This window comes from Photobacterium sp. WH24, assembly GCF_019204055.1.
Taxonomy (GTDB): domain Bacteria; phylum Pseudomonadota; class Gammaproteobacteria; order Enterobacterales; family Vibrionaceae; genus Photobacterium; species Photobacterium arenosum.
This window is the reverse complement of record NZ_JAGSOZ010000005.1, coordinates 57,672-113,405: the sequence shown is the minus strand read 5'-3', so window position 1 is coordinate 113,405 and position 55,734 is coordinate 57,672. Positions and strand designations below refer to the sequence as shown.

At 51.5% G+C, this 55,734-nt stretch carries 57 protein-coding genes, 7 tRNA genes and 1 other RNA gene (2 of these 65 running past the window's edge); 29 read left to right on the top strand and 36 right to left on the bottom strand.

What is annotated here, in order from left to right; genetic code table 11:
* The 12 genes from KCG43_RS08095 to mutY form a co-directional block, all read right to left on the bottom strand.
* Window positions 1-1,447: the 5' portion of a methyl-accepting chemotaxis protein gene (locus KCG43_RS08095; protein WP_218384287.1), read on the bottom strand. 179 nt of this gene lie to the left of the window's left edge; only the first 1,447 of its 1,626 coding nucleotides appear in the window; it begins with the start codon at window positions 1,445-1,447; its stop codon lies beyond the left edge, outside the window.
* Between the two features lie 275 nt (window positions 1,448-1,722).
* Window positions 1,723-2,889, bottom strand: coding sequence for a lytic polysaccharide monooxygenase (locus tag KCG43_RS08090; protein WP_218384284.1), 1,167 nt, complete (start codon window positions 2,887-2,889; stop codon window positions 1,723-1,725).
* A gap of 557 nt (window positions 2,890-3,446) precedes the next feature.
* Window positions 3,447-3,522 (bottom strand) — tRNA-Asn (locus KCG43_RS08085).
* Window positions 3,523-3,629: 107 nt separating this feature from the next.
* Window positions 3,630-3,705 (bottom strand) — tRNA-Phe (locus KCG43_RS08080).
* Between the two features lie 33 nt (window positions 3,706-3,738).
* Window positions 3,739-3,814 (bottom strand) — tRNA-Asn (locus KCG43_RS08075).
* Window positions 3,815-3,963: 149 nt separating this feature from the next.
* Window positions 3,964-4,039 (bottom strand) — tRNA-Phe (locus KCG43_RS08070).
* Between the two features lie 33 nt (window positions 4,040-4,072).
* Window positions 4,073-4,148, bottom strand: a tRNA-Thr gene (locus KCG43_RS08065).
* Between the two features lie 116 nt (window positions 4,149-4,264).
* A tRNA-Asn gene (locus KCG43_RS08060) sits at window positions 4,265-4,340 on the bottom strand.
* 149 nt (window positions 4,341-4,489) lie between these two features.
* Window positions 4,490-4,565, bottom strand: a tRNA-Phe gene (locus tag KCG43_RS08055).
* Between the two features lie 151 nt (window positions 4,566-4,716).
* Window positions 4,717-5,853 carry a membrane-bound lytic murein transglycosylase MltC gene (gene mltC, locus KCG43_RS08050; RefSeq protein WP_255557896.1) on the bottom strand — a complete coding sequence of 379 codons (1,137 nt, stop codon included), beginning with the start codon at window positions 5,851-5,853 and terminating at the stop codon, window positions 4,717-4,719.
* Window positions 5,854-5,983: 130 nt separating this feature from the next.
* Window positions 5,984-6,256: an oxidative damage protection protein gene (locus KCG43_RS08045; protein WP_027253620.1), complete on the bottom strand. Its 273-nt coding sequence runs from the start codon at window positions 6,254-6,256 to the stop codon at window positions 5,984-5,986.
* 77 nt (window positions 6,257-6,333) lie between these two features.
* A complete protein-coding gene (gene mutY / locus KCG43_RS08040) occupies window positions 6,334-7,395 on the bottom strand; it encodes an A/G-specific adenine glycosylase (RefSeq protein WP_192015770.1) in 1,062 nt (353 codons plus the stop codon).
* Window positions 7,396-7,569: 174 nt separating this feature from the next.
* Here mutY and trmB point away from each other — a divergent pair, with 174 nt between their 5' ends.
* Both trmB and glsB read left to right on the top strand, forming a co-directional pair.
* Complete coding sequence (gene trmB / locus KCG43_RS08035) at window positions 7,570-8,307, top strand: tRNA (guanosine(46)-N7)-methyltransferase TrmB (protein ID WP_192015769.1); 738 nt, start codon at window positions 7,570-7,572, stop codon at window positions 8,305-8,307.
* Between the two features lie 116 nt (window positions 8,308-8,423).
* Window positions 8,424-9,344: a glutaminase B gene (gene glsB / locus KCG43_RS08030; RefSeq protein ID WP_192015768.1), complete on the top strand. Its 921-nt coding sequence runs from the start codon at window positions 8,424-8,426 to the stop codon at window positions 9,342-9,344.
* Window positions 9,345-9,413: 69 nt separating this feature from the next.
* On the opposite strand, the gene hemW is transcribed toward glsB, so the two are convergent.
* From hemW to KCG43_RS07995, 7 genes are all read right to left on the bottom strand, one after another.
* Window positions 9,414-10,574, bottom strand: a complete 1,161-nt coding sequence (hemW, locus tag KCG43_RS08025) for a radical SAM family heme chaperone HemW (RefSeq protein ID WP_218384280.1) — start codon at window positions 10,572-10,574, stop codon at window positions 9,414-9,416.
* Window positions 10,574-11,167, bottom strand: coding sequence for an XTP/dITP diphosphatase (locus KCG43_RS08020; RefSeq protein ID WP_192015766.1), 594 nt, complete (start codon window positions 11,165-11,167; stop codon window positions 10,574-10,576). Before KCG43_RS08020 ends, hemW begins: the two co-directional genes overlap by 1 nt.
* Before the next feature lie 104 nt (window positions 11,168-11,271).
* The gene (locus tag KCG43_RS08015) at window positions 11,272-11,700 is read right to left on the bottom strand and encodes a DUF4426 domain-containing protein (protein WP_192015765.1); all 429 of its coding nucleotides are present in this window, start codon (window positions 11,698-11,700) and stop codon (window positions 11,272-11,274) included.
* Window positions 11,701-11,824: 124 nt separating this feature from the next.
* Window positions 11,825-12,079, bottom strand: a complete 255-nt coding sequence (gene yggU / locus KCG43_RS08010; protein WP_218384392.1) for a DUF167 family protein YggU — start codon at window positions 12,077-12,079, stop codon at window positions 11,825-11,827.
* 35 nt (window positions 12,080-12,114) lie between these two features.
* Window positions 12,115-12,672, bottom strand: coding sequence for a YggT family protein (locus tag KCG43_RS08005; protein WP_192015764.1), 558 nt, complete (start codon window positions 12,670-12,672; stop codon window positions 12,115-12,117).
* Window positions 12,673-12,681: 9 nt separating this feature from the next.
* Window positions 12,682-13,500: a pyrroline-5-carboxylate reductase gene (gene proC, locus KCG43_RS08000; protein ID WP_192015763.1), complete on the bottom strand. Its 819-nt coding sequence runs from the start codon at window positions 13,498-13,500 to the stop codon at window positions 12,682-12,684.
* 46 nt (window positions 13,501-13,546) lie between these two features.
* On the bottom strand, window positions 13,547-14,248 hold the full coding sequence (locus tag KCG43_RS07995; protein ID WP_218384278.1) for a YggS family pyridoxal phosphate-dependent enzyme: 702 nt from the start codon (window positions 14,246-14,248) through the stop codon (window positions 13,547-13,549).
* A 23-nt stretch (window positions 14,249-14,271) separates the two neighbouring features.
* Here KCG43_RS07995 and KCG43_RS07990 point away from each other — a divergent pair, with 23 nt between their 5' ends.
* The 3 genes from KCG43_RS07990 to KCG43_RS07980 all read left to right on the top strand — a co-directional run bounded on the left by KCG43_RS07990 (window position 14,272) and on the right by KCG43_RS07980 (window position 17,937).
* Window positions 14,272-15,306 carry a type IV pilus twitching motility protein PilT gene (locus tag KCG43_RS07990; protein WP_192015761.1) on the top strand — a complete coding sequence of 345 codons (1,035 nt, stop codon included), beginning with the start codon at window positions 14,272-14,274 and terminating at the stop codon, window positions 15,304-15,306.
* Between the two features lie 16 nt (window positions 15,307-15,322).
* Window positions 15,323-16,429, top strand: a complete 1,107-nt coding sequence (locus KCG43_RS07985) for a PilT/PilU family type 4a pilus ATPase (protein WP_218384275.1) — start codon at window positions 15,323-15,325, stop codon at window positions 16,427-16,429.
* Between the two features lie 191 nt (window positions 16,430-16,620).
* The gene (locus KCG43_RS07980) at window positions 16,621-17,937 is read left to right on the top strand and encodes a YjiH family protein (RefSeq protein WP_218384273.1); all 1,317 of its coding nucleotides are present in this window, start codon (window positions 16,621-16,623) and stop codon (window positions 17,935-17,937) included.
* A gap of 145 nt (window positions 17,938-18,082) precedes the next feature.
* On the opposite strand, the gene ruvX is transcribed toward KCG43_RS07980, so the two are convergent.
* The 4 genes from ruvX to rsmE all read right to left on the bottom strand — a co-directional run bounded on the left by ruvX (window position 18,083) and on the right by rsmE (window position 20,921).
* Window positions 18,083-18,511, bottom strand: a complete 429-nt coding sequence (gene ruvX / locus KCG43_RS07975; RefSeq protein ID WP_027253606.1) for a Holliday junction resolvase RuvX — start codon at window positions 18,509-18,511, stop codon at window positions 18,083-18,085.
* Complete coding sequence (locus KCG43_RS07970) at window positions 18,508-19,071, bottom strand: YqgE/AlgH family protein (protein WP_027253605.1); 564 nt, start codon at window positions 19,069-19,071, stop codon at window positions 18,508-18,510. The genes ruvX and KCG43_RS07970 overlap by 4 nt, the downstream gene beginning before the upstream one ends.
* A 152-nt stretch (window positions 19,072-19,223) precedes the next feature.
* The gene (gshB, locus tag KCG43_RS07965; protein WP_218384271.1) at window positions 19,224-20,174 is read right to left on the bottom strand and encodes a glutathione synthase; all 951 of its coding nucleotides are present in this window, start codon (window positions 20,172-20,174) and stop codon (window positions 19,224-19,226) included.
* Between the two features lie 15 nt (window positions 20,175-20,189).
* Complete coding sequence (gene rsmE, locus KCG43_RS07960) at window positions 20,190-20,921, bottom strand: 16S rRNA (uracil(1498)-N(3))-methyltransferase (RefSeq protein ID WP_218384269.1); 732 nt, start codon at window positions 20,919-20,921, stop codon at window positions 20,190-20,192.
* Between the two features lie 250 nt (window positions 20,922-21,171).
* Between rsmE and KCG43_RS07955 the strand changes: the two genes are divergently transcribed.
* Complete coding sequence (locus tag KCG43_RS07955; RefSeq protein ID WP_218384267.1) at window positions 21,172-22,485, top strand: hypothetical protein; 1,314 nt, start codon at window positions 21,172-21,174, stop codon at window positions 22,483-22,485.
* A gap of 73 nt (window positions 22,486-22,558) precedes the next feature.
* Here KCG43_RS07955 and KCG43_RS07950 read toward each other — a convergent pair whose 3' ends face one another.
* The 3 genes from KCG43_RS07950 to metK form a co-directional block, all read right to left on the bottom strand.
* Window positions 22,559-23,266: an endonuclease gene (locus KCG43_RS07950; RefSeq protein WP_370630674.1), complete on the bottom strand. Its 708-nt coding sequence runs from the start codon at window positions 23,264-23,266 to the stop codon at window positions 22,559-22,561.
* A 114-nt stretch (window positions 23,267-23,380) separates the two neighbouring features.
* Window positions 23,381-23,878, bottom strand: coding sequence for a SprT family zinc-dependent metalloprotease (locus KCG43_RS07945; protein ID WP_218384263.1), 498 nt, complete (start codon window positions 23,876-23,878; stop codon window positions 23,381-23,383).
* 385 nt (window positions 23,879-24,263) lie between these two features.
* Complete coding sequence (gene metK / locus KCG43_RS07940; protein ID WP_218384261.1) at window positions 24,264-25,418, bottom strand: methionine adenosyltransferase; 1,155 nt, start codon at window positions 25,416-25,418, stop codon at window positions 24,264-24,266.
* 642 nt (window positions 25,419-26,060) lie between these two features.
* Here metK and epd point away from each other — a divergent pair.
* The 4 genes from epd to mscS all read left to right on the top strand — a co-directional run bounded on the left by epd (window position 26,061) and on the right by mscS (window position 30,705).
* The gene (epd, locus tag KCG43_RS07935) at window positions 26,061-27,134 is read left to right on the top strand and encodes an erythrose-4-phosphate dehydrogenase (protein WP_192015901.1); all 1,074 of its coding nucleotides are present in this window, start codon (window positions 26,061-26,063) and stop codon (window positions 27,132-27,134) included.
* Window positions 27,135-27,178: 44 nt separating this feature from the next.
* Entirely contained in the window at window positions 27,179-28,342 is a 1,164-nt protein-coding gene (locus KCG43_RS07930) for a phosphoglycerate kinase (protein WP_192015753.1), read from the top strand.
* A gap of 138 nt (window positions 28,343-28,480) precedes the next feature.
* The gene (fbaA, locus tag KCG43_RS07925; protein ID WP_027253596.1) at window positions 28,481-29,557 is read left to right on the top strand and encodes a class II fructose-bisphosphate aldolase; all 1,077 of its coding nucleotides are present in this window, start codon (window positions 28,481-28,483) and stop codon (window positions 29,555-29,557) included.
* Window positions 29,558-29,820: 263 nt separating this feature from the next.
* Window positions 29,821-30,705: a small-conductance mechanosensitive channel MscS gene (mscS, locus tag KCG43_RS07920; protein WP_218384259.1), complete on the top strand. Its 885-nt coding sequence runs from the start codon at window positions 29,821-29,823 to the stop codon at window positions 30,703-30,705.
* A 72-nt stretch (window positions 30,706-30,777) separates the two neighbouring features.
* Here mscS and KCG43_RS07915 read toward each other — a convergent pair whose 3' ends face one another.
* A complete protein-coding gene (locus tag KCG43_RS07915) occupies window positions 30,778-31,410 on the bottom strand; it encodes a LysE/ArgO family amino acid transporter (RefSeq protein ID WP_192015751.1) in 633 nt (210 codons plus the stop codon).
* A gap of 129 nt (window positions 31,411-31,539) precedes the next feature.
* Between KCG43_RS07915 and KCG43_RS07910 the strand changes: the two genes are divergently transcribed.
* Both KCG43_RS07910 and KCG43_RS07905 read left to right on the top strand, forming a co-directional pair.
* A complete protein-coding gene (locus tag KCG43_RS07910) occupies window positions 31,540-32,436 on the top strand; it encodes a LysR family transcriptional regulator ArgP (protein WP_192015750.1) in 897 nt (298 codons plus the stop codon).
* Window positions 32,437-32,589: 153 nt separating this feature from the next.
* Window positions 32,590-33,285 carry an oxidative stress defense protein gene (locus KCG43_RS07905; protein ID WP_218384258.1) on the top strand — a complete coding sequence of 232 codons (696 nt, stop codon included), beginning with the start codon at window positions 32,590-32,592 and terminating at the stop codon, window positions 33,283-33,285.
* Window positions 33,286-33,352: 67 nt separating this feature from the next.
* On the opposite strand, the gene serA is transcribed toward KCG43_RS07905, so the two are convergent.
* From serA to KCG43_RS07880, 5 genes are all read right to left on the bottom strand, one after another.
* Window positions 33,353-34,582, bottom strand: a complete 1,230-nt coding sequence (gene serA / locus KCG43_RS07900; RefSeq protein ID WP_192015748.1) for a phosphoglycerate dehydrogenase — start codon at window positions 34,580-34,582, stop codon at window positions 33,353-33,355.
* 252 nt (window positions 34,583-34,834) lie between these two features.
* Window positions 34,835-35,494: a ribose-5-phosphate isomerase RpiA gene (gene rpiA, locus KCG43_RS07895; protein ID WP_192015747.1), complete on the bottom strand. Its 660-nt coding sequence runs from the start codon at window positions 35,492-35,494 to the stop codon at window positions 34,835-34,837.
* Between the two features lie 117 nt (window positions 35,495-35,611).
* A complete protein-coding gene (locus KCG43_RS07890; RefSeq protein ID WP_218384257.1) occupies window positions 35,612-36,235 on the bottom strand; it encodes a 5-formyltetrahydrofolate cyclo-ligase in 624 nt (207 codons plus the stop codon).
* Between the two features lie 69 nt (window positions 36,236-36,304).
* Window positions 36,305-36,486, bottom strand: a non-coding RNA gene (gene ssrS / locus KCG43_RS07885) — 6S RNA.
* A gap of 7 nt (window positions 36,487-36,493) precedes the next feature.
* The gene (locus KCG43_RS07880) at window positions 36,494-36,796 is read right to left on the bottom strand and encodes a cell division protein ZapA (RefSeq protein WP_192015745.1); all 303 of its coding nucleotides are present in this window, start codon (window positions 36,794-36,796) and stop codon (window positions 36,494-36,496) included.
* 291 nt (window positions 36,797-37,087) lie between these two features.
* Between KCG43_RS07880 and KCG43_RS07875 the strand changes: the two genes are divergently transcribed.
* The 5 genes from KCG43_RS07875 (at window position 37,088) to gcvH (KCG43_RS07855) (ending at window position 41,356) form a co-directional block, all read left to right on the top strand.
* Window positions 37,088-37,663, top strand: a complete 576-nt coding sequence (locus tag KCG43_RS07875; RefSeq protein ID WP_192015744.1) for a UPF0149 family protein — start codon at window positions 37,088-37,090, stop codon at window positions 37,661-37,663.
* A 26-nt stretch (window positions 37,664-37,689) separates the two neighbouring features.
* Entirely contained in the window at window positions 37,690-38,877 is a 1,188-nt protein-coding gene (gene ubiH / locus KCG43_RS07870) for a 2-octaprenyl-6-methoxyphenyl hydroxylase (protein WP_218384256.1), read from the top strand.
* Between the two features lie 2 nt (window positions 38,878-38,879).
* A complete protein-coding gene (locus KCG43_RS07865) occupies window positions 38,880-40,091 on the top strand; it encodes an FAD-dependent 2-octaprenylphenol hydroxylase (RefSeq protein ID WP_218384255.1) in 1,212 nt (403 codons plus the stop codon).
* 202 nt (window positions 40,092-40,293) lie between these two features.
* On the top strand, window positions 40,294-40,677 hold the full coding sequence (gene gcvH / locus KCG43_RS07860; RefSeq protein ID WP_370630673.1) for a glycine cleavage system protein GcvH: 384 nt from the start codon (window positions 40,294-40,296) through the stop codon (window positions 40,675-40,677).
* A gap of 292 nt (window positions 40,678-40,969) precedes the next feature.
* On the top strand, window positions 40,970-41,356 hold the full coding sequence (gene gcvH / locus KCG43_RS07855) for a glycine cleavage system protein GcvH (protein ID WP_330872759.1): 387 nt from the start codon (window positions 40,970-40,972) through the stop codon (window positions 41,354-41,356).
* Window positions 41,357-41,408: 52 nt separating this feature from the next.
* Here gcvH (KCG43_RS07855) and KCG43_RS07850 read toward each other — a convergent pair whose 3' ends face one another.
* The 3 genes from KCG43_RS07850 to ygfZ all read right to left on the bottom strand — a co-directional run bounded on the left by KCG43_RS07850 (window position 41,409) and on the right by ygfZ (window position 43,523).
* A complete protein-coding gene (locus KCG43_RS07850; RefSeq protein ID WP_027253583.1) occupies window positions 41,409-41,612 on the bottom strand; it encodes a DUF1107 domain-containing protein in 204 nt (67 codons plus the stop codon).
* A gap of 463 nt (window positions 41,613-42,075) precedes the next feature.
* Window positions 42,076-42,540, bottom strand: a complete 465-nt coding sequence (locus KCG43_RS07845; RefSeq protein WP_218384252.1) for an aminoacyl-tRNA deacylase — start codon at window positions 42,538-42,540, stop codon at window positions 42,076-42,078.
* A complete protein-coding gene (gene ygfZ, locus KCG43_RS07840) occupies window positions 42,540-43,523 on the bottom strand; it encodes a tRNA-modifying protein YgfZ (RefSeq protein WP_218384250.1) in 984 nt (327 codons plus the stop codon). Before ygfZ ends, KCG43_RS07845 begins: the two co-directional genes overlap by 1 nt.
* A 243-nt stretch (window positions 43,524-43,766) precedes the next feature.
* Here ygfZ and KCG43_RS07835 point away from each other — a divergent pair, with 243 nt between their 5' ends.
* The 3 genes from KCG43_RS07835 to KCG43_RS07825 all read left to right on the top strand — a co-directional run bounded on the left by KCG43_RS07835 (window position 43,767) and on the right by KCG43_RS07825 (window position 46,450).
* Complete coding sequence (locus tag KCG43_RS07835) at window positions 43,767-44,027, top strand: succinate dehydrogenase assembly factor 2 (RefSeq protein ID WP_120513499.1); 261 nt, start codon at window positions 43,767-43,769, stop codon at window positions 44,025-44,027.
* Window positions 43,999-44,409 (top strand): protein YgfX, encoded by a 411-nt coding sequence (locus KCG43_RS07830; protein WP_218384249.1) that lies wholly within the window; start codon window positions 43,999-44,001, stop codon window positions 44,407-44,409. The genes KCG43_RS07835 and KCG43_RS07830 overlap by 29 nt, the downstream gene beginning before the upstream one ends.
* Before the next feature lie 214 nt (window positions 44,410-44,623).
* Entirely contained in the window at window positions 44,624-46,450 is a 1,827-nt protein-coding gene (locus KCG43_RS07825) for a methyl-accepting chemotaxis protein (RefSeq protein ID WP_218384248.1), read from the top strand.
* A gap of 73 nt (window positions 46,451-46,523) precedes the next feature.
* Here the strand turns inward: KCG43_RS07825 and nadB are convergent, their stop codons facing one another.
* Window positions 46,524-48,143 (bottom strand): L-aspartate oxidase, encoded by a 1,620-nt coding sequence (gene nadB, locus KCG43_RS07820; RefSeq protein ID WP_192015735.1) that lies wholly within the window; start codon window positions 48,141-48,143, stop codon window positions 46,524-46,526.
* A 317-nt stretch (window positions 48,144-48,460) separates the two neighbouring features.
* Between nadB and rpoE the strand changes: the two genes are divergently transcribed.
* The 9 genes from rpoE to recO all read left to right on the top strand — a co-directional run.
* Window positions 48,461-49,039: an RNA polymerase sigma factor RpoE gene (gene rpoE, locus KCG43_RS07815; RefSeq protein ID WP_027253576.1), complete on the top strand. Its 579-nt coding sequence runs from the start codon at window positions 48,461-48,463 to the stop codon at window positions 49,037-49,039.
* Between the two features lie 24 nt (window positions 49,040-49,063).
* Window positions 49,064-49,702, top strand: coding sequence for a sigma-E factor negative regulatory protein (locus KCG43_RS07810; protein WP_192015734.1), 639 nt, complete (start codon window positions 49,064-49,066; stop codon window positions 49,700-49,702).
* 14 nt (window positions 49,703-49,716) lie between these two features.
* Window positions 49,717-50,688, top strand: coding sequence for a sigma-E factor regulatory protein RseB (gene rseB / locus KCG43_RS07805; protein WP_192015733.1), 972 nt, complete (start codon window positions 49,717-49,719; stop codon window positions 50,686-50,688).
* Window positions 50,685-51,197, top strand: a complete 513-nt coding sequence (locus KCG43_RS07800) for a SoxR reducing system RseC family protein (protein ID WP_218384247.1) — start codon at window positions 50,685-50,687, stop codon at window positions 51,195-51,197. Before rseB ends, KCG43_RS07800 begins: the two co-directional genes overlap by 4 nt.
* Before the next feature lie 73 nt (window positions 51,198-51,270).
* The gene (lepA, locus tag KCG43_RS07795; protein WP_192015731.1) at window positions 51,271-53,067 is read left to right on the top strand and encodes a translation elongation factor 4; all 1,797 of its coding nucleotides are present in this window, start codon (window positions 51,271-51,273) and stop codon (window positions 53,065-53,067) included.
* 99 nt (window positions 53,068-53,166) lie between these two features.
* The gene (lepB, locus tag KCG43_RS07790) at window positions 53,167-54,066 is read left to right on the top strand and encodes a signal peptidase I (RefSeq protein WP_027253571.1); all 900 of its coding nucleotides are present in this window, start codon (window positions 53,167-53,169) and stop codon (window positions 54,064-54,066) included.
* 10 nt (window positions 54,067-54,076) lie between these two features.
* Window positions 54,077-54,751, top strand: a complete 675-nt coding sequence (gene rnc / locus KCG43_RS07785) for a ribonuclease III (protein WP_027253570.1) — start codon at window positions 54,077-54,079, stop codon at window positions 54,749-54,751.
* Window positions 54,748-55,653, top strand: a complete 906-nt coding sequence (gene era / locus KCG43_RS07780) for a GTPase Era (RefSeq protein ID WP_192015730.1) — start codon at window positions 54,748-54,750, stop codon at window positions 55,651-55,653. Before rnc ends, era begins: the two co-directional genes overlap by 4 nt.
* 8 nt (window positions 55,654-55,661) lie before the next feature.
* Window positions 55,662-55,734, top strand: the 5' end (the start) of a protein-coding gene (recO, locus tag KCG43_RS07775; protein ID WP_218384246.1) for a DNA repair protein RecO. The gene runs 638 nt beyond the window's last position; the window shows 73 of its 711 coding nt (coding positions 1-73); it begins with the start codon at window positions 55,662-55,664; its stop codon lies beyond the right edge, outside the window.

The window sequence follows — 55,734 nt, the reverse complement described above, 5'->3', positions numbered from 1 at the left end:
CGGCAATCTGGTGACTCATTTCGGTAATGCTTTCCAGGGCTGCGACTATCTGGTTCAGTGCATCTGAGGCTTCCTGGGATTGCAGCACCGTGGACTGGCTGGTCTCGGCACAGGTTTCCATGGTTTGAATGGCATTGCGCGAGCCGCTTTGCAGGCGGCTGATCATTTGCTGAATTTCCTTGGTGCTGTTTTGCGTGCGACCGGCCAGATTTCGAACTTCATCGGCCACGACCGCAAAACCGCGTCCCTGCTCGCCGGCTCTGGCCGCTTCGATGGCGGCATTCAAGGCCAGCAGGTTTGTCTGCTCAGCGATATCACCGATGACCTCCAGCACTCTGGCGATACTGTTCACTTCGGTATCCAGATGAGAAACGGCCTGGCTGGCGATGCCTAATTGATCGGCCAGTCCCTGAATATTATCGACAGTAGAGAGGATCAGGTTCTGAGTGACCTGGCTTTGCTGATCGGCACGCTCGGTATTGCTGGCTGTTTCGCTGGCCGATTCGGCGACATTATTCGCTGAAGAGGCCATTTCCGTCATCGCGGTGGCTATCATGACGGTAGACTGCTGCTGGCTGTCTGTCAGGCCGGTAATAATACCGGAACGCGACGAAACCTGATCTATTTCGCTGTGCAGTGCCGACATGGATTGCTTCAGATTATTGATTAATTCCGCCAGAGACAGGCTCATGGTCTGGACGGCATAGTAGATGCTGCCCGGCTCTGCCCGGTGTGCAAAATGCGTGGTGATCTTGCCATCGGCCACGGCCTGGACTGCGGCTTGCACATCGTCGGGTTCGCCGCCCAGCAGGTTAATAATGCGTTTACTGGCAAAAATCAAGACGCTGAGAATGGTTATCGTGATGAACAGACATAAGATGAGCTTCCAGCTAGCGGCTGACCAGAAACGCTGATTGACTTCGTTGAAGCCGATGCCGGTACCTACATACCAGCCCCAGTATGGCGTCTGGCGGGCGATAGATAATTTTTCTTCAATGCTGCCGTCGGGTTGTTTCTGGGTCCAGGTATAATGAGCGAGCTTGCCCCCGCCTGTTGCCACAGCCTGCTTGAGAATGTTACCGACACTGTTACCTTTGCCGTCTTTGAAGTCATGGAAGCTGGTGCCGTGCAGCTGAGGATCCAGCGGCGCAGCAATAAACATCAGCTTGCTGTCAGCCACGTAGACATATTCATTGTCTTTATAGATATTTTTTTGCAACAGGCGGGTCGCCAGTGCTTTGGCCTGAGGCTCATCGAGAATGCCTTCCTTAGACATCTTCTCAATTTCAGTCAGGATATTGTAAGTGCTGTTAAATAACTGCGTGACTCTGGATTCATTATCCTGATTGCTGGCCATTCGCAGCGTCCACAGGCCAGTTATCATAATAAATAACAATGCGAACAGTATGATGCCGGATAGCCAATATGTTTGTGTCCTGAGTTTCATTCCCTGGTCTCTTGGTAATGCATAAGAGGCCTCCTGACATGTGGTGAGGAGGAGTTATTTTTCATCGTGAAAAAATAGTAATTCAGGTTGCCAGGCGTTCAGAGAAGGAAAGTGGCAAAACATGATCTGGCTTAAGAGGAAAAGTTTTCGCTATTTACCTTTTGAATGAATTATGGTTACTGATTGATATAACAATAGCGGGAGAGCCTGTGCCGGCGGGTATCGCAGAGCAGGAAATGGGTGGTATTGTATAGTGCATACCACCCATACTCCGGTTAGTTTAGTTGCCAGACATCGGACTGACCGGGCTGGTCTCCTTTTGTCCACCATTTAGCCGTGTAGAGCAGGCCCTGATAGATGACTTTGTCGCCAGCTACATAGGCTTTGGTTGCGATCCAGTCAGGGGCGGCCGGTATCACTTTTATATCAAGCTGGTAGGTGTGTTCCTGATTGTTCAGGAAAACCTGGTTACCAAAGAGATCCTGAGTATCAAAAGTAATGGCACCGTTAGTGTCTTGTTTGCCAACCTGCACCGTTTGCGGATAAGCCTGATTGATTGTGGTAGCCAGAGTTTCTGCCCACACAGCCTGAGACTGGTTGGCGGTAGTAATGGCTAACTGCTCTGATACGGTTTCCTGACCATTGTGGTCAAAAATACGGAACCAGGCTGACTCTCCGGGCTGTGCAGTGTCTGTTGCTTTGACATAAGCGCCCGCGCTGGTCCAGTTACCCGGTTGTCCGGTGCCTGTACCTGCAAAGCGGATATCACTACAGTTATAGAAACCTTCACCTGCCGGGTCTACGCGCTGCCAGCGTGTGAACAGTACCGCATCTCCGGTACGATCAGTCGGCAGGGTGATCGTCATCTGGTAATACTTCAGGCCATTAATTGTAGTGGTCGGTATATTACCCACTTCTGCCACCAGATCCAGATCCGCCCAGGCGAGAGATTGCGCCGCGCTGTCAAAACCAGGCTTGCTCAGATAGAACTTCCAGAAGCTAGGGCTGTGCGGTGTTTCAGCACGGTAAAGCAGTGTCAGCTGGCCATTGTCAGTGAGATCCACCAGGGTTTTCTGCCAGTAAGGGGAAGGGAGATCGATGCCGGACTTTTTGTTATCGGCACCTGAACACAGTGAGCCATCGGGAATGGCTTGTTCGACAGCAGCCTGATTATTGTAATCTGACACCAGCCGGGCAAACTCAGGCTTTTGGATAAAAGGATACCAGCCTGATTGTAAAAATGCGGCGCGGCAGGCGGCGTTTGGAATTGTTGAACCGTCTGTTGTATCCCAGTAGCCACCGTCACGATCGCAGATTTCCTGCCTGGCCGGTGGATAGTCCATGTATCCATGTGCGTGAGCTGTGGCTGACAGTGAGCTGATCACCGAAGTGATACCAAGGCACAGCAGCCCTTTCCTCCATGAAGCGTATTGAACTAACATTTTCTCTCCTTAAAACAAGTCGAAAAGTGCGTAATTGCATCTAAGGGTTTGGACGAAGAGTGCTCAACAGGCAATTCATGGAATGTAAATAAGGGAAGTGACTCAAAAGCTTGTATGATAATTTGCATCGCGTATTAAATACTTGGGACTAAAAGCTGGTTTCTTACACGCTGCGGCGGCTTTGACTCATTGATAGAGACCATAACAGTCATTCAGTTGGGTAAATGAAAAGCGGGCAGGGAGGTTATACAGCGCGTCCGGGCGGCTTAGTGATAGATGTATCTGCTGGTGTTAACGTGGCCGACCAGATGCGCATGGACAGGCCAGCGACAATGAATGCGCAGCATTCAGTATGTCAGTTCACAGAAGGCTAAAGGAGGAATGATTTTGTCTGTAGTGTTCACAGTGACAGATAAAGAAAAACCCCGGTCTTTCGACCAGGGCTTCTAAAGTGGCTCCCCCTGCTGGACTTAACGCGGCCGGCCAGGCCAGCGACATTGAGCACAAAGTGCTCACCAGGTTGGAGGACATACACTGCCGTTAGCAATGTATTTAATTGGCTCCCCCTGCTGGACTTGAACCAGCGACATACGGATTAACAGTCCGCCGTTCTACCGACTGAACTAAGGGGGAATTGTATGGTGCCTCGAGGCGGAATCTACCGCGCCCGGCCAGGGACCGACACATTTTCGCAAAGCGAAAACATAATCTTACAGGCATTACCCAAGCACTTTTTAATATGGTGCCTCGAGGCGGAATCGAACCACCGACACGAGGATTTTCAATCCTCTGCTCTACCGACTGAGCTATCGAGGCAGAACAAAGATGATTAATCTTCGCTTTGCTGTTTGGCTCCCCCTGCTGGACTTGAACCAGCGACATACGGATTAACAGTCCGCCGTTCTACCGACTGAACTAAGGGGGAATTGTCTTGCTTTATAGTGTCAACAAAACACCATAATAAAATATGGTGCCCCGAGGCGGAATCTACCGCGCCCGGCCAGGGACCGACACGTTGCCGCATCGCGACAAACAGATATCGTTACTGCTTAGTAGCACCATAATTTTTAAAAATGGTGCCTCGAGGCGGAATCGAACCACCGACACGAGGATTTTCAATCCTCTGCTCTACCGACTGAGCTATCGAGGCAGGGTAAAGCATTACTGCTTTACTCTAAATAAATGGTGCCGACTACCGGAATCGAACTGGTGACCTACTGATTACAAGTCAGTTGCTCTACCTACTGAGCTAAGTCGGCACACGAATTTTGGCTCCCCCTGCTGGACTTAACGCGGCCGGCCAGGCCAGCGACATTGAGCACATAGTGCTCACCAGTTTGGAGGATACACACTGCCGTTAAGCAATGCATTTAATTGGCTCCCCCTGCTGGACTTGAACCAGCGACATACGGATTAACAGTCCGCCGTTCTACCGACTGAACTAAGGGGGAATTGTCCTGCATTATGACGTTACCAGAACACCATAAAGAATAATGGTGCCTCGAGGCGGAATCTACCGCGCCCGGCCAGGGACCGACACGTTGTCGCATCGCGACAAACAGATATCGTTGCTGCTTAGTAGCACCATAATTTTTAATAATGGTGCCTCGAGGCGGAATCGAACCACCGACACGAGGATTTTCAATCCTCTGCTCTACCGACTGAGCTATCGAGGCAACGGAGCGCTATTAAACGGGTTTTGGCCCTCATCGTCAATACCTTTTTCCATAAAAAAGTGCGAATGTCGATTGCTTGCTCGCTTTTTGTTCGCTGAGGTTCAGGAGTCGGCGTTATTCCGGTCATTGAGCGGAAAGTTATTACTCTGTATCAGATTTTTCCGTTATGAAACTCTTTCTGGTAGCGAGTCACTTTCTCTAAATAACGACGAGCTTCTGCTTTGGGATGCTTGTTTGTTAATGCCCAATAAACCTGGTTCGGCTGCAGTTGGTTTAAATCCTGCATCGCCCGTTTACGGTTACGGTTGAACGCGCTCAACACGCCACCGGTTCCGCCATTATAGGCTGAGATCATGCTGTAGTGCAGCGACAGCGGGTTGCGGACCTCTTTCAGATAGCGGTTTTGCAACAGGTAAAAATAGGCGGTGCCGGTATCGATATTTTTCGCCGGATCAAACAGATATTGCGGGGAAGGCTGCCCGGCTTGCTTTTTTACCAGCTTAAAGACATCTGCCCCGGCGGTTTTTGGCACAACCTGCATCAGACCATAGGCATTAGCCGGGCTGACGGCATAAGGATTGAAGCTGCTTTCTGTTTTAATGATGGCGTAAATGAGATCTTCTTTAATGCCATAACGGCGAGAGGCATCGCGCACTATGTTGGCGTACTTGTAGCTTCGCTTACTGACGTGGTCAGCCACCATGGGAATATCGACGTAGTACGCCTGCTGAAAGCGAACCTGCTTCTTCTTGAGCTTGTTGTTGACTAAATATTCGGCATAACGTTTAGCCCGCCAGGACCATTCAATGGACTTTCCATCCTGATCCAGAACCTGACCGAGTAAGAACGGGCTGCCGCTCAGGGCGAAATCCTGAGCAGAATACAGATCAACCTCAGCGGGATCAGAGGGGGTGAGCAGTGTGGTTGCGATCGCATTGATCAGATGCTGCTTGGGATTGGTGGTCGCTACCGTTTCAATGGTCACTACCCCTTTATCGAAGTCGACATGGGCCCGGCTCTGGTAGCCATCGGTATATTTGACGTAGTGGCGCTTACTGGCAATCAGGACGTTGTCATCCCCCCAGCGCTGCTTCACCTGGCCGCTGAAACTGTGGATCAGATGATCAAGGGCCGCGGTATCTTTGGTAAATTGTCCGGGTAATGGCGCCAGATTTTTCGCAAACCGGTTGGTCGGTGCGTAATTAACACCGTAGATATTTTCAACCACTTCACGGCTGCAACCACTCAGGCTTAGTGCCACTGTGGCAATAAGGAGTGTTTTTATCATGTTATTCATATAAAAAATGACATCACTTGCTTTTGGCAAATAATGTCATTTTATTGTTGTTCACGGTACGTTTTTCAGGCATTGGCGCCTGAGAACGTGACATTCGTGCACATGAAACTTGCGTTCAGTGTTACTCGCTCGGTGGCGTATAGCCGTCGATGACAACATCCTGACCTTCGAACAGGAATTTCACCATTTCTGCTTCCAGAAGCTTGCGGTGCTCCGGATCCATCATGTTGAGTTTCTTTTCGTTGATCAGCATGGTCTGTTTGCTTTGCCATTCAGCCCAGGCTTCTTTAGAGATGTTATCGAAAATACGTTTACCCAGTTCACCTGGATACAGTTGGAAATCCAGACCTTCAGCGTCTTTCTTCAGTCGGGCACAAAATACAGTACGGCTCATGGGATCCTCAGTTATCTTATTTGCCAGCTATCAAAACTGGTCACTGGTTTCTTACCACTAGTTTCTCGGTTATACCGTCACGATTCAAGCTCGTAACGCAGGCTTTCCAGAATTTGTACCACGGGGGCGGCTAATCCTACCTGTGGTGGATTGAGCAGGTTATACCATTGCCCGTGGTGACTTTCGTTGATCATGGATGGTAATTGAGTGAGCTGGTATCGCAGCGGCACTATGTCGAGGTGATAGTGACTGAAGGTATGGCGGAAAGCGTTGAGGTGCTCAGCCTTCAGTTCGTCAGATGCCGATGCGCCAAGACGCTGGGTGAGCAGTGGCTGGATATTTTCGCTGTCGTGTTGCGGGAAGCACCATAATCCGCCCCAGATGCCGACAGGAGGCCGCTGTTCCAGCCAGACTTCACTGCCATGCTGAAAAATGGCAAACCAGGTCTGCTTTTCCGGCAGGGTTTTTCTGGGCTTCTTACCCGGAAAATCGGCTTGACGGCTTTGTGCTTTCGCCTGGCATATCTCGGTCACCGGGCAGAGTTCGCACTTGGGTTTGCTGCGGGTACATATCATGGCCCCCATATCCATCATGGCCTGGTTGTAGCGCTCTACGCCCTCAGCCGGGGTGTTCTTCTCGGCGATTGCCCATAAGGCGTTTTCCACCGGCTTTTTCCCCGGCCAGCCTTCTATGGCATAACAACGGGCCAGCGTCCGCTTAACGTTGCCGTCTAAAATCGGGTGATGCTGTTTGAGCGACAAAGAAAGCACGGCCCCTGCTGTGGAACGGCCCACGCCTGGCAAGGCCATTACCTGTTCAATATTTTCCGGGAATTTACCATTGTGTTCAGACACAATCTGCTTTGCGGCTTTGTGCAGGTTTCGGGCGCGGGCGTAATAACCCAGACCCGTCCACAGGTGCAGAACTTCGTCCTGATCGGCTTCAGCGAGATCACTGACGGTAGGGAAGCGCGCCATGAATCGTTCAAAGTAGGGAATGACAGTGGCGACTTGGGTCTGTTGCAGCATGATTTCAGACAACCAGACTTTATAGGGCGTTTTATCGTGCTGCCAGGGCAGGGTTTTGCGGCCATATTTGTCGTACCAGACCAGAATGGCGTCAGAAAAACTAGTGCTCACAGGGGATTGCTCACTTTATTATAGAGTTGGTGCAGGCAAGTTTGCGTCTGCGGTGCTGATTGCAACACAAAGCGCTGTCGGCTTCAATCTGTCAGGGCACTTGCACTCAGCCGTGAACTTTGGATAATGCCGGATCCATTAGTGCCAAACACTCCAAATTTTAGGTAAGGACCCATGAGCCAAGAATCCAGAACAAACGCTGACGTCACCCTGACTGAATACACAGAAGACGGTAAGCTGGTACGCAAGATCCGCAGCTTTGTGCGTCGTGAAGGTCGTTTAACCAAGGGCCAGCAACTGGCGCTGGAAAATAACTGGGCGAACATGGGGATCGATTTCGACAAGCAACCACTGAACTGGACTGAGGTTTATGGCCGAGAAGGCCATGTGGTGCTGGAAATTGGCTTTGGTATGGGGGCCTCTCTGGTTGAGATGGCAAAAAATGCGCCGGAGAAAAACTTCATCGGTATTGAAGTGCACAGCCCTGGCGTCGGCGCCTGTCTGATGGCCGCGGAAGCGGAAAGCCTGACGAATCTGCGTGTGATGTGTCATGACGCCGTTGAAGTGTTTGAGCATATGATCCCGGATGGCAGCCTGGATACAGTACAGTTGTTCTTCCCTGATCCGTGGCACAAAGCCCGTCACCATAAGCGCCGTATTGTGCAGCCTGCTTTTGTGGAAATGGTGCGTAAAAAGCTGAAAATCGGTGGTATTTTCCATATGGCAACAGACTGGGAAAATTACGCCGAACATATGGTGGATGTAATGAAAGCGGCGCCTGGCTATGAGAATACCGCGCAGGATGGCGATTATATCCCCCGACCTGAGGAGCGTCCGCTGACTAAGTTTGAGGCCCGCGGGCATCGACTGGGTCACGGTGTGTGGGATATGAAGTTCGCGCGAACAGAATAATGTGCTATGGTTCAAAGCCATTCAGGGGCAACATAGAGTAAGATGTTGACCTGAAAACATTATTAGCCTGAAAAGCCAGCCTCTGAGTTGGCTTTTTTGTCCTCTGGAGACAGTGAATGAAGCCAAATAAGCAGTTGCTGAATGACATTCTGGATGAAGTCAGACCCTTAATCGGCCAGGGCAAAGTCGCCGACTATATCCCTGCGCTGGCACAGGTTCCTGCCAACAGGCTTGGCATCGCAGTTTGCTATAACGACGGTGAAATTATTCAGGCCGGCGACAGCGAAGAAGGCTTCTCAATCCAGTCGATCTCCAAAGTGCTGAGCCTGACTCTGGCCATGACACTGTATGAGGCGGATGAAATCTGGTCCCGGGTCGGGAAAGAGCCGTCGGGACATGCGTTTAATTCGATGATCCAGCTGGAACTGGAGCAGGGGATTCCGCGTAATCCTTTCATTAATGCCGGTGCGCTGGTGGTGTCGGATCTGCTGCACAGCCGCCTGTCGGCGCCGCAGTACCGGATGCTGGAGCTGGTGCGCAGTCTGGCGTGTAACCCGGATGTTGCCTACGACAAAGACGTGGCCGCATCGGAAATGCAGCACAGTGATCGCAATGCGGCAATTGCCTATCTGATGCGGGCATTCGGTAATTTCAACAACGACGTTGTGCCTGTACTGGGCAATTATTTCGGCTACTGTGCGCTCAAAATGAGCTGTGTTGATCTGGCCCGGACCTTCAGCTATCTGGCTAACAAAGGCATGCCTCTGGGCACAGACACCCCGCTGATTTCGCCCACGCAAAGCAAACAAATCAACGCGCTGCTGGCAACCTGCGGTCTGTATGATGGTGCCGGTGAGTTTGCCTATCGTGTCGGCATGCCGGGTAAATCTGGAGTCGGAGGCGGTATTGTCGCTATTGTGCCGGGGGAAATGTCAATTGCGGTCTGGTCGCCCGAGTTGGATGTATCGGGCAATTCAGTGGCTGGCACCGCCGCACTGGAGCTGCTGGCAGAGCGGATTGGCCGCTCTATTTTCTGACCTTACCCTATCTTCTGTGTCTGCAAGTGACAATCGCTGGCAGCAGGCTGCCAGCGAACAATAAGCCTGTTACTTGTCTTCCTCGACAAAAGCGGCCAGTAAATCATTCAAAAAGAGTTTTCCCTGTTCGGTGATTTGCCAGCTGTCGCCTTGATCCAGCAGGTATTGCTTGTCCAGTGCCCAGCTGATCGGCTGGCGAATACTGTCCAGCGACAGGCCGGTCCGCTCAACATAGTCCTGCTTCGGACAGGCTTCCAGCAACCGGAAGCGGTTCATGAAAAACTCAAACGGACGCTCTTCATCACTCACCTGGGTTTCCTGATCCAAATAGGCTTTCTGACAATTAAGGTAACCGCGCGGGTGTTTGACTTTCACGGTACGGGTGATGCGGCCGTCAGCAAAGCTCACCTTGCCGTGGGCACCGCAGCCAATGCCAAGGTAATCACCAAAACGCCAGTAATTGAGGTTGTGCTGGCACTGCATGCCGGGCTTGCTGTAACCGGAAATCTCATACTGCTGATAACCGGCCTCGGCCAGCAGTACATGGCCCTGTTCGAAAATATCCCACAGATCATCGTCATCCGGCAGGGTTGGTGGCTTGGAATAAAACAGTGTATTGGGCTCAATAGTCAGCTGATACCAGGACAGATGCGGCGGGTTCAAGGCGATTGCTTGCCTGAGGTCCGACATGGCATCTTCAACGGATTGATCCGGCAGGCCATGCATCAGATCCAGATTGAAGCTGTTCAGCCCGGCTTCTTCGGCCAGTGCGGCAGCGCGCACAGCTTCACCTTTGCCGTGAATCCGGCCTAAGCGTTTGAGTTTGTCATCCTGAAAACTCTGCACACCGATGGAAATCCGGTTGACGCCCACCTCGCGGTAGGCCTGAAACCGGCCGGCTTCCACTGTGCCGGGATTGGCTTCCATGGTGATTTCAATCTTGTCACTGAACGGGATTTTGGCTTCAATGCCTGCCAGTAGCCGTCCGATCTCCGGCGCGGAAATCAGGCTCGGGGTGCCGCCACCGATAAAAATGGAGTGCAGAGCCCGGCTGCCATCGGCCAGCTGATAGCGATCAAGATCGATAGCCAGATCCTCAAGCAGAGCGTCGATGTAATCCAGCTCGGGGATATCGTGCTTCAGTGCATGGGAGTTGAAATCGCAGTAGGGACATTTCTGGACACACCAGGGAATGTGTACATACAGGCTCAGTGGTGGCGGTACTAACATCAGGCGTCCTTCAGGGCAGCAAAGAGGTGTTGCAAGGCTTTGCCGCGGTGTGACAATTGCTTTTTACGTTCAGGGGACAGCTCGGCTGAGGCGCAGTCGGCTTCCGGTACCCAGAAAACAGGATCATAGCCAAAGCCATTATCGCCTCTGGCCTGGCGGAGAATACGTCCTTCCCATTTTCCGTGGCAAACCAGAGGTGTCGGGTCATCGGCATGGCGCATCATGACAAGTACACAGTGGAAGCGGGCTGTGCGCTCTGCCTCCGGCACTTCTTGCATGGCATCCAGCAACTTTTCCAGATTCGCCTGATCGCTGGCGCCTGCTCCGGCATAACGGGCAGAGTAAATACCGGGTGCACCTTTGAGGGCATCCACTTCCAGACCGGAATCATCAGCAATCGCGGGCAGGCCGGTTTCTCTGGCGGCGTGACGCGCTTTGATAATGGCATTTTCTATAAATGTCGTGCCGGTTTCGGCGACATCAGAGACGTCAAGATCCGTCTGGGCGATGACCTCGAAACCGAAATCGGCAAGCAGGTTGGCCATTTCACCGACTTTACCCTGGTTGCCGGTCGCAAGTACTAATTTGCTCATGAAGACTCCTGGTCTGTAAGGCTGGGGGCGCTATGATACCCACAGCCAGAGCAAATGCCAAAGACAGAAAAGAAGAGTGCTGCCCTCTTTTTCGCTGGAGTGGCTTATTCCGCGAAATAGGTCTGTTCGAACTGAATATTACCGCTGGTGGACTGGCGGGAGACATCAATATTAAAACGGAAGCGTTCTTCATTGGCATGGCTCAGCTCGGCAATGTAGTAAATAGCATCGCCTTCGCGCACTTCACGGAAAGTGAGGTTTTTCTCATTGCCGACCAGATTGCGCGCCGTCCCTTTCACCTGTGCTGCCACCGCGGGTTTACCTTCGGTGCTGGTATCCAGCACTGTGACATTAATCAGGGCCGAATAACGGCTGCGCTGAATGCGGTAGTTTTTAGCGATATCCGCCGTCAGGAAGGTAGACGGAAAGGTTGAATAGTGAACTTCCAGCTCGCCGATGTTTTTAAGTTGTTCTGCCTGTGCTGGCAGGGCAAAACCTATGGTTGCAATAATAGCAATCAGTAACTGTTTCATGGTGTCGTCCTTCTGTCCTGTCGAAGTATGTCACACGGAGTAAGACCTTACATTCAAAAGGGATATGCAGTAATTGTTTAAAGTATAGAGTGGTCCGCGGACGGCGTCTTTGCGGGTATCAGAATTACAGCAAGGCGCTGACGAGCGGGGGTATGACTTGTGGCGCTTGTATCCGGACGAGTTTATGCCGGCCCGTTTCTCCTTTTTCTATGATGATTTGTCCTTTGGCTACTCTGAATTGCTTGGCCAGAAACTTGACCAGGTGGCCGTTCGCTTTGCCGTCAACCGGCGGAGCCGTGATGGCGATTTTGATCTCGTTACCATGAAGGCCGACAAATTGATCCCGGCTGGCCTTGGGTTGTACATAAAAGCGGATCATCAGATCCGCTTTATCGATACAGACAGGTGTCAGGCTCACAGCTGGAACCAGATAGGGCCAATCAGATCGCCCATCAGGATATTGGCGAAGTGCAGGCCAACAAAAAGCACCAGCACGCTCAGATCCAGGCCGCCAATGGCCGGAATGATGCGGCGGATTGGCGCTGTCATCGGCTCGGTCAGCTGATGCATCACGTATTCGATCGGGCTGCGTCCCTGGCTGACCCAGCTCAGGATGGCGCGGATCAGCAGCACCCAGAACAGCAGGCCACCGGCCGCTTTAAGCAAGGATAATCCGGCTATCCAGAACAGATCCGGGCTGAATGCCATTCCGCCATTGGTCAGCACTAATTGCAGCGCGATAAACTTTCCTACCGTGAGCAGGTAGGCAAACAGCACTGTGGCCAGATCAAGCGAGCCGATTGAAGGGATAACACGACGCAGCGGGCCGAGGACAGGCTGGGTGACTTTCACCACAAACTGGGAGAAGGGATTATAGAAATCCGCTTTGGCCCATTGCAGCCACAGTCGCAGCAGCACCACCATGATATAGAGGTCAAAGAGGGTGCTGACTAAAAAAGCAATAGCATTCATATTGTTACCTTAAAATAATTTTTCCATTTCCTGTGCGCGGCTGACAGCGGCCTGCATGGCTTTGGCTACGATATCACTAAGTTGCGCTTCATTAAATGTGCGGATTGCCTCTGCTGTGGTTCCGCCTTTTGAAGTGACCTGTTCACGCAGGGTTGACAGCTCTGTGTCCGGGCTGGCGATCACCATGCCGGCTGCGCCCAGTGCGGCCTGCTGAACCAGTTCACGCGCGGTCTCTTTGTCAAAGCCCTGACGAATCGCTTCGTTCTGCATGGCTTCCATGAACAGAAAGAAGTAAGCAGGGGCACTGCCGGCAGCGGCAATCACACCATTGATCCCTGACTCTTCTGATACCCAGCAGGTTTTGCCTACCGCCGCCATCAGGCTGTCAGAGAAATTACGATCCTGGCTGCTGACACTGGCATTGGCGTACATACCGCTCATCCCTTTACCAATCAGCGAAGGGGTATTGGGCATCACCCGCACCAGGCTGACTTTGGCTGCCAGCATGGCCTGCAGGCGCGCTACTGAGATCCCTGCCGCGATGGAGATCACCAGTTTGCCGTCAAAATCGATGGCTTGCAGCGGCTCACACACACTGGCCATTAACTGAGGTTTGACCGCCAGTACGATGACCTCGGCTTGCTGGGCGGCGCGCAGGTTATCGCTGTCGGTATGAATACCGTACTCACGAGCCAGTGGTTCACGGCGTTCGGCACTGGGCGCAGTGGCGGTGATTTTATCTGCCGGATAACCGCTGGCAACCAGGCCGGCGATGATGGAGCGGGCCATGTTACCGGCGCCGATAAAAGCGATTGAACGTTGTTCCATGAGAAATCCTTCTAAACGTAATGAGCGCCTGATGCTTCAAGCGAATTTAACTGTAATCCCTGGCGCCAAAGATAGCGGTCCCGATGCGCACCATAGTGCTGCCTGCGGCCACGGCTGCTTCCATGTCGCCGCTCATGCCCATCGACAGGGTATCCAATCTGGTGTGGGGCAGGCGTTGCTGCAAAGTGTCTCTGGCCTTTGCCAGTGCGGAAAAGGCGCTGAGCTGACTGGTATAATCGTCAGCTTTTTCCGGAATAGACATCAGCCCGCGCAGCTCTAGATTGGGTAAGGCGGCCACTTCAGCCGCCAGCTCTACCAGCTCATCAAAGTCGACCCCCGATTTGGACGCTTCGCCACTGGTGTTGACCTGAAGCAGTATTTTCAGCGGCGGCAGTGTTGCCGGACGCTGCTCGCTGAGCCGGCGGGCAATTTTGAGCCTGTCGACCGAATGCACCCAGTCGAAATGTTCGGCTATCGGGCGCGTTTTGTTGGACTGGACAGGGCCGATAAAATGCCAGACTAATTGTTGGTCAGACTGAGAAAAATACTGAATTTTCTCAACGCCTTCCTGAACATAGTTTTCGCCAAAGGCCTGTTGTCCCGCTGCAATGGCTTCAGCAATAGCGCTGACCGGTTTGGTTTTACTGACCGCCAGCAGTTGCACTGAATCTGTATCGCGGCCGCATTTTTCGCAGGCCTGCCGGATCTCGCGGGTGACCTGTGTAATATTTTGTTTGATACTACTCATAATTGATTCTTTAGGGAAAATGTATGGATATCACCGAACTACTGGACTTTAGTGTAAAGCATAACGCCTCCGATCTGCACCTTTCCGCTGGGGTATCGCCAATGATTCGGGTAGACGGTGATGTCAGGCCGCTCAGCATCCCGCCTCTGAGCCATGAAGAGGCGAACCGGCTGATCACCGACATTATGAATGACGGTCAGCGGCGTGAATATGAAGAAAGGCTGGAAGTGGATTTTTCTTTTGTCTTGCCCGATGTCGGCCGGTTTCGTGTCAATGCGTTCCAGCAGTCCCGGGGTTGTGCCGCGGTGTTCCGTACCATTCCCCAGTCTGTGCCCTCGCTGGAAACCTTGCAGGTGCCTGAGGTGTTTTATCAGGTTGCCCAGAGCCAGCGTGGCCTGGTGCTGGTAACAGGGGCAACAGGTTCAGGCAAGTCGACCACCATTGCCGCTATGGTTGATCATATTAACACCCACACCCATCGCCATATTCTGACCATTGAGGATCCGGTGGAGTTTGTTCATCAAAGTAAACGCTGCCTGATCAATCAGCGCGAAGTGCACCGTGATACCCACAGCTTTCAGAATGCGCTGCGCTCAGCGTTGCGTGAAGATCCCGATGTGATCATGGTCGGTGAATTGCGCGATCAGGAAACCATACGTTTAGCGCTGACGGCGGCCGAAACCGGCCATCTGGTACTGGGAACTCTGCACACCAGCTCGGCGGCCAAGGCGATTGACAGGATTATTGATGTCTTCCCCGGTAACGATAAAGCCATGGTGCGTTCCATGCTGTCGGAATCACTGCGGGCGGTGATCGCACAGACTCTGCTGAAATGCCCTGGCGGTGGCAGGATGGCGGCCCATGAAATCATGCTGGCAACCCCGGCGATCCGAAACCTGATCCGGGAAGATAAAGTGGCCCAGATGTATTCCATGATCCAGACCGGGGCCGGTTTGGGGATGCAAACGATGGAGCAGGCTGTTAACCGCTTAATGGCCCAAGGGTTGATTGAACCAGAGGAAGCCGCCCGGGTGGTTGAGCGAAATCAGGGATTATGAGGCAGGAAAACTAGCCATGAATTTGGATTTTATTCTCAGCCAGATGACCGACAAGCAGGCGTCTGACGTGTATCTCACTGTGGCGGCGCCCTGTCAGCTGAAAGTGAACGGGCGGCTGTGTTCACTCGGTGAATCCTTGTCGGCAGAACAGCTGACTGCTTTGTGCCAGCAGGCAATGTCTGCAGAACAATGGCAGAGCTTTGCCGGACTGAAAGAGGCGAATTTTGCGCTGGTGCGCGGTGAGCGCCGTTTTCGTATCAGTGCCTTCTGGCAGCGTGAGCAGCCGGGCATGGTGATTCGCCGTATTGAAACCGTTATTCCCGACATGGATTCCCTCAGCCTGCCTGAACCCATGAAAGCCATGGCACTGGCGAAACGGGGTTTGATTCTGGTGGTCGGGGCGACCGGCTCAGGTAAGTCAACTTCCATGGCCGCGCTGACAGGGCACAGAAACCGCCATAGCAGCGGTCATATCCTGACGGTTGAAGACCCGATAGAATTTATTCATCAGCACCAGCAATGCATAGTGACTCAGCGTGAGGTTGGCTTAGATACCGCAAGCTATGAAGTGGCATTGAAAAATTCTTTGCGTCAGGCACCGGATATGATTCTGATTGGTGAAATACGCAATCAGGAAACCATGGAGCATGCGCTCAATTTTGCCGAAACCGGTCATCTGTGCATGGCGACCCTGCATGCCAATAATGCCAATCAGGCGCTGGAACGGATACTGCATTTAATGCCGAAAGATCGCCGGGAGTCGTTTTTGTTTGATTTGTCGCTGAACCTGAAAGGGATACTGGCGCAACAGCTGATTCCCGATCCTTCCGGTGAGGGACGTCATGCGGTGTTTGAGTTACTGATCAACACGCCCAGAGTGTCGGATCTTATCCGGCGCGGAGAATTACATGAACTGAAAGCCACCATGGGCAAAGGCCGTGAGCATGGCATGATCACTTTTGATCAATCGCTGTATGCACTGTTCAGGCAAGGCAAAATCCGTGAGAACGATGCCCTCAGTTATGCCGATTCGGCTAATGACTTGCGCCTGATGATCAAAACCGGCCAGTCAGGTCAGAGCTCAGGTGGCGGGCTGGACGGGGTCACGATCCGGTTTGAGTGACAACAGTTACAGCCCGGGGAGCTTTTGCCCACCCATGATCCCAGAGCGGATCATGCTGTACGGTCTGGGATATTGTTACTCTTGAGTTAAATCTTTGTGATCCCCTTAGTGGTTTCAAAATAACCACCTTGCGCTCTGTTTGCTCGCTCTCTATATGTATATACAAATAACGTGTAGAGGGAGTGAATAACATGGAACAATCTCAGTCTCGTGTCAGTGCATCGGATGCACTGGCACGTTTCCGATTACTGTTTCTCAGTGCTGTCGGGATATTTTTCTTTTTCGTTCCAATTTCTGTGAATGGAAAATCGACGATCCCGCTGGATCATTTGGTTAGTCAAATCAAAGTCTGGCTGGGGAGCGGTGTTGCCTGGTATGCCTTTGCCATGATAGTGATAGGTGCGGTCTATCCTTTTGTCACCGGTCAATGGTCAAAGAGCCTGACAGATAAAGTTTTTTCTGTACTCAAAGTCATGGGCGCTGGCGCGGCACTGATGGCGGTAACAGGTGCAGGACCAGAGTTCCTGCACAGCAAAGACATGCTGCCGTTTCTGTTCGAGAAGCTGGTGATCTCGGTCGGGCTTATCGTTCCCGTAGGGGCTGTTTTCCTGTCGTTTCTGGTGAGCTATGGTTTGCTGGAACTGATTGGTATCCTGGTGCAGCCTGTGATGCGACCGATCTGGCGTACGCCGGGGCGCTCTGCTATTGATGCGGTTGCCTCATTCGTCGGCAGTTATTCTCTGGGGTTATTGATCACCAATAGAGTATACAAATCAGGGCAATATTCAGCGAAAGAGGCGGCGATCATCGCCACCGGCTTCTCGACCGTGTCGGCCACTTTTATGCTCATAGTGGCGAAAACCCTGGATCTGATGTCGGTATGGAACCTGTATTTCTGGGGCACTCTGGTGATCACTTTCATTGTCACCGCGATTACTGTCCGTCTGCCGCCGTTACGTCAGATGGATGAATCCGTGGCGGATCCTGAACCTGATGCCGGCAGCGAAGGGCGACTGCAGACGGCTTATCAGACCGGCATGAGTGTGGCCCGTCAGGCGCCGGCTTTGGGCGGCAATATCTTATCTACCATTAAAGACGGCCTGGTGATGACCATCTCCATCCTGCCCTCCATCATGTCTGTGGGCCTGATTGGTTTGCTGGTGGCGAAATACACCCCTGTGTTTGAGTGGCTGGGCTATCTGTTCTACCCGTTTACCGCGGTGTGGGGCATTGATGGCGCGAAAGAACTGGCGCAGGCCTCGGCATCGGGTCTGGCGGAAATGTTCCTGCCTGCTCTGCTGCTGCGCGAGGCGGAGTTTGTGGTGCGTATGGCGGCGGGCGTGATTTGTGTGTCCAGCGTGCTGTTCTTTTCCGCCTCCATTCCCTGCATTCTGTCGACCTCCATTCCGCTCAGTGTCGGGCGGCTGGTGGTGATCTGGTTTATCCGTACCGCGCTGAGTTTGCTGCTGGCGATTCCGTTTGCGATGTTTGTGGCCGGGCACATGTAAGCTTGCCATCACTCTGGCCTGATAACGTTGAGTGACAAAAAAGCCCTGAAGCGTTTGCTTTCAGGGCTTTTTTTGTCGGCTGCGTCGAGCGTTCAGGGTTTTGGGTCAGCCATGATCTCAAAACTAAAAACGCTGTACCGAGCGATCAACCGTATTGCTGTTCGAACCAGCTTTCGAGGATAACCACGGCAGACTGAGAGTCGACATTGCCTTTGCTGAGTGAGCGATAGCCACCACGGGCAAAGAGATCCGAGCGCGCTTCGACCGTACTCAAACGCTCATCATGTAATTCGACCTGGCACCCGAACCGGCCGTGCAGGCGGTTGGCAAATTTGCGGGCGCGTGGGGTGATACTTTCCAGCTCCTGGCCGTAAACATCCAGCGGCAGGCCGACCACAATCAGGTCGGGTTGCCATTCTTTCAGTAATTTTTCAATCGCTTCCCAGCTGGGAATACCGTCGTTGGCTTTGAGTGCCGAAAGGGGATTGGCTGTCCCCGTCAGTTCCTGGCCGATGGCGGCGCCAATGCTTTTGGTGCCAAAGTCGAAGGCAAGTACTGTACGAGAGGTGCTCATGAATGTCCTATTTCAGTGGATAAGTTAGCGGAATGGATACCCAGTTTGGCGACGGCTTTGTCCCAGCGTTCATTGATGGGAGTTTCAAACACGACCTTGGGATCCGCTTCCATGGTCAGCCAGCTATTGTCGGCCAGTTCCTGTTCCAGCTGACCGGCGGTCCAGCCGGCGTAGCCAAGGGCAACCAGAAATTGACTCGGCTCATCCTTGGTGCCCAGCAAAGGCAGGATATCGGTTGATGTGGTCATCTTGATCTCTTCGGTCAGATCAAGGCTGGAGCTGTATTCTTCTTTGCTGTTGTGCAGGATAAATCCCCGGTCACCGGCCACCGGGCCGCCTATCATGACAGGCTTCTCCAGGCTGGCAGGATGCGCAAGTGGCAAGTCTCGCTCCACTTTGATCTGCTCCAGCATGCTGCCGACAGACACATCAATTGGCAAATTAATGACAATGCCCATCGCGCCTTCGTCGTTATGCTCGCACACATACACCACACTGCGTTTGAAGTGCGGATCTTGCAGACTGGGCATGGCCACCAGAAAGTGATTGGTGAGATTCATCGTTCAGTCCTTACACACTCTCAGACAGGCTCTCATAATTACAGTATGAGGACTAATTGGCCTAAATGGTAAGTCTGAGAGAGATGCTGTTAAAAATGAAAACGTGACGTGTTGTCAACTTCAGCAGACAACACGTCCGGGTGGTATCAGTATCAAGCGGTTTTCAGGCGGCGTTCTATGGCATCCATCAGTTTGCCTGTAATAGAAATATCATACGCCGCTTCAATTTCGCGAATACAGGTTGGGCTGGTGACATTGATTTCAGTCAGCTTGTCGCCAATCACATCCAGGCCAACAAAAATCAGCCCTTTTTCTTTCAGTGCCGGTGCGACAGCTTCAGCAATTTTGCGATCAGTCTCGCTCAGCGGGCGGGGTTCGCCGCGGCCACCGGCGGCCAGATTGCCACGGGTTTCCCCTTCGGCCGGAATACGGGCCAGACAGTAAGGCATAGGCTCGCCGTCAACTACCAGAATGCGTTTGTCGCCGTTACTGATGTCCGGCACGAACGTTTGCGCCATACAGTAGTATTCACCGTGATTGGTCAGGGTTTCAATAATCACCGACAGGTTAGGATCCCCGGCTTTGACACGGAAGATCGACGAGCCGCCCATACCGTCCAGCGGCTTGAGAATGATATCGCCGTGTTCCTGCTGGAAGGCGCGGATCTTATCTGCCCGGCGGGTCACTATTGTGGTGGGTGTCAGCTCGGGGAACCAGGCGGTGTAGAGTTTTTCATTACAGTCACGCAGGCTCTGGGGCTTATTGACGATCAGGGTGCCCTGTTCTTCCGCGCGCTCCAGAATATAGGTGGCGTAGATGTATTCAGTATCGAACGGCGGATCTTTGCGCATCAGCACGGCATCGAGCTCGCTCAGTTCGATTTCCTGCTCACAGTGGAAGCTGAACCAGTCGTTCGGATCTTCCTGCAATTTGACGATCCGGGTCCGGGCGATTGCTTTGCCTTGCTCCAGAGACAGATCAGCCATTTCCATATAATGGATTTCCCAGCCGCGACGCTGCGCTTCAAGCATCATCGCAAAGCTGGAATCCTTTTTGATGGTAATGGACTGGATGGGATCCATCACAATACCCAATTTGATCATGTCTTTTCTCCTTGGTTAGCCAAGATCGCCAAAGCGGACCTGTAGCGCAGTTATCGCCGTCATAGCGGCAGTTTCAGTTCTGAGAACCCGGGGACCCAGCAGCACTTCGCTGAACCGGAACGTTTCAGTCATACTGATTTCCTGCTCCGACAGACCGCCTTCCGGCCCGATCAGCAGACGGACCCGGGTGACAGGTGCGGGCAGGGTATTTATGGAATATTGGGCTCTTGGGTGCAAATTCAACTTCAGGCCGTCAAATTCTTCCGCGCACCAGTCTTCCAGTTTCATCACAGGACGGATTTCCGGCACCACATTGCGGCCGCATTGCTCGCAGGCGCTGATGGCGATTTTTTGCCACTGTGACAGTTTCTTATCGAACCTGTCCTGAGTCAGTTTGACACCACAGCGCTCTGAGATCAGCGGCGTAATGCTGTTGACGCCCAGCTCGACAGATTTCTGAATCGTGAATTCCATCTTATCGCCGCGGGAAATCACCTGGCCCAAGTGCAGATCCAAAGGGGACTCCACACTGTGCTCAATACGGGCAGAAATCTCTACTTCGACATGTTTTTTACCGGCTTCGGTAATGACAGCCGGGAATTCAGCATTGCTGCCGTCGAACAACAGAATTTCCTGGCCTGGCTGCATCCGCATCACGCGGCCGACATGGTTGGCGGCGTCGTCACTTAATGGCACTCTACCGCTTGCCGGCAGGGTCTCAGGATGGAAAATACGTGGCACTCTCATAGTATTAAATTCGTTGGCTTTGATGGTTATTCCTGGCGTCAGTATATCAAGCTTGGCGGCAATGTACCGAACATTGCACAGTGCCGAATACTGCGCGATGAAACACAGCGGAAGCGCGCTGAAGTGTTATCTCGCGCAAAAGCTGCATAAGCCGACATTGATGCGGCTCATAACTCCGGCAAAAAGTCAGTGGGATTGAAACCCGTATCACCTAAAATGCCTGCTTTGTTGCACAGGGGACATAACAAAAATGACAATAACACAAGGAACGCACAGACTGGCGCTCCTTATGGCGGCGGTGCTGGCGGCGGGCTGTGGCGGCGACGGTAAGTCTGGCGAGCGCAGCCTGAATGTGGATGGCGATCCTTTGCTGGCCAGCCTGCAGCCGTATCTGAGCTCTAGTCAGTACGGGTTGGCAGCCGAAGATTGTGCTGTCATCTATAAACAGAGGCAGTCCTGCCAGTTGCAGGATATCGCACCGCTCGGCTATGACATTCAGGGCGATCTGACGCCGGACGACATTGCCCAGCGATTGCTGGTATCCCATGGCTGGATGGGGGACAGCTTTATGGATGTGGTGCGTGACTTACCGCAGGATGTGCTGAATCTGTTTAAGCCACTCAATGTCATTGTACTCAGCCTTGATATCCGCCCGTCTTTCTATCACACAGATACTGCAGGGATATATATCGATCCGCGGTATCTGTGGCGCAATCAGGCGGAATGGAATGACATTTATCAGCAGCAAGATTACCGCTCCGGGTTTGCAGATGTCCTGCCGTTTCTGGCTTTACAACGTTATGTGTACAGCAATGGTGATTATGTTACTTACAGCAATACCTTCGATGAGTACGACAATTACTGGCGGAGCAAATCAGAAATAGCGCCGGGACTGTTTAATCTGCTGGTCCATGAGCTGGCTCATGCCAACGACTTCCTGCCGCCGGATCAACTCAGTGTGCTGGATGTGTCAACCAGCATAGGTAAAAACATCAAGCAGATTAAAGGCAACTGGATTCAGACATCATTGCAACAAGCCCATGCGCTTTCAGCAGACAGTTTACAGTTGATGGCTGAGAGCTATTTTGGCGGCGCCTCGGCGTCAACGACCATGTCGCCTGAGCAGGCAGGATCGGCATTCGAGCCTGATGGTGGCGCCGATTTTTACGGCTATTACACCGGCGCAGAAGATGTCGCCATGCTGTTTGAAGCTTATATGATGTGGCGGGAATATGAGGCGGTCTCTGATGTGGCGTTTACGTCCTCACCCAAGGTTGAAAATTACAGTTGTGATGATTTGATTATTGGCTGGGGGCAGCGCAACCGGCTGGCGCAGAAAGAGGTTGTGCCGCGCGCCAGGCTGGTATCGGAGAGTATCTTACAGCAGGATCTGAGCGCTGAATTTGCATCAATAGCCAGTTCAATGCCGGTGGATCTGCCGTACGGCTATGGATGGTGCCAGGCGCGGACTGCTGTGATGTCGGCCCGATTTGAGCGTTTCAATCGCCAGGCGCCGGTTGCCGATAACAGCCAGCGTTACCTGGATGAGATGCTGCGTCACTAAGCACTAAGCATTAAGCATTAAGCATTAAGCATAGGCAAACGGCTGAGAGCCCCTGATCTCAGCCGTGGTTAGATCAAAGTCCTGCTTGCTGACAGGCTTCCAGCACAAAGCCGTTATGCTTGTGCTGGATGTTGGCAATACGTCGATCCCTTTCGCATTCCCAGGGGCTGACCGGGTAAGTCTTATGCCAGGCCTGCATCAGCTGGCGCTGACTTTTCGCCAGACGGAAGCGGTATTCCTGCTCCATATATAGATAGGTGCGGGCAATGGCTCCTCGGGCACGGGGTGGCGGATCCACCCGGCGGTTTTTGAAATCAACTTTCACTTCGCACTGGCCGTAGAAAGCACCGTCATGTTCACGCCAGGGGGCAAAGCGATAGTTCGAGCGATCGCCGTTCACCTCGCCAATGGCCGGGGTCAGGTTATGCATGTCGGCTTCCATCCGGCTGAATGTCGGATCTTTACGGCAGTTTTTACGTCCGCCATCCTGCCAGCATTGCAACTGATGGCCAAATTGCCAGGCAGGCACCACGTGCTCCCACTCAATCCGGCTGGCACGCGTCTCCTGCTTGCGAACCTGATAGCCGCAGCTGTTCAGATCCGGGATTCCCTTTTTCCCTTGCCATTCAATCCGGCAGCCGCAGTAAAAGCTCTCGTTGTGATCCTGATAAATGTTTACCAGCAGTTTTTTTGCTTTGGAGAAGTTGTGCGGTGGGTCTGCCAATACGGGAGAGGGCAGGGCACTGACGCTTAGCAGTACGGCAGTCATTAGCCATTTCAGCTTGATTAACATGGGATTTCCGGTGACTGAATGTATGGATGATGATGTTATCAGTACCGGAATTTTTTAGAAGTGTTTCACGTTATCTGTGTGTAAAAAATCAAATTTTCAATTTCACTGCGACGCATTTCCAGTAACAGGCATCAAAGGCTGGTGGCATTGCATGCAGTGATAGATGGCTTGCTGACGCAGAATCTTATTATGCCGTCTGACAGTGAGCTGATGCTCCCGGCACTGGCAGCGGTAGGGGAAAGTACGCCCGCTTACAGAAGAGATATCGAAGCTGTGGGTGGTGCGCGCCGGCACATTGAACACCTCAGTCATCATTTTTTGCCATTCAGGGCCATGTGGACGCACTTTGCCGTGACAGGCAAAAGTGAGCAGATGGGCGAGTTCATGGGGAACCACTTCGGCCAGAAAAGCGTGCGGGTTTTCTGCCAGTAATACCGGGTTATAGCGGATCTCCCAGCTTTGCATCCGGGCACTGCCAGCAATTTTACCGCGCTGGGTAAAGCGGATTGCCGGATCTGGAAACTGTTTGCCAAGCTTGTTTTCAGCCCGGCGAAGGCAGGAGAGGGTACGTTCAATAATGGCTTGCTGTAGTGAGTCCATGATGCTGAAAGGTGAACAAACAAGGGGTTCAGTATGTAAGGTCTGGCGCTGATTTTCTACCTTCGATGGCCTGAAATGCGTTTTGTACAGCAGTGACAGTTTTTAGAACATAGGTGTTCAAAACCTCCGGAAGCTGTACAGGTACAGATGATCAGCTTTTCGGGCGATTGGATCATGGGAAGTAAATAACACTAAAATATGTTTATTTTTATATTGTTATCTGTTTTTACGAGAGGGGTGAGCAGCTTGGTCTGCTTTTAGATCATAGGTGGTCAAAAGCTGAAAGAGCTGTACAGGGGAGCGGGGCGGTGAGAAAGAAAAGCAATGAAAAAGGAAGCCGAAGCTTCCTTTTTCACGAGTAAGAATCACAGCCTTGCAGATTCGATTACTTGATGTTGGCGTAATCGCGCAGCAGCTCTGCTTTGTCGGTTTTTTCCCAAGGGAATTCTTCGCGACCAAAGTGACCGTATGCCGCTGTTTTCTTGTAGATAGGCTGCAGCAGATCCAGCATTTCGATCAGGCCGTATGGGCGCAGGTCGAAGTGGTGACGAACGGCTTCAACGATCAGGTCGTGAGAGACCTTCTCTGTACCAAAAGTTTCCACCATGATGGATGTTGGATCGGCAATACCGATAGCGTACGACAGCTGGATTTCACAACGGTCAGCCAGGCCAGCTGCGACTATGTTCTTCGCCACATAACGGGCGGCGTAGGCCGCACTGCGATCCACTTTTGATGGATCTTTACCAGAGAAGGCACCACCGCCGTGACGCGCTGCACCGCCGTAGGTATCGACGATGATTTTACGGCCAGTCAGGCCACAGTCGCCCATTGGACCACCGATCACAAAGCGGCCGGTTGGGTTGATGAAGTACTTGGTGTCTTTGTTCAACCACTCTGCCGGCAGAACCGGTTTGATGATTTCTTCCATCACAGCTTCTTGCAGCACAGGAAGTTCAATGCTGTCACAGTGCTGAGTCGACAGAACAACGGCATCGATACCCACGATTTTGCCCTGGTCATAAGCAAAGGTGACCTGGCTTTTGGCATCCGGGCGCAGCCATGGCAGCGTACCGTTTTTACGGACTTTAGCCTGACGCTCAACCAGACGGTGAGCATAAGTGACAGGGGCCGGCATCAGCACTTCAGTTTCGTTGGTGGCGTAACCGAACATAATCCCCTGATCGCCTGCACCCAGATCTTTCGGGTCGCTGCGGTCAACACCCTGGTTAATATCAGGAGACTGCTTACCAATTGCGCTCAGTACGGCACAAGAGTTGGCATCAAAGCCCATGTCTGAATGGACGTAACCAATTTCACGCACCGTCTGACGGGTCAGCTCTTCGATATCCACCCAAGCTGTGGTAGTGATTTCACCACCGACCATGACCATGCCGGTTTTTACGTAAGTCTCACACGCAACACGTGCTTTCGGGTCTTGTTCTAAGATCGCATCCAGGACTGCATCTGAGATCTGGTCTGCAATTTTATCTGGATGGCCTTCCGATACCGACTCAGAAGTAAACAGGTGTTTCGCCATGAGTATTCTCACTATTAGAAAAACTTTAAAGGTGATTGGAGGTGTGATTTTCAGCAGTCTGAGTGATTAATCATCAGTCTGTATGTATAGAGCTACCTCCGTCTAGACGGCTATAATAACTTGTATGGGATCAAAATCAACAACTAGATATGTGTGGAAATAAGATAATTTTCAGCCAAACGATTATCTTCATCATGTGGTTTGTAATCTTACTAGTTAATAATATTGGTTTTAACTAAAAATTCAGACTATTTACCTTCTTTGTGAGTTGACAGCCCCTTCTTCTCTTTGCGAAATGCGTTCCGGCCTCTTGATGGATCGGCGCGTATTGCGATCAAAACCGCGATTGCCTGATTGAACGTCGGTGATTTACTGCTCGGACCAATTGTTATTGATAGGTTGCAGAAAAATTATTTCGAACAATGAAAAAAATACGCCAGACGGGAGCTTTATTTATTCCGATAAAGCACTATTTATATATCTGTTATAAGGAAGGATGTAGTTACAGCGGGCGTATTTACTGGCATTGCGCTACGCTCGCAGACAATCGTTCTGGGGAGTGAGGCGGGTCACAATTAGGATGAATCTCGTTAACGCTTGGTATACACTAGAGCGGCTTTTCACTTACGTAGCACGGATATGATATTACGAGTCGCAATTAATGGATTTGGCCGTATCGGCCGCAGTGTACTGCGGGCCTTGTATGAAAGCGGCAAACACCACCAGATAAAAGTCGTGGCAGTGAATGAACTGGCTCAGCCTGAAGCTATGGCACATCTGCTTCAGTATGATTCTAGTCATGGTCGCTTTGGTCGCAAGGTCAGCCATGATCAGGAACATCTGTTCATTGCCGATGGTCAGAGTGAAGACGCGATTCGTATTCTTCATCTCAATGATATCCAGTTGCTCCCGTGGCGGGATCTGGAAGTGGATATCGTTCTGGACTGTACCGGGGTGTACGGCTCAAGAGCCGATGGTGAAGCCCATATTCAGGCCGGTGCCAAGAAAGTCCTGTTTTCCCATCCTGCAGCTAACGACATAGATAACACCATCATCTTCGGTGTTAACCAAGACAGCCTGTCACCTCAAGATCGCATTGTTTCCAACGGTTCCTGTACCACCAACTGCATTGTTCCTGTGATTAAAGTGCTTGATGAAGCTTTCGGCATTGAATCCGGCACTATCACAACGATTCATTCAGCCATGAATGACCAGCAGGTGATCGATGCCTACCATACTGACCTGCGCCGGACACGCGCCGCGAGCCAGTCGATCATTCCGGTAGACACAAAATTACACTTAGGTATAGGCCGTATTTTCCCTAAATTTGCGGATAAATTTGAGGCGATTTCAGTCAGGGTTCCTACAATTAACGTCACCGCGATGGATCTGAGCGTTACGGTGAAGACTAATGTCTCGGTTAATGATGTAAATCAAGCCCTGGCCGAGGCTGCCAGGTGTACATTGACGGATATTGTCGATTACACCACAGCGCCACTTGTTTCTGTTGACTTCAATCATGATCCCCACAGCGCCATTGTTGATGGCACCCAGACGCGTGTCAGCAATCAGCACCTGCTGAAATTGCTGATTTGGTGCGACAACGAATGGGGATTTGCAAACCGAATGCTGGATACAGCACTGGTGATGCATCAGGTCAGTGGTCAGCTGAAAGACGTTTCTGAATTTCCCAGCCAGGCAAAATCGCAGGGCTGAACATATTTATCATTTACACAGTAAGACTATTGAGAGGACAAACCATGTCTGTAATCAAGATGACTGAGCTGGATCTGGCCGGTAAACGCGTGCTGATCCGTGCCGATCTGAACGTGCCAGTAAAAGCAGGTAAAGTAACTTCTGATGCACGTATCCTGGCATCTCTGCCTACGATCAAGCAATGCCTGGCAGCAGGCGCAAAGGTAATGGTTACCTCTCACCTGGGTCGCCCGACCGAAGGTGAATATGCTGACGAGTTCTCTCTGCAGCCTGTAGTGAACTATCTGCAAGACGCGCTCGACTGTGATGTGACGCTGGCGAAAGATTACCTGAATGGTCTGGATCTGAATGCAGGCGAGCTGGTAGTACTGGAAAACGTTCGCTTTAACGTGGGCGAGAAGAAGAATGACGAAGCACTGTCCAAGCAATACGCGGCACTGTGTGACGTGTTTGTGATGGATGCATTCGGTACGGCGCACCGTGCCCAGGCATCTACTCACGGTGTGGGCATGTTTGCCCCTGTGGCTTGTGCAGGCCCGCTGCTGGCTGCGGAACTGGACGCTCTGGGTAAGGCGCTGGGTAATCCGGCTCGTCCTATGGTGGCGATTGTTGGCGGATCTAAAGTGTCGACCAAACTGACCGTGCTGGAGTCACTGGCGAAGATTGCCGATCAGGTTGTGGTGGGTGGCGGTATCGCAAACACCTTTATTGCGGCTGAAGGCCATGGCGTCGGTAAATCTCTGTACGAAGCCGAACTGCTTGACACAGCGAAAGCGCTGATGGAGCAAACTAATGTGCCGGTTGCGACTGACGTAGTCTGCGCCAAAGAATTCTCTGACACGGCTGAAGCCACCATTAAGTCTGCTTCTGATATTGCAGAAGACGACATGGTGCTGGATATCGGTCCGGATTCTGCTGCTGAGCTGGCTCGCATTATCAAAGAAGCCAAAACTATTTTGTGGAACGGCCCGGTCGGCGTGTTCGAGATTGAGCAATTTGGTAAAGGTACTGAAGTCGTAGCGCAAGCGATTGCCGATTCTGAAGGTTTCTCTATTGCCGGTGGCGGCGATACGCTGGCAGCCATTGATAAGTACGGTATCAAAGATAAAGTGTCTTACATCTCAACCGGTGGCGGTGCGTTCCTGGAGTTTGTAGAAGGCAAAAAACTGCCGGCAGTTGCTATGCTGGAAGAACGAGCGAAAGCCTGATAACAGCGGCGCTGGGCTTGCTCGGCGCCTGGAATATGCTGTGTGTGGTGTGAACATTAACCGTTTGGCCGCACACATTAGCAATGAGTTTATCTTTAAACCCAGACAACAAAGCTAAAAGCTAATAGGACTATTGTTATGTCTAAGATCTTCGACTTCGTAAAACCTGGTGTGATTTCTGGCGACGACGTACAGAAAGTATTTGCAGTAGCAAAAGAAAACCAATTTGCTCTGCCAGCGGTTAACGTAGTTAACACGGACTCTATCAACGCAGTGCTTGAAGCTGCCGCGAAAGTGAAAGCCCCTGTTGTTGTTCAGTTCTCAAACGGCGGTGCAGGTTTCTTTGCCGGTAAAGGCCTGAAGCTGGAAGGTCAGAACGGCCCGATCCTGGGTGCGATTGCGGGTGCAAAATATGTTCACGCCGTGGCTGAAACTTACGGTGTGCCAGTGATCCTGCACACTGACCATGCGGCGAAAAAACTGCTGCCATGGATCGATGGTCTGCTGGACGCCGGTGAAAAGCACTTTGCGGAAACAGGCAAACCTCTGTTCTCTTCGCACATGATTGACCTGTCTGAAGAGTCTTTGGAAGAAAACATCGAAATCTGTGCCAAGTACCTTGAGCGCATGAGCAAGATGAACATGACGCTGGAAATTGAACTGGGTTGTACCGGTGGTGAAGAAGACGGTGTAGATAACTCTCACCTGGACCAATCTTCTCTGTACACTCAGCCAGAAGATGTTGCGTACGCTTATGAGAAACTGAATGCTATCAGCCCGCGTTTCACTATCGCAGCGTCATTCGGTAACGTACACGGTGTTTATAAGCCAGGAAACGTGGTTCTTACGCCAACTATCCTGCGTGATTCTCAAGCGTATTGTTCTGAGAAGTTCGGTATTGAGTCTAATGCGCTGAACTTTGTATTCCACGGTGGTTCAGGTTCTTCTCTGGAAGAAATCCGCGAATCTATCGGCTACGGTGTGATCAAAATGAACATCGATACTGATACTCAGTGGGCAACCTGGAACGGTATCCGTGAGTACTACCTGGAAAACGAAGCTTACCTGCAGGGCCAGATCGGTAACCCAACCGGTGAAGATGCACCTAACAAGAAATACTATGATCCACGCGTATGGCTGCGTAAAGGTCAGGATTCTATGGTTAAGCGCCTGGAACAAGCTTTCTCTGATCTGAATGCAGTAGACGTGCTGTAATTTGTCACTCTGAGCAGATTAGATTGTAAAAAGCCCGCTTTGCGGGCTTTTTTATTTGGTTTAATAGCAAGAGCTGAATAAAGTTACCTTAAACCGCATAAAAAAATCTTGCTTGTGACCGCTATGACAGCAATGATTGCGCATGTCGTATCATACTTATCTGAGTTCAGATAAGTGGTTATTGTTAGGGTAATTTCGTTCTGTTTGTTATGTATCACGGGACTTGAGCATTACCGCATCATCCCCAATGTAGAGAGAGCGCTATGACTGAGAGTGTAACGGATAAAATGGTTGATACCATTGCCAATAATGAGCTGGCTGATGGTGTAAAACAAGCGGGTAACTGGGTTGTCGATAATCAGGAGCTGTTAATCCAGTATGGCGTTAACCTGATTTCTGCCTTATTAATTCTGTTTATTGGTAATCTGGTATCGAAAGGGGTGGCGAGCGGCTTCGGCAAAATGCTGCGCCGCAAGCAAATGGATGAAGCGGTTGTCAAATTCCTGCAGTCAATGGTCCGCTACCTGTTGTTTGTGATAGTGCTGATTGCGGCATTAAGCCGAGTGGGTGTGCAAACGGCCTCTGTGGTAGCTGTCATCGGTGCCGCCGGCCTGGCTATCGGCCTGGCCTTGCAGGGCTCACTGTCCAACTTCGCTGCCGGTGTGCTGATTGTTGCCTTCCGTCCTTTTAAATCAGGCGATTATGTTGAAGTGGCCGGGGTGGCCGGTTCTGTCGAATCTATTCAGGTTTTTCAGACCGTACTGAATACCCCGGACAACAAAATGGTGGTTGTCCCTAATGCGGCTGTGATTGGTGGAGCTATCACCAACTACTCCAGGCATGAAACCCGTCGTATTGATTATGTCATCGGGGTTTCGTACAAATCGGATCTGAAGAAAACCAAAGAAGTGCTCAAGCGCGTTTTGGATGCAGAGCCTCGCTTACTGAAAACGCCTGCGCCAACTATTGGTGTAGTGGCTCTGGCTGACTCTTCGGTGAATTTTGTAGTTCGTCCCTGGGTGAAAACCGCCGATTACTGGGCCGTCTATTTTGATTTGCTCCAGGCGATCAAAGAAGAGCTGGATAAAGAAGGTATTGAGATTCCCTTTCCGCAAATGGATGTGTACCTCAACAAAGTTGAAGAATAATGTTCAGCTAAATTGCAACAACAATGGAGCCGTTTGGCTCCATTGTTGTTTTTGGCACGTACCATGCAGATGCTAGAAAATATACTGTGTCAGCAGGCCTTGAGCCAGATGGGCCGCAATAATGAACATCATGGCGGCAACGGCAATATCGATGCCACGTTTGACTTTGGGCCGGGACAAGGTTGGCGCCATCTTCGCTGCGGCAATCGACAAGGTATAGAACCAAACGAATGATGCCAATATCGTACCTATGGCAAAAGCAATGCGGTCCTGGCCCTCAAACTGCCCGCCAATCGAACCCAGAATAACAACGGTATCCAGGTACAGGTGCGGATTGAGTACAGTAACAGCCAGCGCGCCAGCAACTACGGCCCGTCTGCCGCGAGCCAGTGTTTGTCTTTGTGCCTCTTCTTCAGAGGCCTGACTAAAGGCACTTTTCAGAGACAGGCTACCGTAAAACAGCAGAAAAGCGATCCCACCCAAGGTCACAGCCAGCAGCACGCTTTCGTTGCTGGAAAGCAGCGCGCCGCCACCAAATACACCCAGACTGATGAACAACACATCAAGCAGGCAGCATACAGTGGCAGTGGTTAAATGATGATTACGTTTAATGCCTTGATTGAGTACATACGCATTTTGAGCGCCAATCGGAATAATCATGCTGGCGCCAAGGCCAAAGCCTTGCAGTAACGGCCATAGACTCATGAGTGATATTGTCCTTATTCTGTGGTGAAAGTGACGGCTACATCTGGCTAAAGCTTAAATCACTCGCTATGATTTAGTAAATCTAATAATTTTTATGATTTATTAGACTTCCTAATATTGAGGGTGGGCATGGAAGGACTGGATTATCGCTGGGTACAGGCGTTGGACGCAGTCGTGTCACAGCGAGGATTTGAACGGGCGGCAGAAATGCTATGCATCACTCAGTCTGCGGTTTCGCAGCGGATAAAGCAGCTGGAAAAACACATGGCTCAGCCATTGCTGGTGCGTGAGCAGCCACCAAGGCCCACACCAGCAGGACAAAAATTGCTGGGTTTGTACCGCCGTGTTCGCCTGCTGGAGCAGGAGTTACTGCCGGATATCCGCCCTGGTGAGCAAAGCCAGCCATTACAAATGTCCATCGCTACAAATGCTGACAGTCTGGCCACCTGGTTGCTGCCGGCGCTCAGCCCGCTGCTCAAACAGCGTCGCATCGAAATTAACCTGATGCTGGAAGATGAAAGCAGAACCCTCGACAGGTTGCGCAGCGGGGAAGTGGTCGGGGCTATCAGCATGGAGGCCACGGCAATGCCTGGCTGTGTGTCTGATTACCTTGGCCGGATGGATTATTTGTGTGTCGCCAGCCCGGACTTTCAGACGAAGTATTTTGCTGATGGAGTCACCCGCGAGGCACTGATGCGCGCCCCTGCTGTAGCATTTGACCAGTATGACGATATGCATGAAGTCTTCATTCAGCAGCATTTTAATCTGCCTCGTGGCAGCGTGCTGACCCACAGGGTGCGCTCCTCAGAGGCTTTCGTCAAACTGGCGCTACAGGGAGCGGCATACTGCCTGATCCCTAAAATTCAGATAGAGTCAGAACTGGCAAGCGGCGAGTTGGTCAACCTGACCCCGGGTATCATGCTGACCCGCAGAATTTACTGGCATCACTGGGCGCTGGAAAGTGGTGTCTTTAGTGAAGTGACAGCTCAGTTGCTTGATCATGCCAGAAACCGTCTGCCCCAGTGAGGGGAGTCAGCGTATTCTGGAATTGATAAATGTCATTTTAATAAAATGATGTGCAAAATTTTTTGCGATCCAGGGATAATTTTTCTCTGTCCGGTGTCAAAAACAGCATAAGGCCAATGAGCTGAAACCTAACGTTATGATTTGGATGGTGTTATGAAAAAAACCTTACTTGCTGTTTGTTTGAGTGGAGCGACTCTGATCAGTCCGTTGGCAATGGCAGAAGACAGTTTTCCCCGTCTGGAAACCATTGGTGTGGGTGAAATAACTGCTCAACCGGACATGGCTGTGTTTACAGTGGCGGTTGAAGAAAATCGTAAAACTGCTCAGGAAGCGAAACAGGCCGCGGATAAAGCCGTCACGGCCTTTATGGAGCGCTTGCAAAAAAGCGGCGTAAAACGTGCGGATATTGAAAGCGCCAATATTTATCTGCATCCGCAGTATCACAGCAGCAACGATGCGCCACCTGAACTGGTGGGTTATCAGGCTTCACGTCAGGTGACTGTGACTGTTCGTGATTTAGAACAACTCAATACCTACCTGGACAGTGCGCTGGGGGATGGAATCAACCGGATTCAGAACATAGAGCTGAAAGTCAGCGATGCCGATAAGTACATGGAGCAAGCTCGCCAGGCCGCCATCAAAGATGCGCAAAGTAAGGCCAAGTCACTGGCACAAGGTTTTGATACCGACATCGATGGCGTGTGGAATATCCGCTATTTCGATCCTATGCCGCGACCGGTGATGGGGCGAATGAAAATGGATGCAGCGATGGAAACTCAGGCCACCTATCAGGACGCCGAAATTACTTTCCGTGACAGAGTGGAAGTGGTTTTCCGCCTGGAAAAATAACGCTATGCGTCAGACAGAAAGAAGCTCACCCCAGGGTGAGCTTCTTGGTTTAAGGGGCGTGCCAGAATTAATGCAGAATACGGGCACGGACTGTGCCGTCAATGGCCTTCAGCTTATTCAGTGCTTCTTCAGATCGCTCGGTCTCAACGTCAATCACCACATAACCCAGCTCAGGGCTGGTTTGCAGATACTGAGCGGCAATGTTGATACCTTCAGCGGCGAAAATTGTGGTGATCTGATTCAGAATGCCCGGGCGGTTTTCGTGAATGTGCAGCAGGCGCGAACAGCCACGGTGCTCAGGTAATGACACCTCAGGGAAGCCAACGGCCGACACAGTTGAACCGTTGTCTGAGTATTTCACTATTTTGCCCGCCACTTCGATACCGATGTTTTGCTGAGCTTCCTGAGTCGAACCACCGATGTGTGGAGTCAGAATCACGTTATCAAAGCGCGTCAGCGGTGACTCGAACTGATCTTTATTGGTTTTAGGCTCGACCGGGAAGACATCAATCGCAGCACCTGCCAGATGTTTGCTTTCCAGTGCACTGCACAGTGCATCTATGTCGACGACTGTGCCGCGCGCGGCATTGATAAAGATGGAACCCGGCTTCATGCGCGCGAATTCTTCGGCACCCATCAGGTTCTGAGTATCCAGCGTTTCAGGAACGTGCAGACTGATAACATCGGATTTATTGAGCAGCTCACTCAGGGAATCAACCTGGGTTGCGTTGCCTAAGGTCAGTTTGTTTTCGATGTCATAGAAATACACATCCATACCCAGGTTTTCAGCCAGAATACTGAGCTGAGTCCCTATGTGACCATAGCCTATGATACCCAGTTTCTTACCACGGGCTTCATAGGAGGAGTCAGCCGTTTTTTGCCATTCACCCCGGTGGGCTTTGGCATTTTTTTCCGGGATACCACGCAGCAGCAGCAATATTTCACCCAGTACCAGCTCAGCCACACTGCGGGTATTGGAGAAGGGGGCGTTAAATACAGGAATACCACGGCGGTTGGCTTCAGCAAGATCAACCTGATTGGTACCAATGCAGAAACAGCCTACAGCAATCAGCTTCTTGGCCGCGTCAAAGACTTCTTCAGTCAGCTGGGTACGGGAACGAATACCTACAAAGTGGGCATCTTTGATTGCGTCGAGCAGTTCATTCCCCGCCAGCGAGCCTTTGTGATACTCGATATTCTCGTAGCCGGCTTGTTTGAGCACTTCAAGTGCAGAGGGGTGAACGCCTTCCAGCAGCAGAATTTTAATCTTGTCTTTATCCAGCGAAACTTTTGCCATGGTCCTTTTCCTTAAAAACAACAGGTATTCCATACAGCGGGCAGGATAACGTGTTCATGCAACAGCACATTGTGATGTCACACGGTGACAGGCGTACATCCTGTGTTGCCGTCTGGTGAGCTTAAACGATTGCGTTCACATTAAAGTATCAAAAATTTCGGTGAAGTGGCGAGAATATTACGAAATGGATAATAAAAAACGGCATATATTATGCCGTTTAGTCATCAAGCCTTATGAATAGCGCTGATACTGTTATTTAGTGACAGTTTTCACGCCATCAGGAGAGCCTACCAGCAGGACATCCGCACCGCGTCGGGCAAAAAGACCGACAGTGACCACGCCTGGCAGCGCATTAATCTTATTTTCCAGATCTTTTGCATCGGTGATTTGCAGATTGTGCACATCTAAGATGATATTGCCGTTATCAGTGATGACACCTTCACGGTATACAGGATCGCCGCCCAGCTTGACTAACTCACGGCCTATGTAGGAGCGTGCCATCGGAATAACTTCAACCGGCAGCGGGAAGGCACCCAGCACATCGACTTCTTTGGTGTTGTCGACAATACAGATGAATTTTTTGGCAATGGCCGCAACAATCTTCTCGCGTGTCAGTGCCGCACCGCCACCTTTGATCATGTCAAAGTCAGGGTTGATTTCGTCTGCACCATCCACGTAGATATCCAGCGCAGACACTTCATTGGCATCAAATACCGGAATATCTAACTCTTCCAGTCGCTGTGTTGATGCAACAGAGCTGGACACAGCACCTTTGATTTCTTCTTTGCGGGTTGCCAGCGCATCGATGAAGTGATTGACGGTAGAGCCGGTACCAACGCCTACAATGCTGTCTTTGGTCACGTAGTCCAGGGCTGCCCAGCCAGCCGCTTTTTTCATTTCATCCTGTGTCATGCTTTTTCCTCGTGATGGCCTATGGATTGCGGAGCGCTGATTATAGCCGACCATTGATACTCTGGCAGGTTAAAATCATGATGAAGATCCCTGTTTAGGCAACTGACAGCTGGATGTTTACCAGTGGTGGTGTGCCGAGGGGGTGATAATAGCTGGCAGTGGTACATCCCAGGCTTCTGCCGGCAGATGCCGGACCTGCTGGCAGTCGTGGGCCAGTCCGAGGGGACGAGGGCCTGCGCTGTTATGGTGCCACTGGCTTAATGTGCGGTCATAGTACCCGCCCCCCATGCCTAACCGTTGTCCCTGTTCATCAAAGGCGACAAGAGGGGTACAGATCAGATCCAATTCGTGAACGGGTTTAACAAGACGAACATCCAGCACAGGCTCGGCAATGCCATAGCGGTTACAATGCATTTTCGTCTCAGGCCGGTAATGCAGAAATAACAAGTGGCCTTTGCTGAAGGGATGTAACACGGGTAGATAAACGTTTTTGTTCTGGTGCCACAGCCATTCGATTAGCGGTTCGGTATCTAACTCACCGTCATTGTTGAGGTATAAAGCCACATGTTGCGACTGGCGAACCTCGCTGAGCTGACAAAAGCGGCTCAGCACAGCCTTACTGGCCTGTTCCTGCTGGTGTGGGGTCAGTGCCTGGCGTTTAAGGCGCACCTGCTGACGAAGCTGTTGGCGTGTGGTTTGGGTTGTTTGGCCGGTAAAGCCTTGCGGGAGAGATGCATCCATAACATTCTATGCCTGTCGTCGCCTGCTCAAAGAGAGAACTGCTGGCTGTGAGCAGAATAGAAAAAGAGGGGGTGCCCCAAGGTGCCGTTGCGAATTGTAGCCCTTGAACCAGACGTTCAAGGTGGATCGGCAACATTAACCGTAGGCTTCTCAGTCGTGCTGAGCATGCTCAATAGCTAATAAAAGCAAATCCTGGTTTTTTGCTTATCGGCTCGGGGACGTCGATTCGCTGACGCACACCCCAGGGTCAATCCATTATCAACGTTGCGGTTGATTTTGCAATGCCTCAGTCAGAGTTTCTGTAATTTGACCGATGCGCTCGGACAAAGAATCGGCATTGTTGTTAAATTCTTTTCGTTCGTTATGCAGTTCACTGCAGATGTTCAGCCCGGTAAACATCAGTAACTGCTCCGGGTTGGAGATTTTGGTTCGCTGCGACAGTTCATTCAGGCGACTGTCAAAATCCGCCGCGGCTGCACGTAGCGCTGTTTCCTGGCCAACGGGGCAATTTACCTTAATGGTCCGGCCTAAAATTTCAATTTCAACTGCCTGCGAGCTCATAGCTGTTTTGTATCCGTGTCAGTCACTGTGAATTCGTGAAGCGAAGATCGGCCGCTAATATAGAAAAAGCCTATTTAACTTGCAAGCATGCGACCTGACTGCATGAGCGACCTGCAAGCGAGATGACAAATCTTCATCAGTTCGGTGTTATTTTTGCCGTTGAGCCGATGAATGCCAGTAAAAATATCGACTCAATCAATCGCCTTTTGCTTTAGGTTAGCCTGAATCCAGCCTAAGTGGTAGCATATCACAAACCCATCTGACACCAATCTTATTAAGGTGAAAAAGCCCATGAGCGAAGTAAAATTGCCGGCTTATGAAGCGGTGGAAACCGCGCTGAAAAGTCAGTCTCTGGCGGTTACGCCCTCAGAATTACACGGATTACTGACGGGTATGCTGTGCGGCGGTTTACCCGCTGTCGGCGAGCATTGGATTGGTCCGATCTCGGATTACGCCAACAATGGCGAATCTCTGGACGGTGACGCCAGAACGCTGACACAAAATCTGGTGGATATTACTTCTAAGGAATTGGCTGGTACGGGGTTTGACGCGTCTTTGTTGCTGCCAGATGATGATGTGGATTTGATGGTGCGGGCTGAAGCTTTGAGTGAATGGGTTAACTGTTTCTTGTCCGGATTGGGTCTGATGGGACTGAATCAAGAAAAATTGCCAGCTTCAGTGCAGGAAGCCTTGGGCGATCTGCAGGATATCGCGCAGCTGGGGATCGACGATGAGGATGATCTGGAAGAGCAGGCGACGTTGTTTGAGCAGGTCATAGAGCATGTCCGAATGTGCACGCTGACCTGTTATTTCGAGCTGGTGTCACGACATCAGTCGGGTCAGGGCGATGCGCCTACGCTGCACTGACAGGGCAGGTTTGAGGTAAAACAGACGTGAAGCAGTATGATGTTGTCATTGCAGGGGGAGCCATGACGGGTGCCAGCCTGGCCCTTGCATTGGATACCCTGAGTAAGGGTAATTTGCGCATTGCCGTTGTTGAAGCGGTTTCTCCTGAACAGGCAGGCCATCCCGGCTATGATGCCCGCAGTATTGCTATGTCTTTAGGCTCCGTCCGCTTGATGGAGCAACTCGGCCTCTGGTCATTTCTGGCGGGCGAAGCCACGGCTATCTCTCGTATTCATGTGTCTGATCGCGGCCATCCCGGCTTAGCCCGTATGTCTGCCAGTGAGTATGGGATCAGTGCGCTGGGCTATGTCATTGAACTGGCGCAGGCGGGCTCTGTATTCCTTGAGCAGTTGTCGGAAAGGGCGGCGATTGATCTGTTTTGCCCGGCCAGAATCCATACGCTGCATCGCGAACAGGATGTGGTCAGCCTGCAGCTCACTAACGGTGAATCTTTGCAGGCCAGCTTACTGGTGGCGGCCGATGGCGGGGTGTCCGGCTGCTGCGCGCAACTGGGCATAGGTCATCAGAGCCTGGACTTTGAACAGGTCGCTGTGATTGCCAATATCTCTACCGCTTTATCTCATCAGGGCGAAGCCTTTGAACGATTCACGCCTTACGGCCCCCTGGCTTTGTTGCCGATGAGTCAGGGACGAAGCTCGCTGGTATGGTGCATATCGCCGGAACAGCAGCAGGAAGTGATGGGATGGGACGACGAAACGTTTCTGGCGCAGTTACAGTCCAGCTTTGGCTGGCGTATGGGCAAGATGGTAAAAACCGGCCAGCGATTTGTGTATCCGCTGAGTCTGCGACAGGCTGAGCGACGGGTTTCTCACCGTTTTGCTGTGGTCGGCAATGCTGCTCAGACACTGCATCCGATAGCCGGGCAGGGGTTCAATCTGGGCTTGCGTGATGTCGTGACCCTGGCTGAGGAAGTGGTGGCTGGCTATCAGGCCGGTGAAGACCCGGGATCAACGGCGATACTGAGCCGCTTTCGGCAACGTCGCGAGCCAGACCAGGCCGCAACGGTGGCTATGACCACATGCCTGGTGAAACTGTTTGCAAATGAGCACTGGCCTTTGGTCGCCGGGCGCAATGCCGGCCTGATGGCGATGAGTGTAATGGATACAATTAAAGCGCCGCTGATGAAGCGGGCGATGGGACAGGTAGACAGATAATCATGATGCAAAGTGTGGATATAGCTATTATCGGTGGCGGTATGGTGGGGTTAACTCTGGCTGCAGCCCTGGCCGATACTGATCTTCGTATTGCCGTCATTGAAGGCCAGTTGCCTGACCCTGAACTGGCCCCGTTACCGGATGTCCGTGTCTCTGCATTGAGCCGTGCCAGTGAGCGGATTTTGCAGCGGGTCGGAGCCTGGCCAGGCATGGCTGAGCGCAGAGTCAGCCCTTATCAGCAGATGGATGTCTGGGAGCAGGACAGCTTTGCGCATATCAGTTTTGATGCTGCCTCTCTGGCGCAGCCTGATCTTGGCCATATCGTCGAGAATCGCGTGATTCAGCTGGCACTGCTGGACAAAGTGAAAACTCAGCCTAATGTGACCATGATTGCCCCGGTGCGCTGCCAGCAGCTGGCTTTTGGTGAGCGCGAAGCCTGGCTGACGCTGGACAACGGTCAGAGCCTGACGGCCAAGCTGGTAGTGGGGGCGGATGGCGCCAATTCATGGGTGCGCAGACAGATGGATATCCCGCTGACTCACTGGGATTATGGTCATCACGCCATTGTTGCCAACATTCGTTGTTCTGAGTCCCACACGCGCACCGCCAGACAAATTTTTACCCCTGATGGCCCACTGGCATTTCTGCCCTTGTCAGAACCGGATCTGTGTTCGATTGTGTGGTCTGTCTCGCCGCAGAAGGCGGAAGACTTGATGGCCCTGGATGCCGACAGCTTCAGCAATCAGTTGTCCGCGGCGTTTGATTGCCGGCTGGGATTGTGCCGTCTGGAAGGCGAACGTCAGGCTGTGCCTCTGAAAATGCGTTATGCCCGTGATTTTGTGCGTGAGCGTGTGGCGCTGATTGGTGATGCCGCGCATACGATTCATCCGCTGGCGGGGCAAGGGGTGAATCTGGGGTTGCTGGATGCTGCCAGCCTAGCGGAAACTCTGAGTCTGCTGTGGCGTCAGGACAAGGACATAGGGGCCCGCCAGCATCTGCGTTATTTTGAACGCTGGCGAAAAGCGGAAGCGGCGAAAATGATTGCGGCTATGCAAGCGTTCCGGGAGCTGTTTGATGGCAGTCATCCGGCGAAAAAGCTGATCCGTGATGTGGGGCTGTTGCTGGTCAACCATGCGCCTGGGGTTAAAGATCAGTTTATGCGCCGGGCCCTGGGGTTGAGCGGAGAGCTGCCTGCGTTAGCCAGAGTTGAGTAAGGTTCTTTTAACTGAATGCTAATTCTGAAAAGCCGTCTCGCGAGAGGCGGCTTTTTTTGTGAGTCCATTTGCTTTCAATCTGTTTTTTTTCTCCTAAAGTAATAACAGTTAGGCAAGACGAAGCCTTTGTAAGGGAAGGTTAGACCTCTTTTTGTGAACATATCGGCGTCGCCGTTTTGGTAAGGATCTACTTATGGCTCATATTCCTTCTGAATTGAAATTCACTAATACTCATGAATGGGTACGTCCCGAAGGGGACGGTATCTATACTGTCGGCATCACAGATCACGCGCAGCAAATGCTGGGGGATATGGTGTTTGTTGATTTACCGGAAGTGGAAAGAGTCACTGAGGCTGGCGATGAGTTTGCGGTGGCGGAATCGGTTAAAGCGGCGTCAGATGTGTATGCACCTATATCCGGGGTTGTGGTGGCTATCAATGAAGACCTCGAATTGTCTCCTGAGCTGGTGAATAACGATCCGTACGGAGATGGCTGGCTGATTCAGATAAAAGCCGATGATGAAGGTGAGCTGGATGAATTGCTGGATGCCGAAGGGTATCAGGAGTTTACCTCTGAAGAAGACTGATATCAGCGAAACATAATAATCAGGCGATGTGTTCTGCCTGTGATGCTGGATAGTTGCCAACCATGCTGCGACAGCATCAGGTTTTTTAACTGAATGTAAATTATGAAGAGCCGTTTCGAAAGAGGCGGCTTTTTTTGTTGGCTCAATGACTTTCAATCTGATTTTTTTATCCTAAAGTAATCTTAGGAAGGGCTGAGTGCCCTTGAGGTAATACTAACCAAGTTGCGCTTTTGTTTTGGTATATCACCAAACGGGCACTTTAGACTTTAATAAGGATAACGTTATGATTCATATTCCACCTGAATTGAAGTATACCGAATCACACGAATGGGTACGTGCTGAAGGTAATGGTGTTTATACCATCGGAATCACGGATCACGCACAGCAATTGTTAGGGGAGATGGTGTACGTTGAATTACCGGAAATTGACAACGCATTTGAAGCGGGCGAGGAGTTTGGGTCTGCAGAATCAGTCAAAGCGGTATCAGAGGTATATGTACCAGTATCCGGGGTAGTGGTGGCAATCAATGAAGAGCTGGAGGGGGCTCCTTATTTGTTGAATGACTCTCCATACGGAGATGGCTGGCTGATTAAGATAAAGGCCAATGATGAATCTGCTCTGGATGATTTGCTTGATGCGAAAGCTTATGCGGAGTTAGCGCGTGAAGAAGAGGATTAGCGCTCAAGCAGGAATCATCTATTAGGCCGGTAGTTAACCGGCCTTGATTGTATTAAGCCGCTTCTTTGAGCCGACGGATCTCCATATTCACTTCTTTCACGGTTTTGAAATGACGTTGTTCTGCTTTCACGGGCAGTTTGAGCAGCCCATTGTCAAATTCATACCCGCCACGACCGTCAATGTATAAGCGGCCACTGAATAGCCTGCTGACGTGTTTGGCTACCAGTTTCGGTAAATATTGTTTAAACATGCGCATAATGATGAGCAACCTTGCCTTATTTCTATTGTTGTTGTGTTTATTTCGCGGCCATTATAGAGAATTGACTATGAAATATTTGTGATACTCTCAGCATAATGTTTATGTAAAATGATGGCTTAGTGTAATTAATTTTTACAGATTTATCATTGCGCAGAGTATTATTCTGAATTGATGTGTGAATACTCAATTAAAACTGGCGGGATTCCGGTATGGGTCAATTCCGCTACATTTCTTTTTTTCTTATTTTTATCAGTTGCTTATAGTTATCTGGTTGGGTTTGGCCAGTTGTCTGTCACGGTATTTGCTGCAGGAATGTATTGGTGTTTTTTTGTACAGCTGGATGAGGTGAAGACCATAAAAAAGTGTTTTCTGCTAACCTGTGCCACTGCTCTGATCTGTGCGTTAAATTGCGAAAAGGGTGAATGATTACGCAAAAAATGGGAGGGAGGCCCGTTTTTGGCTAGCGACAGATATTGCCATACAGGGGGGCGCACAACTGAACAAGATCTTGCATCGCCAGCTCAATCCCTGCCATGCGATCACCACTGCTGATATTCACTGTCTGATAGTGAGAGAGTGACAGGTCAAAAACCACAGGCAGCGGCTGTCTGAGCCCGATAGGGGCCACAGTGCCGATAGTCAGACCTGTGACTTCTTCAACGTCTTGGGCGTCGGCGCACGTCATCCTGCAGCAGCCAAATAATGTGCGGACTTTTTTAGGATCAACCTGCCTGGTGCCGGGCACACACGCCAGAACGTGTAACCCGCCCATATCCCGCAGAAGTATCGACTTGACCATCTGATGTGGCTCTACGCCTCGCTCTTCGGCAGCTTCTTGTATGGTGCGGGCGGGCTTGTTATGAGGGAGCAGCAGGAAGTTAACCCCTTCCTGCTGCAGATAACGCGTGATGGGAGTATCCAGCATTACGCCTCTTCATCCAGCGAATACGGCAGTGGCAGTTGTTGCCACTGGTTTTCAGGTTCGGCAGCCAGACGAAAAGCCGTGTCTGGCTCCAGATCATTGGGCAGTACGACCAATGCCAGAGACTGATGATCACTGAACTGATAGCCAGCAATGATTGTGCCGCCTTTGCGCCAGTTGTCACCGACACTGCGCTCCAGCACATCGCCGGCTTTCGGGCAGTTTTCGGCCTGGCCAGAGACTATGTACATGGCCCGTTTGTTGATGCCGCGCCATTTGGCCCTGGCGACCGTTTCCTGACCGGTATAGCAGCCTTTTTTGAAGTTGATGCCGTTAAGTGCCTGCAAGTTCATGGATTGTGGAATGAATTCCAGCCCGGTTTCGGTGTCAATACGGGGCAGGGCCTGGCGAATATCGTAAAGATCCCAGAGTGAGTCGTCTGACAATACGGCCTTGGCGGCGATTTTCTCTGCGATCTCACCGGCTGCGGCGCTATCAACCGCCAGGAGCCAGCGCTGCGCATCAATTTTTACCGCGGTCCCCTTGTCGAATGCCCGTACCTCTCCTTCACCACCCAGCACATTGTCTATGGTGGCTTGTGCCTGCTCACCTGTCAGGCCCAGCAAGACGTCGGTACTGGCTTCTATAGTGGTTTTTGAAAAGATGGCGTACTTTTTCAGTTCCGGCAATTGGGTGTCCATGACGCTTTTACGCTGCAGCCAGCCCAGACCGTCCCTGTGATGAAAGAGGCGAAAGATGGTGCGCATCTTACCTTTGGCGTCACAGTGCGCGCCAAGCGTGGACTGCCTGGCATTCAGAGACACGACATCGCAGGTGACTTGTCCCTGTAAGTAGGAAATGCTGTCCTGACCAACCAGAGTCACCAGTCCCCATTGGGTGAGATTTACCAGGGCAAGTGATGGCAGAGGAGCGTCAGCGGAAAGTGAAAGTGTGTCGAATTGCAAAGTATCTGACCAGGTGCTCATAGTCGAATCCGTCGTTGATAAGGAAAGCTGGCTTCAGCTTTCAGAAAAGCTTCGAATAAGCGCTATGTTATCGCTCTGGCTGAGCTTTGTCAGCCTGCATGCAAAAGTACCTGAGTTTTTGTGTCGGGTATTATCACGACCAGCTCTCATTTTGTTGTGCCATATGTGACTGCAGATAGTCGGCAGGAAAACTGGCTGGTAGTATTGCCGCAGAATGAACACCACCAGGAGTTGAGGTTGGATATGATAGGTGCAGACGATAAAGCACGAATTAGATGGGCCTGCCGTCGTGGCATGCTGGAGCTGGACGTCATTATCATGCCGTTCTTTGAAGAGTGCTTTGATGATTTAAACCCGCAGGATCGCCAGGATTTTGTGTCTTTACTGACATGCGATGACCCGGACCTGTTCAACTGGCTGATGGAGCACGGACGCAGCACTAACCCTGCGCATGCTGCAATGGTGGACAAGATTGTTGCCCACAACAAGAGCAAGCTTCGCTAACCTGACGCTTTACCCTTCTTCTATCCTGCTTGCCGCTTTAACCGGAGCATATCTGGCAGTGGCAAGCCTGTTGTCTTTTCTGATGTTTGCTGAGGTTCTGCCCGTGCCATTATGGTGGCTGTTTTGTGAATGGCTGTGGGGCGAGTATCTTTGCGCCAGAATCCAGCTCGCCTCCCTTCATGGCACGCTGATTTTATTTGATGATCGACAAATTGAGTGGCAGCGCTGCCGCTGGCAATTGTTTCATACCCGTGTGCTGACCTCCCGATTACTGGTTATTGAGCTGAAACGCGCCCACCAGCATTACTGGCTTGCCGTCAGCCGTGATGCCTGTTCTGACAAAGATTTCCGTCTGCTGAGCCTTTTCTGTCGTACCTGCTGACGCCAAGGGTTGAGTCTGCTGCCTTTATCACCGGCTTCTGGAAGCAGTGTCATTCTTGTCCTGCCCGTTATCACAATATTGCGATCATAAAGCAGAGCAGAGTAAAGTTCTGCTTTATTGTTGATGTAATTGATTGCTTGGGAATTTATAATGTCTTCTTGGCTATTAAGTGTATAAAATACCAATATTTTATACCTTTAAGGAATTTTGTGTAATGAAAGTTAGGCATAAGCTGCTAGGGCTGGCAGGGTTAAGTGTCACAGCGATTTTTTTATTGTTTGGTGTAAATAGTTATACCAATCAAAAGCTTGTGAATATAGAAGTGGCTGGCAGTCAGCTTGACCAACTGGAAGTGACATTGCTTAACCTAAGGCGTAATGAAAAAGATTTTCTGGCACGTATGGATCTTAAGTACCTGCAGACCTTCAATGGCAATTACGATAAATTTCAGGCGCAATTAGCACGGTTGCAGCAAGATGTGGCAGCCTTGTCAATTGATCTGCCGCAAGTGACAACTCTGCAAGGTAAGATGCACGACTATCATGCGGGTATGCAGGCAATGGTCTCAGGCTACCAGACTCTGGGACTGACACCCTCACAAGGGATTTATCAGTCATTGTATCAAAGCGGTGAGCAGCTGATGACATTGGCATCTGAAAGTACGCAGACATTGGATGTTTATCGCTTGATACTGACGGCAAAGTTATTTGCAGCGACTGATGACAAAGCTTTGCTGGCAGACTATCAGGCGTTTGTCACGCAATACGGTGATCAGCTGGATACGCAGTTAGGTCGGGATTACCGCGAGTTTAATCAGAGATTCAACCAGATGGTGGCGCAGAAAACCCGAGTAGGCCTGAGCCATAAAGATGGACTGAGAGGGCAGATCCGCGCCTTGTCTCATCAGGTTGAGGCCGAATTTGGCCAAATGCAGCAGCAGATAGACAAAGAAGCAGATCAGGTAAAGGTTTCAATCAGCCGCCTGGCCTGGCTTCTTGTCGTTGTCATCATTGCAGGGCTGATCTTGCTGTCATGGAAAATCAGCGCCTCTATTCTGGCCCCGGTTGAGCGTTTGAGCCACTTAATGAACCGTATCGCCGCCAGTCATGATCTCACCCTGCATGCCGATACTTCAGGTAAAGATGAGCTTGCTGCAATGGGGACGCACTTCAACTATCTGCTGAGCAATTTGCGCAAGCTGGTGGGGGATGTGCAGTCCGCCGTGTCTGAACTCGGTGCTGCTTCTTCTCAGCTTCAGCGCCGCAGTCAGGACGCAGAGCAGGCACTGGCGGCCCAACTGCTGGACAGCGATTCTGTGGCGGCGGCCAGTACAGAAATGCAAGCGACCATCAGCGAAGTGGCTCATATTACCCATGAAGCGGCTTCACAGACGGGCCGCAGCCATGATCAAGCCACACAAGGGTTATCGGAAGTTGTCGAAACGCGTGCACGGATTGATCAGCTGTCCGCAGGGCTGGCTCAGAGCAGCCAGGAAGTGTCCAGTCTTTCCGGTTTGTCAGACAGTATCGGCTCTGTGGTTGTAGTGATTAAAAACATTGCTGAGCAAACCAATCTGCTGGCATTGAATGCTGCCATCGAGGCCGCCCGGGCCGGTGAACAAGGGCGGGGATTTGCGGTCGTGGCCGATGAGGTACGCTCTCTGGCCATGCGCACCCAACAGTCAACGCAAGAAATCACCAGCATTATCAGCTCACTGCAGCAGCAGACGGAACAAGTGGTCAGCCATATTGAGCACTGTCGGGTGCAAGGGGATGACAGTGTGGCCCAGGCGCAAAGTGCGGAGGCAAAGATCCGAACCGTGATTGCCGATATGCAGCGGATACTGGATTCCAGCACCCAAATCGCTGCGGCGGTGGAGCAGCAGAGCCAGGTGTCTGAAGATATTGGTGCGCGGGTCGTGTCGATTCGCGATGTCACCAATAGCAATGTGGTGGTGGTGCAGGAAAATGCGCAGGCAGCCCACTCTGTTTCCGTGCAGGCCCACACCTTATCGCAGGCGATCAAAGCCTACAAAGTATGAGCTGACCGCTGAGGTAGGAAGACATCACTGACATTACTGACGGGAGCCCGGGTGGCTCCCGTTGCTATTGTTTTTATTGCGGATTACGCGGATCCAGTATGGTGGGTGACAGCGTCTCCAGCATATCCGGATAATCCAGGGTGTAATGCAGCCCCCGGCTTTCTTTTCGCTCCAGCGCACAGCGCACCATCAGTTCGGCGACCTGCAGCAGGTTCCGCAGCTCCAGCAGATTGTTGGACACTCTGAAGTTACTGTAGTACTCATCAATTTCCTGCTTCAGCAGCTGGATCCGGCGCATGGCCCGCTCCAGGCGTTTGGTGGTGCGCACTATGCCGACATAGTCCCACATGAACAGACGCAATTCATGCCAGTTGTGCTGGATGACAACTTCCTCATCTGAATTGGAGACTTTACTTTCATCCCACAGCGGGATAGATGACGATAAGCTCACTTCATTGAGGTGCTGACTGATGTGCTCGGCCGCAGACCAGGCATAGACCACGCACTCCAGCAGCGAGTTCGACGCCATGCGGTTGGCACCGTGCAGGCCGGTATAGCTGACTTCGCCAATGGCATATAAGCCGTTCAGGTCTGTTTGTCCCTGCCGGTCGACCATGACTCCACCACAGGTATAGTGGGCGGCCGGGACAACGGGAATGGCATCTTTGGTAATGTCGATACCGTAGCCGAGCAGTTTTTCGTAGATGGTCGGAAAATGCTTGGTCACAAAATCAGCGGGTTTATGGCTGATATCCAGATACATGCAGTCTGCACCCAGTCGCTTCATCTCATAGTCGATTGCGCGGGCAACGACGTCCCGCGGGGCCAGCTCGGCACGCTCGTCAAACTCTTGCATAAAGCGGGAGCCGTCCGGACGGCGCAGATATGCCCCTTCGCCGCGCAGGGCTTCGGTCAGCAGGAAATTACGCGCTTCTGGATGGAAAAGGCAGGTGGGATGAAACTGATTGAATTCCAGATTAGCGACACGGCAGCCTGCCCGCCAGGCCATGGCGATGCCATCACCGGATGAGACATCCGGGTTCGAGGTATACTGATACACCTTAGAAGCCCCTCCGGTGGCCAGCACTACGAATTTGGCCCGCACGGTTTCGACAGACTCACGCTGGCGGTTCCAGATGTAAGCACCGAGAACCCGGTTGGGCGCATCGGCCTCACCTATTTTATGACTGGTGATCAGATCCAGCGCATTATGGCGTTCCAGTACTTCAATATTCGGGTGGTTGTGAACATTGTCCTGCAGCGACATTTGCATGGCCATGCCAGTCGCATCTGCTGCGTGCAGAATCCGGCGGTGACTGTGGCCGCCTTCGCGTGTCAGGTGGTAGCGAGGATGATCATCGGTGCTGTTGTCTTCCTGATCAAAGGGCACCCCGGCGTCTATCAGCCATTGCACGCAATCGCGGGCATTTTCAGCAATGAAGCGAACCACTTCTTCATCACAAAGATGGGCACCGGCAATCTGAGTATCTTCAACATGAGAGTCCACACTGTCTGTTTCATCAAAAACAGCAGCGATACCGCCCTGAGCATAGTAAGTCGCCCCTTCACTCCGCGGGCCTTTACTCAGGACGAGCACTTTACACATCGGAGCCAGACGCAAGGCCAGAGAGAGGCCTGCTGCGCCGCTACCGATGACCAGGACGTCACAACTGTGTTCTCGGTTCTCGTTCATATTGATCTCATATCCCTGTGGTAAGCTCGCCATATTACCAAAAAACCCTTTATGTGGGGCTTTTTTGATCTGTAAAGCTAGGTAAGGCAAATTGCCCCTGGCGGCGTACATCTGCCAGAATGAATGGCAGTTGCACCCGGGCGAATGTGCCAGTAAGGTGTGCGGGAACTTTGCGCTTTTTTTGGGGTCAGTAATTCTTTAGGCTTCTATGTCCATAGAATATAAATAGTTCTGAACACAGGATGGGTAAATTGGCTGCATCCGGTACGGTTCAGAGCAGAGATGACCTTGTCACAGACAGAGGAGTACACGCTCGAATGAGCGAGCAGTTAACTGACCAGGCACTGATTGAGCGAGTACAGCGAGGGGACAAGCAAGCCTTTAATTTACTGGTCGTAAAGTACCAGAACAAGGTTTGCAACCTTATTGCCCGTTATGTTGGCAATTCCGGTGATGTGCCGGATGTGGCGCAGGAAGCCTTTATCAAAGCTTACCGTGCGCTACCGTCTTTTCGTGGGGAAAGTGCATTTTATACTTGGCTATATCGTATAGCCGTGAATACGGCAAAAAATTACTTGGTGGCTCAGGGGCGCCGTCCGCCTGCAACAGACGTTGATGCGGAAGATGCCGAGTACTATGAAAATGGCAGTGCATTAAAAGAAATTTCGAACCCTGAGAACCAAATGTTGTCAGATGAATTGAAGCGGGTGGTATTCAGTACCATAGAAAGCCTCCCGGATGATTTGAAAACCGCAATTACGCTTCGCGAACTTGAAGGATTGAGTTACGAGGAAATTGCGGAAGTCATGGGCTGTCCGGTGGGTACGGTACGTTCCCGTATTTTCCGGGCTCGGGAGGCGGTAGAAAAACGTATTGCCCCCCTAATGCAGCGCTAATATTTGGGCCAAACGGTGACAAAGATGGCTGATAAAGAAAAGATTTCGGCTTTGCTTGATGGTGAAGACGTTGATCAAAGTATCATAAACCAGCTTCTGGTGGATGATAATGCAAAGCAAAGCTGGCAAGCTTATCAATTGATGAGCGATGTGATGCACGGTGAAGCGCCGGGGCACCCCAAGTGGGATATCGCCGGAAACGTGGCGATGGCGCTCGATAATGAACCCGCGCACAGCCTTGCAGACAGTGTCGCGGCGTCGGCGAATGTAGTGTCTCTGCCGCATGTGGAGCAACCAACGCCCCATCAGGCACGTCGTACTATGCCAGCCTGGCTGACACAATTTGGTCAGGTGGCATTAGCTGCCTGTGTTTCTTTGGCAGTGATTGTCGGCGTACAACAATATAACGGTGGTGAAGAGGCTGGGTTAGCGAGTGATGCTAATACTCAGGTGCCTGTTTTACAGACCATTCCTTTTGCCGGAACTGCTGAACCAGTCAGCCTGACGCGGGATTCTGTTCGTACCCGGACTGAATCGCCAAGCGAAGCACAACTGATGGAACAAAGACGTCGTATTAATGCGATGTTACAGGACTATGAGTTGCAACTGCGCCTGAATGCGGAAGACGGCAGTCTGGATAGAACCCTGTTGGAATCACACTGATTCGTGGCGGTGATATGAAGAAAATTCTGGTCGGTGCTCTGACACTGGTCAGCTTGGCTATGCCTTGGCAAGCCTCTGCGGAAGAAGACGCTATGACTTCTGCAGAGGCTTTGTTGCATCAAATGGATCAGGCAACCAGGCAGTTGAGCTATGAGGTGTCTTACATCCTCATCAAGAAAAACAGTATTGAACCCTTACGTTATCGCCATGCAGTAGAAGATGGCGAGACATTTGCACATCTGGTGTACCTCAGCGGTCCGCCGCGTGAGGTTATTCAGCGTGGCAAAGAAGTCAGTTACTTTGAGCCAGGGCTGGACCCGTTTACCATCGACAGCAATCGCATGGTGGCCCCTTTGCCGCCGATTATGCGTACCAATGTCGCAGAGCTGGCCCAGTTTTATGACTTCATCCCCATGGGACGATCCCGTGAGGCGGGAACCGCCTGTGATGTGGTACGTATCGCGCCCAAAGACGGCGCCCGCTATTCCTACCTGTTGTGGATGGACACCCGCTCTCATTTAGTCTTGCGGGCTGATTTGCTGGATCGGGATGGTGAGCCTTTAGAACAATACCGCGCAGTGTCTTTTGTCGTGAATGACAAAGTGGCCGATATTCTGGAAAGTCTGAAATCAGTGAAACTGCCGGAAGTGGTTCAGCTACCGCCACAGCCACAGGTGGACTTGTCCTGGCAGGTCGACTGGTTGCCGCTGGGCTTTGAAAGTATTTCACACAACCGACACCGCCTGATGCTGACTGAGCGTCCGGTTGAAAGCCAGATGTATACGGACGGCCTGTTTAGTTTTTCTATTTATGTCTCGGCTGCAGATGGCTTCAGTGTGCGGGAACAACTGGTTCGCCAGGGACGACGTACGCTGCACAGCCAGTTACTGAAAGACAAAGAGATCACTGTTGTCGGTGACATACCGCCGGCAACGGCGCGCCGGGTGGCTGAGTCGGTCTCTTTTCAGGGAGTCAGCCAGCCATGATGCATTCACTGGCCACAGTGGTGGCTGTTGATAAAAAGCAGATCATCGTCAGTTGCCAGCAGCAAACCAGCTGCGGATCCTGTGCCTCACAAAATAGCTGTGGCACAGGCGTGGTCAGCAAAGTATTACCTGGTCGCCAGCATCAACTGACGTTATCGACAACCCATATTAATGATCCTATTCACATCGGTCAGCTGGTTGAAATCGGGTTATCTGAACGCAGCGTGCTGCAATCTGCGTTGCTGGTTTACGTGCTGCCGTTAGTGTGTCTGCTGTTGGGGACCTTGCTCGGCCAGTGGTGGTTTGTTGAGCTGGCTGGCGGTGGCGAAGGGGGCGTAATTGCCTGTGCCCTTGCCGGTGGCGTGGTAGGACTGCTGATTGCGCGATATCGCGCCAGAAGATTATCGGCCCTGGGGGATTATCAACCCAGCCTGATTCGGGTGCTCGGAAAGCCTGTCGCGGAGGGGCTGGAAACAAATGCACTATCGAAAGATAGCAGCAGCCGTTGAAATTCGGTAGAATCTGCCAACTTGATCGTAAGATCCCATTCATTTTTTAATCACGAGTTAGTCACGCCAATTCATGAAGCACATTCGTAACTTTTCGATTATTGCACATATCGACCACGGTAAGTCGACGTTATCTGACCGCTTGATTCAAGTCTGCGGTGGCCTTTCCGATCGTGAAATGGCTGCGCAAGTGCTTGATTCAATGGATCTGGAACGTGAACGTGGCATCACCATCAAGGCCCAGAGCGTGACGCTCAATTACACGGCAAAAGATGGTGAAACCTATCAACTGAACTTTATCGACACACCGGGACACGTAGACTTTTCCTATGAAGTCTCCCGTTCGCTGGCGGCCTGTGAAGGTGCGTTGCTGGTGGTCGATGCCGGTCAGGGTGTGGAAGCCCAGACACTGGCTAACTGTTATACCGCGATTGAAATGGATCTGGAAGTTGTGCCGATCCTGAACAAAATCGATCTGCCAGCGGCTGATCCTGAACGTGTCGCGGAAGAAATTGAAGAAATCGTCGGTATCGACGCGATAGAAGCCACCCGTTGTTCAGCCAAAACTGGCCTGGGCGTTGACGAGGTGCTGGAAAACATCGTGCGTTCGATTCCTGCGCCAGAAGGCGACCCGGATGCGCCGCCACAGGCGCTGATCATCGACTCCTGGTTCGATAATTACCTGGGCGTTGTTTCTTTGGTCCGCATTAAAAACGGCGCCCTGAAGAAGAACGATAAGATCAAGGTCATGAGCACAGGACAGACCTGGAACGTTGACCGTATCGGTATCTTTACTCCGAAACAGGTGGATAAAGACATACTGAGAACGGGCGAAGTGGGCTGGGTGGTCTGTGGTATTAAAGATATCCTGGGCGCGCCGGTGGGCGATACCCTGACACTGGCGAAGAACGGCTGTGAAAAGGCGCTGCCAGGCTTTAAAAAAGTGAAACCTCAGGTGTATGCAGGCCTGTTCCCGGTATCGTCTGACGATTATGAGAACTTCCGTGATGCGCTGGGCAAACTGAGCCTGAATGATGCTTCACTGTTCTATGAACCGGAAAGCTCTGCCGCTCTGGGCTTTGGCTTCCGCTGTGGTTTCCTTGGCATGTTGCACATGGAAATCATTCAGGAGCGTCTGGAGCGTGAATACGATCTGGATCTGATCACCACTGCACCGACTGTAGTGTATGAGGTGAAGAAGAGTAATGGCGACATGCTGTATGTTGACAGCCCGGCCAAACTGCCGCCTATTAATGATATTGAAATCATTGGTGAGCCGATTGCCCGCTGTAACATTCTGGTGCCAAGCGAATACCTGGGTAATGTGATTACTCTGTGTGTTGAAAAACGCGGCTCTCAGGTCGATATGGTTTACCACGGTAACCAGGTTGCGCTGACTTATGACATTCCGATGTCAGAAGTGGTACTGGATTTCTTCGACCGTCTGAAGTCAACATCGCGCGGTTATGCCTCTCTGGATTATGGCTTCCAGCGTTATCAGGAATCTGACATGGTTCGGGTCGATATCCTGTTAAACGGTGACCGTGTTGATGCGCTGGCTATCATTACCCATAAAGACCATGCGCAGTCGCGTGGTCGTGATGTGGTTGAGAAAATGAGGGAGTTCATTCCCCGCCAGATGTTTGATATCGCGATTCAGGCAGCGATCGGTAACCACATTATCGCTCGCTCGACCGTGAAACAGTTACGCAAAAACGTTATCGCCAAGTGTTATGGTGGTGACGTGAGCCGTAAGAAAAAACTGCTGCAGAAGCAGAAAGAAGGTAAAAAGCGCATGAAGCAGATCGGCAATGTCGAACTGCCGCAGGAAGCCTTCCTCGCCATACTGCATGTAGGTAAAGACAAATAATTCGAGTCCGCCTTCCGCCGCATTATGCGGCGGAATGGTTAGGGTCTTCAGACCCTGAGAGACCATGAAAAATTCATCATAGGGACATTAGGAACAGCAATGGCAAATCTGTTTTCGTTAATTTTAGTGCTGGCAACCATAGTGACCGGAATTATCTGGGCACTGGACCGGTTCCTCTGGGCACCTAAGCGTCAGTTGAAAATCGACGCTGCGGCGGCCAATGCCGGTGGCCAGGTGGATGCTAAAACCTTGGAAGCTGTTGCGCCACAGCCTGGCTGGGTTGAATCGACCAGCTCTATGTTCCCTGTGATAGCGCTTATCATGGTGTTTCGCTCGTTTATATATGAGCCGTTCCAGATCCCATCCGGATCGATGATGCCGACATTGCTGGTTGGCGATTTCATTCTGGTTGAAAAATTTGCTTATGGTCTGCGCGATCCTGTATTTCGTCATAAACTGGTGGAAACTGGCGAACCTGAACGTGGAGACATTGCTGTCTTTAAATACCCGGTAAACCCTAATGTTGATTACATTAAGCGCGTTGTGGGATTGCCGGGCGATTTAGTTCGCTATAGTGACAATAAGCAGATCTGTATTGCACCTAAAGGCACCACAGAATGTAAACCTGTCATGATGAGTCAGATGCACGACAGTGATTTTGTTCAGAACCGAACCCGGCTGATCCAGTTTACTGAGCAGCTTGGTGAGGCGAAACATGACATTCTGATCCATCCGCTAAGACCGAATCAGACGTTTGATTATCAACCGCGTCCCGGGCTGGCTGAGTGGGTGGTACCTGAAGGTCACTACTTTGTGATGGGTGACAATCGTGATAACAGTGCGGACAGCCGCTACTGGGGATTCGTGCCGGAAGCAAATCTGGTTGGCAAGGCGGTCGGGATCTGGATCAGCTTTGAATTTGAACGAAGTGCCGATAGTGTACTTCCCTCTTGGATTCCTACCGGTGTGCGCTTCAGCCGCATCGGAGGCATAGACTGATCGGGAAAAAATGACATCTCCTGTACAAAGACTCCAGCGTAAGCTGGGACACGAATTTAAGAACAGCGAATTACTGACCCTGGCGCTGACACACAGAAGCGCCAACGGCACGCACAACGAGCGTCTGGAGTTCCTGGGTGACTCTATCCTGAGCTTTGTGATTGCCGATGAGCTATACCATCGCTTCCCTAAAGTTGACGAAGGCGATATGAGCCGGATGCGCGCCACTCTGGTCCGGGGTAAAACGCTGGCTGAATTAGGCCGCGAATTCGAGCTGGGTGACCATCTGCTGCTGGGGCCGGGCGAACTGAAAAGCGGCGGTTATCGCCGCGATTCCATTCTGGCTGACTGTGTCGAAGCCATTATTGGGGCAATTTACCTCGACAGTGATATCGAATGTGTCCGCCATATCGTTTTGAGCTGGTATCAGAGTCGTCTGGACACCATACAACCCGGTATAAACCAGAAAGACCCGAAAACCCGTCTGCAGGAATGCCTTCAGGGGCGTCGTTTACCGCTTCCGGCATATACTGTAACTAAGGTACAGGGTGAAGCACACAATCAGGAATTCACTGTACAGTGCGACGTCTCGGGGCTGGATAACCCTGTGGTTGGTAAAGGCGGTAGTCGGCGCAAGGCTGAGCAGGCTGCGGCAGAACTGGCATTGAAGCAGTTAGAATCATGACAGATAAAACACATTGTGGCTTTATTGCCATCGTTGGCCGTCCGAATGTCGGTAAATCAACACTGCTTAACCGTCTGGTCGGGCAGAAGTTGTCGATCACCTCGCGTAAACCGCAGACTACCCGCCACCGTATCATGGGCGTGGATACCCGAGACGGTTACCAGGCTGTGTATGTGGATACCCCCGGGCTGCATATCGAGGAAAAGCGTACCATTAACCGCCTGATGAACCGTGCGGCCAGCAGCTCGCTGACCGATGTTGAACTGGTGCTGTTCCTGGTGGACGGCACCATGTGGACGCCGGACGATGAAATGGTGCTTAACAAGCTGGCGAAAAGCGGCCTGCCTGTGGTGCTGCTGGTCAACAAAGTCGATAACGTCAAAATGAAGTACGATCTGTTCCCGCATATGCAGGAGCTGGCGAAAAAAATGGACTTCAAAGCTATCGTGCCGATTGCTGCCAAGCATGGTACCGGTATTGAGGATGTTGAAAAGATAGTCCGCGGTTGTTTGCCGGAAGGGGAGTATTACTTCCCGGAAGAGTACGTGACAGATCGCTCTCAGCGTTTTATGGCCTCGGAAATTATCCGTGAAAAGCTGATGCGTTTTACCGGCGAAGAATTGCCGTACTCTGTGACCGTTGATATAGAGCGTTTTGACTATAATCCGGAAACCGATGGCTTTGATATCAACGGTCTGATTCTGGTTGAGCGTAAAGGCCAGAAGAAGATGGTGATAGGCAAAGGTGGCGAGAAAATCAAAACCATTGGCCGCGAAGCCCGTCTCGACATGGAAGATTTGTTCGAGCGCAAGGTGTACCTTGAACTGTGGGTGAAAGTGAAATCCGGTTGGGCTGATGACGAACGCGCCCTGCGTAGTCTTGGCTATATCGACGATCTTTAAGGACAGCGATGGAAGGGTTGCAGCGCTGTTTTGTTCTGCACTCTCGTCACTACAGCGAGACGAGCCTGATCCTGGATGTCT

Excerpts from the sequence above, each read along its gene's own strand:
- nadB (WP_192015735.1), bottom strand. The coding sequence starts at position 48,143 with ATGAACGAGAACCGAGAACACAGTTGTGACGTCCTGGTCATCGGTAGC.
- KCG43_RS07845 (WP_218384252.1), bottom strand. The coding sequence starts at position 42,540 with ATGCTGGATACTCCCATCACGCGTTATCTGCAGCAGGAAGGGGTTAAC.
- KCG43_RS07880 (WP_192015745.1), bottom strand. The coding sequence starts at position 36,796 with ATGAGCTCGCAGGCAGTTGAAATTGAAATTTTAGGCCGGACCATTAAG.
- KCG43_RS07970 (WP_027253605.1), bottom strand. The coding sequence starts at position 19,071 with ATGAATCTCACCAATCACTTTCTGGTGGCCATGCCCAGTCTGCAAGAT.
- KCG43_RS07800 (WP_218384247.1), top strand. The coding sequence starts at position 50,685 with ATGATGCATTCACTGGCCACAGTGGTGGCTGTTGATAAAAAGCAGATC.
- rsmE (WP_218384269.1), bottom strand. The coding sequence starts at position 20,921 with ATGAGAGTGCCACGTATTTTCCATCCTGAGACCCTGCCGGCAAGCGGT.
- mltC (WP_255557896.1), bottom strand. The coding sequence starts at position 5,853 with ATGATAAAAACACTCCTTATTGCCACAGTGGCACTAAGCCTGAGTGGT.
- KCG43_RS07835 (WP_120513499.1), top strand. The coding sequence starts at position 43,767 with ATGATAGGTGCAGACGATAAAGCACGAATTAGATGGGCCTGCCGTCGT.
- KCG43_RS08005 (WP_192015764.1), bottom strand. The coding sequence starts at position 12,672 with ATGAATGCTATTGCTTTTTTAGTCAGCACCCTCTTTGACCTCTATATC.
- KCG43_RS07995 (WP_218384278.1), bottom strand. The coding sequence starts at position 14,248 with ATGAGTAGTATCAAACAAAATATTACACAGGTCACCCGCGAGATCCGG.
- fbaA (WP_027253596.1), top strand. The coding sequence starts at position 28,481 with ATGTCTAAGATCTTCGACTTCGTAAAACCTGGTGTGATTTCTGGCGAC.
- KCG43_RS07980 (WP_218384273.1), top strand. The coding sequence starts at position 16,621 with ATGGAACAATCTCAGTCTCGTGTCAGTGCATCGGATGCACTGGCACGT.
- KCG43_RS07930 (WP_192015753.1), top strand. The coding sequence starts at position 27,179 with ATGTCTGTAATCAAGATGACTGAGCTGGATCTGGCCGGTAAACGCGTG.
- ruvX (WP_027253606.1), bottom strand. The coding sequence starts at position 18,511 with ATGAGCACCTCTCGTACAGTACTTGCCTTCGACTTTGGCACCAAAAGC.
- rpoE (WP_027253576.1), top strand. The coding sequence starts at position 48,461 with ATGAGCGAGCAGTTAACTGACCAGGCACTGATTGAGCGAGTACAGCGA.
- gshB (WP_218384271.1), bottom strand. The coding sequence starts at position 20,174 with ATGATCAAATTGGGTATTGTGATGGATCCCATCCAGTCCATTACCATC.
- lepB (WP_027253571.1), top strand. The coding sequence starts at position 53,167 with ATGGCAAATCTGTTTTCGTTAATTTTAGTGCTGGCAACCATAGTGACC.
- KCG43_RS07990 (WP_192015761.1), top strand. The coding sequence starts at position 14,272 with ATGGATATCACCGAACTACTGGACTTTAGTGTAAAGCATAACGCCTCC.
- KCG43_RS07915 (WP_192015751.1), bottom strand. The coding sequence starts at position 31,410 with ATGAGTCTATGGCCGTTACTGCAAGGCTTTGGCCTTGGCGCCAGCATG.
- lepA (WP_192015731.1), top strand. The coding sequence starts at position 51,271 with ATGAAGCACATTCGTAACTTTTCGATTATTGCACATATCGACCACGGT.
- hemW (WP_218384280.1), bottom strand. The coding sequence starts at position 10,574 with ATGTTAGTACCGCCACCACTGAGCCTGTATGTACACATTCCCTGGTGT.
- KCG43_RS07825 (WP_218384248.1), top strand. The coding sequence starts at position 44,624 with ATGAAAGTTAGGCATAAGCTGCTAGGGCTGGCAGGGTTAAGTGTCACA.
- KCG43_RS08015 (WP_192015765.1), bottom strand. The coding sequence starts at position 11,700 with ATGAAACAGTTACTGATTGCTATTATTGCAACCATAGGTTTTGCCCTG.
- KCG43_RS07910 (WP_192015750.1), top strand. The coding sequence starts at position 31,540 with ATGGAAGGACTGGATTATCGCTGGGTACAGGCGTTGGACGCAGTCGTG.
- KCG43_RS08045 (WP_027253620.1), bottom strand. The coding sequence starts at position 6,256 with ATGAGCCGTACTGTATTTTGTGCCCGACTGAAGAAAGACGCTGAAGGT.
- metK (WP_218384261.1), bottom strand. The coding sequence starts at position 25,418 with ATGGCGAAACACCTGTTTACTTCTGAGTCGGTATCGGAAGGCCATCCA.
- era (WP_192015730.1), top strand. The coding sequence starts at position 54,748 with ATGACAGATAAAACACATTGTGGCTTTATTGCCATCGTTGGCCGTCCG.
- proC (WP_192015763.1), bottom strand. The coding sequence starts at position 13,500 with ATGGAACAACGTTCAATCGCTTTTATCGGCGCCGGTAACATGGCCCGC.
- rnc (WP_027253570.1), top strand. The coding sequence starts at position 54,077 with ATGACATCTCCTGTACAAAGACTCCAGCGTAAGCTGGGACACGAATTT.
- trmB (WP_192015769.1), top strand. The coding sequence starts at position 7,570 with ATGAGCCAAGAATCCAGAACAAACGCTGACGTCACCCTGACTGAATAC.
- KCG43_RS07985 (WP_218384275.1), top strand. The coding sequence starts at position 15,323 with ATGAATTTGGATTTTATTCTCAGCCAGATGACCGACAAGCAGGCGTCT.
- KCG43_RS07850 (WP_027253583.1), bottom strand. The coding sequence starts at position 41,612 with ATGCGCATGTTTAAACAATATTTACCGAAACTGGTAGCCAAACACGTC.
- KCG43_RS07905 (WP_218384258.1), top strand. The coding sequence starts at position 32,590 with ATGAAAAAAACCTTACTTGCTGTTTGTTTGAGTGGAGCGACTCTGATC.
- glsB (WP_192015768.1), top strand. The coding sequence starts at position 8,424 with ATGAAGCCAAATAAGCAGTTGCTGAATGACATTCTGGATGAAGTCAGA.
- rseB (WP_192015733.1), top strand. The coding sequence starts at position 49,717 with ATGAAGAAAATTCTGGTCGGTGCTCTGACACTGGTCAGCTTGGCTATG.
- rpiA (WP_192015747.1), bottom strand. The coding sequence starts at position 35,494 with ATGACACAGGATGAAATGAAAAAAGCGGCTGGCTGGGCAGCCCTGGAC.
- yggU (WP_218384392.1), bottom strand. The coding sequence starts at position 12,079 with ATGATCCGCTTTTATGTACAACCCAAGGCCAGCCGGGATCAATTTGTC.
- KCG43_RS07955 (WP_218384267.1), top strand. The coding sequence starts at position 21,172 with ATGACAATAACACAAGGAACGCACAGACTGGCGCTCCTTATGGCGGCG.
- serA (WP_192015748.1), bottom strand. The coding sequence starts at position 34,582 with ATGGCAAAAGTTTCGCTGGATAAAGACAAGATTAAAATTCTGCTGCTG.
- mscS (WP_218384259.1), top strand. The coding sequence starts at position 29,821 with ATGACTGAGAGTGTAACGGATAAAATGGTTGATACCATTGCCAATAAT.
- KCG43_RS07865 (WP_218384255.1), top strand. The coding sequence starts at position 38,880 with ATGATGCAAAGTGTGGATATAGCTATTATCGGTGGCGGTATGGTGGGG.
- ygfZ (WP_218384250.1), bottom strand. The coding sequence starts at position 43,523 with ATGAGCACCTGGTCAGATACTTTGCAATTCGACACACTTTCACTTTCC.
- KCG43_RS08020 (WP_192015766.1), bottom strand. The coding sequence starts at position 11,167 with ATGAGCAAATTAGTACTTGCGACCGGCAACCAGGGTAAAGTCGGTGAA.
- KCG43_RS07890 (WP_218384257.1), bottom strand. The coding sequence starts at position 36,235 with ATGGATGCATCTCTCCCGCAAGGCTTTACCGGCCAAACAACCCAAACC.
- KCG43_RS07875 (WP_192015744.1), top strand. The coding sequence starts at position 37,088 with ATGAGCGAAGTAAAATTGCCGGCTTATGAAGCGGTGGAAACCGCGCTG.
- KCG43_RS07810 (WP_192015734.1), top strand. The coding sequence starts at position 49,064 with ATGGCTGATAAAGAAAAGATTTCGGCTTTGCTTGATGGTGAAGACGTT.
- KCG43_RS07945 (WP_218384263.1), bottom strand. The coding sequence starts at position 23,878 with ATGGACTCACTACAGCAAGCCATTATTGAACGTACCCTCTCCTGCCTT.
- KCG43_RS08090 (WP_218384284.1), bottom strand. The coding sequence starts at position 2,889 with ATGTTAGTTCAATACGCTTCATGGAGGAAAGGGCTGCTGTGCCTTGGT.